Source organism: Pseudopedobacter beijingensis (genome assembly GCF_042678145.1).
GTDB classification, from domain to species: Bacteria; Bacteroidota; Bacteroidia; order Sphingobacteriales; family Sphingobacteriaceae; genus Pseudopedobacter; species Pseudopedobacter beijingensis.
The window spans coordinates 57,672-115,342 of the sequence record NZ_JBHUDG010000004.1 but is presented as its reverse complement, the minus strand read 5'-3'; the positions used below and the strand labels follow the sequence as shown (position 1 = coordinate 115,342).

Below are 57,671 nucleotides of genomic sequence, written 5' to 3'. Positions count from 1 at the left end.
GCAGACGAAGAAGCGATTTTAGTTTTTGCAGAAAATGCCAGACAGTTGCTTCTGGCTGCTCCTATGGGTCAAAAAAATGTGCTGGCTTTAGATCCCGGATTCCGAACAGGCTGCAAATTAGTTTGCCTGGATAAACAAGGAAAACTATTGGAAAACACAACCATTTACCCACATACCGGAGCCGGACAATTAAAAGAAGCTGAGCAAACGTTAAATTATCTGGTAAAAAAACATGAAATAGAGGCTATTGCAATAGGTAACGGCACCGCCAGTCGAGAAACAGAAGAATTTGTAAGAAAACAACAGTTAAACAACGTTCAGATAGTCATGGTTAACGAAAGTGGCGCCTCTATCTATTCTGCATCGGAAGTTGCCAGAGAAGAGTTTCCTGATTATGACGTAACTGTAAGAGGGGCTGTTTCCATTGGCAGAAGGTTAATGGATCCATTGGCAGAATTAGTAAAAATAGATCCAAAATCTATAGGGGTAGGACAATATCAGCATGATGTAGACCAAAACAAACTTCAAACATCATTGGACGATACCGTAATAAGTTGTGTAAATGCTGTAGGTGTAGAATTGAATACTGCCTCTAAACAGATTTTAGCTTATATATCCGGACTGGGCCCCCAACTGGCACAAAATATTGTTGAATATAGAAATACAAACGGGGCTTTCAAGAACAGGGCATCTTTAAAAAAAGTACCACGCTTAGGAGAAAAAGCATTTGAACAAGCTGCTGGTTTCTTAAGAATCAGAAATGCGGAAAATCCACTGGACACCAGTGCTGTACACCCTGAGCGCTATGCTTTGGTTGAACAAATGGCTAAAGATTTGGGTTGTAATATTGAGGACTTGATGAAAAATGAGTCTTTAAGAAAGCAAATCGATTTAAAAAAATATATTACCGATGAAGTTGGACTTCCTACTCTACAAGATATTGTTTCTGAATTAGCAAAACCAGGCAGAGATCCACGCGAACAATTCGAAGCTTTCTCTTTTGCTGATGGAGTGAATAACATCAATGATTTACGTGTTGGCATGAAACTTCCTGGTATAGTTACCAATATCACCAACTTTGGTGCTTTCGTGGATATTGGTGTTCATCAGGACGGATTAGTCCACTTAAGTCAAATGGCCGATAGATTTATTGCCAATCCTAACGAGGTAGTAAAAGTACAACAACGGGTAGAGGTTACTGTTACTGAAATAGATACGACCAGAAATAGAATTGGTTTATCTATGAAGGGCAGTAGTCCTGTTAAAAAAACAGAAAAAGTTCAGGATAAAAAAGAAGGTTACAGAAATAATAACGACAGGAACAATCGTAAAAAACAGGAACCTGAAACAGATATGCAGAGCAAATTAGCTGCATTGATGGGGAAATTCAAATAAATAATCTAAAGAGGCTGTCTCCTGTGTTTGTCTAAGAGTAAACGGAGACAGTCTCTTTATTTATATTCCTCAGAAAGATCTCTCAGCACTATTTAACACATCGTCCTTTCAGAAATGATGTTAAAAAGATAACAGACTAAAACCAGAATTTAAATAACAAAGAGACAGCCCAACTCAGGAAATCTATATCTCATCACCTTTTCTATGCGTCCTCTTCCCAGTATTACCATCAGTTAAGATAAGTTTTGCTTTTTATCTTTCAAAAAGTTAAATTAGGGTAACCAATTGAAAATAAAATGAAAAGCATCCGACACATCCTTTCCGGGAAACCTATCGACAAACTTTTTACCATTTCCAGGCATGCCACTGTTTATGAGGCCTTGACCTTAATGATGGAACAAAACGTAAGTGCAGTATTAATTACCGATGGCGCTAAATTAGAAGGGATATTTACCGAACGTGATTATGCAAGAAAAATAGCTTTAAAAGGAAAAACTTCAAAAGAAGTAATCATTAGCGAAGTTATGTCAACAGAATTGCTCACCATAACTCCGCAATTTAGCATAGAACATTGTATGCAAATAATGACAGACAAACATATAAGACATCTTCCTGTCTTAGAAAACAATCAACTCATTGGTATTATCTCCATTGGAGATTTAGTTAAGTTTGTTATAGCAGACCAAAAACATACGATTACCGAGCTGGAAAGTTATATTCACGGTTAATCCTTATTTTCAGAAAAATCCAGTTTAAGTCTTTCAACAACTTTATTATTCATAATATGTTGCTGAACTATTTCATCTACATCAGATAATTGGACTTTTCCGTAGAATACACCTTCAGGATATACAACCACACTTGGGCCCTGTTCGCAGGTTTCAAAACAACCCGCCCGTTGTGCTCTTACTGTTGCCAAAAGTCCATTGTCCTTAACCGCTTTCTTAAATGCAGCTGTTAAAGCCATTCCGTGTTGTTCTCCGCAACAAACCCTTGCCCCTTCAGGTCTTTGATTAGTACAAACAAATATATGTTTCTTGTATTTCATATTCTGATTTTAGCACAAAACTAAGATAATTCAAATGTAATAACTCATAGATTACAATATTCAGCCCCTAACCACTAAACGAATAATATATTTATACCTTTATGTTAATTAGATTTAGGCTTAAAATATTCAAACCTAATCGTTCGTTTTAAGTTTTAAAGGATATGAAAGATACAATTCTTGTGACAGGAGGAACTGGTTTCATAGGCAGTCACCTGATAAACACCCTGATTGACGAGGGTTATAAAGTACATATTATTGGGAGAACAGACAAACAGATAAAAGATACTAAACATTTCAAATGGGATATTAAACATAAAAAAATAGACCCAAAGTGTATCAAAGGTGTAAGTACGATTATACATTTAGCCGGTGCAGGTATTGCAGATAAAAGATGGACAAAAACAAGAAAGCAAGAAATTACAGCCAGCAGAACCGAACCTATAAACTTAATCTACGAATTACTAAAACAGGAAAAACATCAGGTGAAACGTGTAATAGCTGCGTCAGCAGCTGGTTATTATAGTGACAGAGGGGATGAGATTTTAGACGAATCTGCATTTCCTAATAACGATTTTTTGGGAAAATGTTGTTCATTATGGGAAAATGCCGTAGATGCCGGCAAAGCTATAGGCCTGCAAACAGTTAAATTAAGAACCGGAATTGTACTGGACAAAAACAAAGGTGCTCTTGCTAAAATGGCTGTTCCATTTAAATTTGGAATGGGTTCTGTCTTAGGAAATGGAAAACAATGGATGTCATGGATACATATTAAAGACCTGGTAAACATGTATCTTTTCTTTATAAAAAACGAATTGCTGGAAGGTGTATACAATGCTTCTGCTCCTTACCCGGTTACCAATAAATATTTTTCCAAAGTTTTAGCAAAACAATTATGTAAACCTCTTTGGCTCCCTTCAATCCCTCCTTATATACTAAAATTAGCATTAGGAGAGATGAGTATTATATTATTAAGTAGCACCAGAATGAATGCTGAAAAAATAATGGAAATTGGTTTTAATTTTGAGTTTCCTCACTTGGATACGGCCTTAAGAGACATCTACAAATAGAAAAAAAAGAGCTCTAAGAAAATAAGCTTCTTATAAATACAAAAAGCTGTATCAAAAAAAGTTATCATTTCGATGAATACAACGAAGAGAAATCTTCTTCCTGAGCACTTATGAAACAAATCCCTCAACCCCGCTCACGATGACGAAAAAGAGAGGATATTGGAATAACAAAGCTCTTTTGATACTGCCTCTATTTCTTAAAATGCTTTTACCGCTTGTTTACAATATTTCTATTTCAAATTGTATAGGTGTATTAGGAGGAATTGCCCCAGAACCATTAGTACCATAAGCTAGATATGAAGGAAATACAACTTTCATTTTACCTCCTACGTTCATTTTCTGTAAAGCTAATACCCAACCTTTTATTACATAGCCATTTGTTACTACAACATCAAACGGAGAGTCTTTGCTTGCAGAATCAAATACCTGCCCATTTAAAAAACTCCCAGTATAGGCAACTTTCACAGATGAACCATATTCCACTTTATTTCCGGTGCCCTGCTCCACTATATGGTAATAAAAACCTTCGCTATCTTTTATATACTCTTCAGACTGTTTATCAAGATGGCTTTGTAAAATAGCATCTTCCGCCTCTGTCTGGTTTTTACCTTTAATAACATCAATTGTTAAATCTAATATAGTATTTCCTGTAACGGTGGTGTTATACCCATCCTTACCAAACATTAGATAAGAAGGCATAATTACCCTTAACTTCTCTCCATACTTAGATTTCAACAGCACTTCTTTTAACCCTTTGGGTGTGATATAGTATACTTTACCAAGTTCTACCATATTTAGATTAGGCATAAATGTATTCACATCACTATTAACTAACATCCCAGAGGTTGCTTTTATACTTTCTCCGGTCAAAGTTTTCATTCCCAGAAAAAAGAAAGCCGCATCGTGTTTTTTCAAAGTATCTCCTTCACCTTCTTCCAATACCTGGTAATAATATCCTAAACTATCTTTCGTAAACTTAGAAGTCAACCCATTATTCATTAAAAAAGCCTGAATAGCTTCATCTTCTATCTGAACTAAATCTCTATCTTCTCTTTTACATGAACTAAAAGCAATCGCACAAATTGTTAACAGTACCCAAAATTTCTTTATCATCTTCTATTTTATATTGACTAATTCTATATCGTAATCTAAAATTGTATTTGAAGGAACTATCCCTCCTCCATCACTTCCGTAAGCTAATCCTGATGGAATAATTAACCTAATCTTTCCTCCTTTATTTATATATTTCAGGCCTATCTGCCAGCCTAAAATTTCTTTCCCTAACATTTCTTCTTTTTCTTTAGAGTCCGCAAACACTCTTCCATCTAAAAAACGTCCTGTATAAATAACCGTTATTTTAGGATTCTTCCACTTTTCTAAAATTTCCCCTTCTCCCTCTTGAAGTATTTGATAGTAGACCCCGGACTCTGTACGGATAGCCGGTATCTCCTGAATAGACAAAAAATTTCTGATGGTAATATCATCACTACTCAATTGGCTATTGTACTGACGAAGTGTATCATCTTCTACTTTTTTACAACTTCCAACCAATAAACTAAACAATAAAAAAAAGCAAAAAAGGTGTCCCCTCATAATTTCAATATCACAAATTTATTTATCTTTTTAGATAATTCCAGAATTTAACATTTTTTTAGAATTTCTTCTTCCAATACGGATAAATTATTGTGTTATGCTACATTCCGAAGATAATCTTTTTGTGACAAATAACTCGTATATAAACAAAGAAAGGGTGCTTTCATTTGAAAACACCCTTTCTTTTTGCAAGTGATTATTTAATAACAATATTTATTAGCTTCTATTAATTGTTTGGCCACACGCTGCCTTGCATCTTTAATATTAAAAGGGGCTGTTTTAGTAAACCTTCTCAATCCCATCAACATCATATTCAACTCATCGCCTTCTGCAAAGGAATTTAGAGCCTCTTTTCCTGCCAAATGGACTTTATCTACCGTTTCTTGCAAATAAATACGCATTATGTCTATTTGACCTGAAACTGCATTTTCTCCTTTTTGCGCTATAAGCTTCTCTACTCGTAGCAAAGTTGATTCGGCCACATACACATACCCAATAATATCGGCAATGTTCATTAATATCTCTTGCTCTTTCGCCAGAGTCATCATCAACTTTTGTACTGCTGCACCCGCAATCATTAACCCTGCTTTTTTCAGGTTTTTGATAATTTTCTTTTCCGCAGCAAAAGTTCCTTCATCTTCGGCGGCATTAAAATCGGGAATAGACATGAGTTCACTAGCAACTGCCTGCGCCGGAGTCATTAAGTCCAGCTCTCCTTTCATGCCTCTTTTCAGAAGCATATCAACAATTAAGAGCCTATTTATTTCATTTGTACCTTCAAAAATCCGGTTAATCCTGCTATCTCTATAAGCCCTATCCATTGGAGCTTCTGCTGAAAATCCCATTCCTCCATAGATCTGAACACCTTCATCTACTATATAATCCAACATTTCCGATCCCCAAACTTTAATAATGGCGCATTCTACAGCAAACTCCTCAGTTGATTTCAATTTCGCTTTTGCAGAATCCATTCCAGAGGCCACTAATCTCTCATAAGCATCGTCCACATTCTGTCCGGCCCGATAAGTTGCACTCTCTACTGCAAAGTTTCTGGTTGCCATTTCGGCCAATTTATACCTTATAGCTCCAAATTTTGAAATCTGTAGTCCAAATTGTGCTCTTTCATTCGCATAATTGATAGCCGTATTAATTACTTTCCTTGAAGAACCTATAGCTGCAGCCCCTAATTTTATACGACCTATATTTAAAATATTAACAGCTATCTTAAAGCCATTTTCTCTCTCTGAAAGCATATTTTCTACCGGTACCGGGCAATCATTGAAAAAAATCTGACGGGTGGATGATCCTTTAATACCCATTTTATGCTCTTCTGGATTCATTGTTATTCCTCCAAAATCCTTCTCAACTATAAAAGCAGTTAGGTTTTTATCATCATCTATTTTAGCAAATACAATAAACACATCTGCAAAGCCACCATTGGTAATCCACATTTTTTGTCCACTGATCAGATAATGCGTTCCTTCTGCGTTAAGCACTGCTTTTGTTTTACCACTATTGGCATCAGATCCTGAATTCGGTTCGGTTAAACAATAAGCTGCTTTCCATTCGCCAGAAGCCAATTTGGGTATATATTTATCTTTTTGCGCTGTATTACCATAATATAATATAGGCAATGTACCAATACCTGTATGCGCAGAAAGCGCTACCGCAAACGAATGACCTGCTCCAATAACATCTGTCACCAGCATAGAAGTATTAAAGTTTTTACCAAACCCACCATACTCCTCTGGAATAGAAACTGCCAGTAAACCTAATTCTCCGGCTTTATCCATCAAAGATGGCATTAACCCCTCTTCCAGTTTATCTATTCTATCCAGATTAGGAAATACTTCGGCCTCTAGAAAATCTTCACAAGTCTTTTTTATCATCAATTGCTCTTCGTCAAACTCCTCTGGAATAAAGACGTCTTTTGCTTCGGTTTCTTTGATGATAAACTCTCCACCTTTTAATGATTGTTTTTCGTTTTGCATAGTTATTTCTTTTTAGCTGATAAAAGAGAAGGAGTATACAGCACAGCTCCTCATCCCTTAATAGTTTGTTAGTGTTATTCTTTTAAAGCATTTCAAAAATACCGGCAGCTCCCTGTCCTGTTCCCACGCACATGGTAACCATTCCGTATTTTTTTTGCGTCCTTTTAAGCTCATTTAAAACCTGAACAGTTAATTTAGCGCCGGTACATCCCAAAGGATGACCCAATGCAATAGCACCTCCATTTACATTAAGCTTGCTTATATCTATATTTAAATTTCTGATAACGGCTAAAGATTGCGAAGCAAAAGCCTCATTAAGTTCAATCAGATCAATATCATCCAATTTCATATCTGCCATTTTGAGTGCTTTCGGAATAGCTTCTATAGGACCTATCCCCATAATACGTGGAGGTACACCTGCTACCCCATAACTTACCAGTCTCGCTATTGGTTCTGCATTTAATTCTTTCATCATCGTTTCGGAAACCACCAAAACAAATGCTGCTCCGTCCGAAGTTTGAGACGAGTTCCCTGCAGTTACACTACCATTTAAAGCAAATACAGGTTTCAATTTAGCCAACGCTTCCAGATTGGTATCTTTTCTGGGCCCTTCATCCGTATCTACAACATATTCCCGCGTTTTCTTCTTTTGATTTTCGTCTAAATAAGTTTCTGTTATTTTTATAGGGAGCACACCATCTTTTAGATGTCCGTTTTCTATAGCAGCCACAGCCTTTGTATGTGAATTTAGTGCAAATTCGTCCTGATCTTCTCTACTGACATTAAACTCTTTGGCTACCGCTTCTGCGGTTAATCCCATTCCCCAATACCAATCGGGGTGATTCTTAGCTATTTTAGCATTGGGGACAATTTTATTCCCTCCGAATGGCATGCCAGACATAACCTCTACCCCTCCCGCCACAATACAATGGGCCATTCCACTTTTTATTTTAGCTACTGCCGTGGCTATAGTTTCTAAACCTGACGCACAATACCTATTGACTGTAACACCAGGAACTTTATCGGTATTTAAGCCCATTAAGGATACCATACGACCTATATTTAAACCTTGCTCGGCTTCTGGCGTTGCATTACCAACGATAACATCATCTATCCTGTTCACATCCAAATTGGGTACAGACGCTATTAATCCCTGTATTACTTCTGCTGCCAAATCATCTGCCCGGGTAAAACGAAAAACACCTCTTGGGGCTTTCCCTACTGCTGTTCTATATCCTGCTATAATATATGCTTCCATGTCTGATTAAATGTTTGTGTTAAGTAGTGTATTTAAAATCAATTCCTCAACGGTTTGCCTGTTGTCAGAATACTTTGAATTCTTTCCAGAGTTTTCTTCTCTGCACATAAAGACAGGAATGCTTCTCTTTCCAAATCCAGTAAATATTGCTCTGTTACCTGCGTTGGTGCCGATAAATCTCCTCCACACATTACATAACCTAGTTTTTGTGATATTTTCTGATCATATTCGGAGATATAGTTTCCTGAACGCATACTATTGGCGCCAGCGTAAACCATTCCCAAACCACTATCTCCTAACACTTTGATATCTTTTCTTGGAGATAGCTGTACATAACCTGCATTAAACAACTCGAGTGCTTTTTGCTTAGCATCAGCAATCAACCTGCTCCTGTTCATGGTTATACTAAATTTACCTTCTTTTAGATAACCCAACTCAAAAGCTTCCTGCGCTGAGGTAGAAACCTTAGCCATTGCTATCGTAAGAAATTTATCTTTCAGAACATTCTGATCTATCTGACCTTCTTTATATTCATCGGAAGCTCTTAAAGCAAACTCTTTACTACCACCGCCTCCTGGTATTAATCCTACTCCAAATTCTACAAGTCCCATATAAGTTTCGGCGTGTAACTGTACATGATCTGCGTGTAAACAAAACTCACATCCACCTCCTAAAGTAAGATTATACGGAGCCAGGACCACCGGTATAGACGAATACCTGATTCGCATTGATGTATTCTGGAACATCTTTATAGCCATGTTTACTTCATCCCATTCTTGCTCCACCGCCATCATAAAAATCATCCCCACATTAGCTCCTGCAGAAAAATTTGCTCCGTCATTACCAATAACTAATCCTTTATAATCCTTCTCGGCTATATCTATTGCTTTGTTAATTCCCTCAAGAACTTCACCTCCAATAGTATTCATTTTAGTATGAAACTCCAGATTTAATATTCCATCTCCCAGATCGGTTAATGTTGTACCTGCATTTTTCCAAATGGTTTTACCTGGTCTTATATTGTCCAGAATAATATACTCTTCTGTTCCCGGAATATTCTTATAGTTTTTTGAAGGAATATCGTAATAGTTTTTTATTCCATTATCAACTTTATAGAAGGAAGTATTTCCAGATTCCAGCATATCTACCACCCATTGAGCTGGTTTCTTGCCTTGATCTTTCATTATTTCTATACCTTCCTTTACACCCAAAGCATCCCAAACTTCAAATGGTCCTAATTCCCATCCAAATCCGGCTCGCATGGCATCATCTATTTTGTATAGCTCATCGGATATTTCCGGGATCCTGTTAGATACATATTCAAATAATCCTGCAAAGGATACTCTAAAAAACTCTCCGGCTTTATCCTTTCCTCTTGCATAAACCCGCATTCTTTCTTGCAGATTATCTATCTTTTTAGTTGCCTCTAACGTTTCTGATTTAACTTTTTGTTGGGGTCTGTATTCCAGCGTTTTCAGATCAAGGGCTAAAATTTCTGACTTGCCGTTTTCTCCTTTTATTTTTTTGTAAAACCCTTGCTTTGTTTTATCTCCCAACCATTTATTTTCTTGCATTTTGCGCACATAATCCGGAAGTTCAAAAGCTGCTTTTGCTTCATCATCAGGAGCGTTTTGAGACAGCCCATTGGCTACATTTATCATGGTATCCAATCCTACCACATCTGATGTTCTAAAAGTTGCAGATTTGGGCCTGCCCAATGCCGGACCACTAAATTTATCTACTTCTTCCACTGTTAAATCCATTTTTTGAACCAGATGCAACAGCGACATAATAGAAAAAACGCCTACTCTGTTGGCTATAAATGCCGGAGTATCTTTACAAAGCACTGTAGTTTTCCCTAAATAAAGATCACCATAATGCATCAGAAAATCTACAATAGATTGCTCTGTATATGGAGTGGGTATAATTTCCAACAAGCGCAGGTACCTGGGCGGATTAAAAAAATGTGTTCCGCAGAAATGTTTTTTAAAATCTTCACTTCTTCCTTCAGTCATTAAATGTATAGGTATACCAGAAGTATTAGAGGTAATTAATGTTCCTGGTTTCCTAAACTGTTCTACCTGTACATAAACTTGTTTTTTTATATCCAGGTTTTCCACAACTACTTCAATCACCCAATCACAAGTAGCAATATCTTTCATGTTATCCTCAAAATTGCCCGTTGTTATCCTGGAAATTACTGACTTGGAGTAAACCGGTGATGGATTGGATTTCAGCGTGTTTTGCAATGAAGCATCCACTATTCTGTTTTTCACTTTTTTATTTTCCAGAGTAAGCCCTTTTACCTGTTCATCTGCATTCAATTCTTTGGGAGCAATATCTAAAAGCAATACTTCTACACCTATATTAGCAAAATGACAAGCAATACGTGAGCCCATTATACCCGAACCTAATACTGCTACTTTTGTGATAATCCTTTTCATAGAATAAATAGATTAGTTTGATTGATAATCTATGGTTAAATCGTTTATTTTTTTTAATAACTGAATCAGCTGTTCTCTTTCTTGCTCGCTAAAATGGTCATTTAAATAATCATTAAATTTTCTAACAACCACTCTTGCCAAATGTCTTTTTTCTTTTCCCAAATCGGTAAGAAAAACTTTCACCGATCTTTTATCCATCTGATTTCCTTGCCTGTATATTAACCCATCTCTTTCCAAATTGTTTAACATCCGGCTTAAACTTGTAGACTTTAACCCCAACAATGAAGCCACTTCTGAGACAGTAGTCCCTTCTTCTTCGTGGATATTAATTAATAAATACCCAACAGATTGGGTTATACCAAATTCCGAAGCTATATTATTATATTTATTGGCTATATTCTGCCAGACAATCTTCAGAAAATAATCAATAGTTTCTTGATGTTTCATTTAATCACATGCTACTTATTATATCAAATATAGCAAACGACACTTTATTATGCAAGCATAACAAAGACTTATTTTTGGATTACTTTTTGTCAGGATTCATTTAGTTTTTTATTTATCCGTGATAATTATTAATTTCCACATCTACAGTGAGGAAAACACTTTTTTATGATTTTAATTGTTGACGACAAGGCTGAAAATATTTATTCTTTAAAAAGGCTTCTAGAATCTAAGAACTTTGTAGTAGACACGGCAATGTCTGGAGAAGAAGCTTTAAAAAAGGTTTTAAAGACAAGTTACGCACTGATAATATTAGATGTTCAAATGCTGGGAATGGATGGTTTTGAGGTTGCTGAAACACTATCTGGATTTAGCAAATCTAAAAACATCCCTATTATTTTTTTATCAGCTGTAAACATTGATAAAAAATTCATAACCAAAGGCTATGCTTCGGGTGGAATAGATTATGTGACCAAACCTGTAGATCCGGATATACTGCTACTTAAGGTTAAAACTTTCTATCGACTTTACGAACAAACACTGATCTTAAATGAGACTCAGAAAACATTAAGATCTGAGATCGAAACCAGAAAACAGGTGCAAGAGGAGCTCAAAAAAAGAGTAGACCATTTACATTTCACTCTTGAGTCACTCCCCCAACTTGCTTTTACTGCAGATTGTAAGGGAAATATAGATTTTATCAATAAAAAATGGCTGTTCTATTCCAATGAAGCTACTTTTCCGGAGACACATCCTGAGGACGGATCTATTACTGAAGCATGGAAAAATTCCAGAATAAATGATACACCTCTCGAAATGGAGGTTCGAATAAAAAGATTAGATTCCACAAATTTTAAATTTCATCTTTTAAGAATCGTACCTATACAGGAAAATGGAAGCGTAGTAAAATGGGTGGGTACGTTCACTGACATAGATGACCAAAAGCAGATTGAAAAGAAAAAGGATGAATTTTTAAGCATCACCAGCCACGAATTAAAAACTCCTTTAACGAGTATCAAAGCATACATACAACTTATTGAGCGGAATTTAGACCATAAAACCGAAAAACCTATTCATAATTATATAGGGAGAGTACAGGCTCAGCTTTTTAAATTAAGTAATTTGATTTCGGATTTATTGGATATATCAAAAATTGAGAACGGAAAACTTAAATTAAATAAAAAACCTTTCAACATTCATAGATTAATAGATAGTGTTATCGATATTATCATCCATACACATGACAACTTAAAAATCAAAATATTAACCCGAGGTGAGGTATATGACAAAAACATTATAGCCGATGAAATCAGAATTGAACAGGTACTAATTAATTACCTTACCAATGCCATAAAATATGCACCAGACTCAGAGACAATTATTGTAAGTACTGAAATTAAAAACAACACACTACTAGTTAGCGTTACTGATTTTGGAATAGGTATCTGTGATGATGACCAAAAGAGTATTTTCGACAAATTTTACCGGGTCGAAGAATCTTCATTAAGATTCCAGGGATTGGGCATCGGACTTTATATATGTGCAGATATCATCAGACAACACGAAGGAACTATTGGGGTACATAGCAAATATGGAAAAGGTTCTACTTTTTTCTTTACGTTACCTTTATCAAACTAACTCAAATTTATGGTTAAGACATTTTTAAAAAATCTGCAACTAGGATTCGGTATATCATTACTTATTTTATTTATTAGCTCAACAGCTTCTTTTATTAGTATTAAAAAACTAGAAGAGAATAAAGACAGATTAATGAGTACCAGCAAAAGCATTAAGTTACTTGATGCTGTCCTCAAAGATCTCCAAGACGCTGAAGTTGCTCACCAAAACTATTTATTAACAGGTAACAAAGTTTTTTTAACTCCATACCACAGGGCTTTACAAGACCTGCCTAAATCTCTAAATGACCTTAATGATATTAAATATGAAAATACCAGTCATATTACAAACATCAATAAATTAAAAATCAGTACAGACGAAAGGGTTAAAGCCTTTGAAAGGTTATTAAAAATAAAAAAGGATGGGGGCACCATTACTCTTGAGCAGTTAAACGAAAGTAAGGAGCTGATGGACGATTGCAGTACTATTATCAACAAAATCGTTTCTAACGAAGAACTTGTTCTCTATAACACTTCTGTGTCTTTAGACATCTATTCAAAATACACTTTATTATTTATTATTACCGCAACACTAATTTCCTTATCCATTACTATTTTTCTTTATCGACGGGTAAAAAGAGATTATTCGAAAAGAGAAGAATTACAAGGTGCATTGCGTACCAAAGAGGCTGAAATAGGAAAACGCATACAAATCATTGAAAAAATAGCCAAAAAAATATCTAATGGCAATTACAATATTTCTATTGATAATAAAGACGAAGATGACCTTGGTTCCGTAGCAGGATCATTAAATACCATGGCTATTTCATTAAAAGAATCTTTTGAAAAGATAAACAATAAGGAATGGGTTCAATATGGATTAGCCTCTTTAAACAAAGGTTTATTGGGAGACAAAACAGCGGAAGAAATATCAGACGAAGCCCTTTCACAACTCGTCCATCATTCTGAAAGCCTAAACGGTGCTTTATATTTATTGCAAGATAGCGGAGAATTAAAGTTGCAAAGCAGCTATGGTTTAGAGAAACACATGCTTAAAAACTATGAAATTGGCGAAGGAATGATAGGCCAAACATTTATAAGCAAAAAAATAAAACATATCGACAACCTTGATTCCAATTCTTTCAATGTAAGTTTCGCTAACGGGAAACTTAAAATTTCAAACCTGATTCTTTTACCATTATTAATGAACAAACAATGTATTGGTGTTATAGAACTAGGTTTTGACGAACCAATTAATGAATACAAACTTGAATATTTAACAGAATCTTGCAGGGGAATATCTTTAGCTATTGAAGATTCCAAAAACAGATCACATATACAAAAGCTGCTGGAAGAAACACAAGCACAAACAGAAGAACTACAATCTCAACATTCTGAGTTAGAAGGCTTAAACACTGAACTTGAAGCCCAGACCCAAAAACTCCAAGCCTCTGAAGAAGAACTTAAAGTACAACAAGAAGAATTACTACAAAGCAACCAAGAACTTGAAGAACGCTCCAGATCGCTGGAAGAGAAAAACCAACTTATTGCAGAAAGAAATTTAGAAATTCAACATAAAGCAGAACAATTAGCCTTAAGTACGAAGTATAAATCCGAATTTCTGGCTAATATGTCTCATGAACTTCGTACTCCTCTCAATTCAATATTACTATTATCAAGACTACTCGCAGAAAATGAGGAAAGTAATTTAAATACCGATCAGGTAGAGTCTGCAAAAGTTATACAAAGCTCAGGAAGCAGTTTATTACATCTAATAGATGAGATTCTTGATCTATCAAAGATCGAAGCGGGAAAAATGGTTTTAGATATTCAAAAAGAAAACCTTTCGGATATTGTACAAACTATTAAATCGCTATTCAATCCTCTGGCACAAGAGAAAAAACTGGATTTATTATTTCACATAGAAGAAGGCCTAAATCCAATTATAGAAACAGACAGATTAAGACTTGAACAAATACTAAAAAATTTAATTTCGAATGCCCTTAAATTCACCTCGGAAGGAAACGTATCACTTTCTATTAAACAAACCGGTGATGAACTTATATTTATAGTCAGAGACACTGGAATAGGCATTAGTACTGAACAACAGAAAATAATTTTTGAAGCCTTTAGACAAGCCGACGGATCTACCAGGAGAAGGTTCGGCGGAACAGGTCTTGGATTATCCATTAGCAAAGAGATAGCCAAATTATTTGGAGGGCAGATTAGCCTGAAAAGCGAAACAGGTAAAGGCAGCACATTCACGTTAACTATCCCAAAAAATCATCAATATGAACCTCAACACCAAAATATTGACGAACTATTAGATGACATAGCACATGAAGTTTTAGAGTCCAATAATTTAGTAGAAACACCTAAAAATATTGAGACAATTTCTATTCCTGACGGAATTGATGATGACAGACATAATTTAAAACTAGGAGATAAAATTATTCTCATTGTTGAAGATGATATAAACTTTGCAAAAGCACTATTAAATTTCACACGTAAACAAAACTACAAGGGCATTATAGCTGTACGTGGTGATATAGCAGCCGGATTAGCAGAGAAACACCTTCCATTAGCAATTCTCCTGGACATACAATTACCTGTTAAAGACGGTTGGCAGGTTATGGATGAAATAAAAAACAATCCAATCACCAAACATATTCCGGTACACATTATGTCATCACTTCAGGTAAAAAAAGAAAGTCTGAAAAAAGGTGCCATAGATTTTATTAACAAACCAGTTGCTCTTGAACAGATTCACCAAATGTTCAAAAAAATTGAGGATGCACTAAACCGCTATCCTAAAAAAGTGCTTATTATTGAGGAAAACAGAAAACATGCAAGTGCGCTCTCTTATTTCCTAAGCAGTTTCGAAATTGCTACAGAAATTAAAAGCAATATATCTGATAGCATTCATGCTTTAATGAGGAATGAAGCTGATTGTGTAATTCTCGACATGGGATTACCAGACAGAGCAGGATATGATGCACTAGAAGCCATGAAAAAAAATCCTGGATTAGAAAATCTACCTATCATCGTATTTACAGGTAAGAATCTGTCTCAACAAGAAGAAGCTAAAATAAGACAGTATGCAGATTCCATTGTTCTTAAGACCGCACACTCTTATAAAAGAATATTGGATGAAGTTGGTCTTTTCCTTCATCTGGTAGAAGAAAACAGCACATCAACCGACAGAAAGAAAGGCAACAAACTGGGATCATTACAGGAAACGCTGAAGGATAAAAAAATCTTAATTGCCGACGATGATGTGAGAAATATCTTCTCCCTTTCCAAAGCTTTGGAAAAATACCAGGTAAGAGTTATTTCTGCTATAGACGGAAAAGATGCACTGGAACAACTGGAAAACAATCCGGACACTACTATTGTTCTCATGGACATGATGATGCCCGAAATGGATGGCTACGAAACCATTAAACGGATAAGACAGATTCCAGAGCATAAGAACCTACCTATAATTGCTGTCACAGCAAAAGCAATGGTAGGTGATAGAGAAAAGTGCATAAAAGCAGGAGCTTCTGATTATATTTCGAAACCTGTTGATACAGATCAATTACTTTCGTTATTGAGAGTTTGGCTATATGAATAAATAGAGATTGCAAAAAATGAATACAGAGAAGCTTATTTTAATTATTGACGACGATAGCCGAAACATATTTGCTTTGAGCCTGGCATTAAAAATTAAAGGTTTTAAATCCATTTCGTGCCTAAGTGCCAGTGAAGGAATTGATCTTTTACAAAAAGAGAATAATATTAGTGTTGTACTCATGGATATGATGATGCCCGAAATGGACGGTTATCAAGCAATAAAAACAATCAGGTCTTATCCACTTTTACAGAATATACCAATCATAGCTGTGACGGCACAAGCAATGCAGGGCGACAGAGAAAAATGCTTAAATGCAGGAGCACAGGATTATATTTCAAAGCCAATAGATATTGAGAAACTCATTATTGCTATAAAAAAAGTTATCTGATGTTCAAAGAACAACATATCATTAACGATCAGGACCTTGAAAAACTTCTTGAAGAAGTCTCTATTCAATATGATTATGACTTCACACAATACAGCAAGGCCTCTATCAAACGCAGGCTGAACAGGCTTTGCTATCTGGATAAGTTTTCAAGTTTTGCCGAGTTACGTTACAGAGTACTTAATGACGAGAACTACTTACAGCATTTTGTGGAAGAAATTACGGTAAACGTTACTGAAATGTTTAGAGATCCCAGCTTTTACCAATCTTTGAGAGAGGATATAATGCCACATTTGGGTACTTATCCATTTATTCGCATTTGGGTAGCCGGATGTTCTACCGGAGAAGAAGCCTACTCTCTGGCTATACTGCTTAAAGAAACAAATCTTTATGACAGATCTCTAATTTATGCAACAGATATTAATCCGGGTGTATTAGAAAAAGCCAGAAAAGGTATTTTCCCTCTCAGCCAGATGAAACAATATTCTGAGAACTACATCAACTCGGGAGGAAGAGCAGATTTTTCTCAATATTATACAGCCAATTATGAGGTAGCAAAATTTAGCACAGATTTAAGATCTAAGATGATTTTTTCTACACATAACCTTGTTTCTGATAGTTCTTTTAACGAGTTTCAACTTATCATTTGCAGAAATGTACTGATTTATTTCGAACGGGAACTCCAAAACAGAGTTTTTAATCTGTTTGATGCCAGTCTGGATCATTTAGGTTTTTTAGCTTTAGGGTCTAAAGAAACCATAAAATTTTCTTCGCTGGAACAGAGCTACAAACAAATAGGAACTGAAAGGATTTGGAGAAAAATTAAATCTGTTTAGTATGCAAAAAATCCACAGGATAGATTTGCTTTTAATTGGAGGGTCTGCCGGTAGTCTAAAAGTAATTTTAGACGTTTTACCGGAATTAAAGCCCCTTTCGTTTCCTATCATCATCATTCTTCATAGAAAACCTTTGCAACATTCTGTCCTTCAGGATTTACTTTCAGCACACACGCCTATCCCTGTTATTGAAGTCGAGGACAAAACTATGCTTGAGCCCGGAACAATATATATAGCTCCGTCCGATTACCATTTACTTATCGAAAAAAATAAAATGGTCACGTTAGATTACTCTGAAAAAATCAACCATTCCCGGCCATCAATAGATATCTGCTTTATGTCTGCTGCAGACATTTATAAAAATAAGACCTGTGCTATTTTACTTTCAGGTGCAAATTCAGATGGGGTGGACGGACTTAAGTTGATAAAGCTAAACAACGGCATTGCTATTGCACAATCTCCTGAAACGGCAGAAGTATCTTTTATGCCAAAGCAAGCTATTGAAAAGGTTGCCATTGATTATATATTAAGACCTGAAGAAATTGCAGACTTTATCAACAGCTTAAATGACTATTAAAAGATACATTTTTGAAACCTTAGTACTTTTAAACATACGTTAATTTTTACCTGAGACAATAATGAATAAGAAGACGATTTTGATATTTGATGATGACGTAAATATATTAGAGCTTTGCTCCATAGTTCTTTCTGAATCCGGATACCATGTAGAAATATCTGAGACTTCGCATGACATTATAGAAAAAGTGGCTAAAACAAGTCCTGATGTTATATTAATGGACAACTGGATTCCTGATATTGGTGGTATAAAAGCCACTCAATTATTAAAAAACGACCCACAGTTTCACCATATACCTGTCATTTATTTTTCTGCTAACAATGATATACATATTTTAGCTGAAACTGCCGGAGCAGACGCCTATTTATCCAAACCTTTTGATCTGAACGATTTAGAAAATATTGTAAGCGAAATCATACTTAAAAGTAAAGATTAGCCTAAATTATACTGTTTATTATAAAATACGAATCAAACTATACAAACAATTTTAGTTTGCAATTGCTAGTTGGTTTTTATAATAAACTACCTCTGGTTGTGTCCGTCCATCATATTTAATAATCAAATATCCCTTTTCGGGGAACACACAACCAGATTCTAACCAAAAATTCCAGTCAAAACTAATTGGCAATATGGTAAATCTATATTTCTGATGGTTTAGTTTCAGTATTTCTATCCAATTATTCCGTTCACTTTTCTCCAACTCCAAACCATATAAGTCTTTAGGTCTCTGCTTACTATACAAATAATAATCAATAGCAAAAAATTCTTTTATATACTCATTATTATCTGCATACGATTGATTAAAGTCGTATATAGCATTAAAAATATCATTTAACGAGTGGCGGTGAAAATCGTAATGCTTCTCAAAATGCCCGCCCAAAGTCATCAGATAATCAAAAATACTGAAGTTTTCTGAGATATATTTCAACAGATGAGCGCATCTCTTTTTATTCCAGTAAATCTCCAGAGCATTCTCCATCAGCGTTATCCTATGAAGATCTTCTTCACTTAAAAAATCACTTTTTATAATCTGATAGGGCGGATTAGGATCAAAAACATAACCATACTGTTCGTATTTTTGTCTTACCGGAGTTCCCTTAAGGAATTTTAAAAATCCCAGTTGCAATTCGGGCGGATAAAGTTTAAAGGTAGATTCAAAACTAAATTTCAAATCATCCATATATTCTAAAGGTAATCCCACAATCAAATCCAGATGCATTTCTATCCGTTCATCCAACTGCTTAATAATACTACTGGTTTTCTCAAAGTTTTGTTTCCTGCTTACCTCCAGATTACTTGCCTGATTAACGGTTTGTATCCCAATTTCAAAACGGAACAATCCCGGAGGTACTTTCTCGTTCACAAATTTGATAATATCAGGATGGACAATATCAGCTGTAATTTCAAACTGAAAAACATTACCTGGTCGGTGATTATCCAATATAAACTGGAAAAGCTCCAGCGTAAATTCTCTTTTGATATTGAATGTCCTATCTAAAAATTTTATGGTACGCCCATGTTCCATCAGATACAGAAGATTTTGCTTAATAGTTTCCATAGGAAGATACCGCATCCGGTTATCTAAACTGGCTAAACAAAATTCACACTTATACGGACATCCTCTACTGGTTTCTATATAACTTACTTTATGACTGAGATCGCTCGCCAGATCGTATTGATATGGGTTTCTATCAGCCAATAATTTTATATCAAATTGCTCTGTCTTTTCGCTATAACACACCTGTCCATTTTCTTTATAAACCAGGTTATGAATATTATTTACATTTGGATAATTAGTCAGAAATTTCTCAAAAGGAATCTCTCCTTCTCCTGTTATAATATAATCTATATGATCCTGATCTATAATCCCCTGCCATTCGTAACTAACCTCCGGTCCTCCCAATAAAATTTTCGTTTCCGGATTGTATTCTTTTATGATACGGGTTACTTCTAAAGTCTCCGTTATATTCCATATATAACAACTAAAACAAACTACATCAAACTCCTTGCAGTAAGCAGCTATTTCATCTGCCGGCATTTTTATAGTAAACTCTTTCCACGACAGGTTCGCTCTGTCTTTATTTAAATCAAACAGAATACGAATGGCCAAATTCATGTGAATGTATTTGGCATTTAAAGTGGTTAAAAGTATTTTAGGCAATTCCATGTACGATAAACTCAAAAGTTGCTTATTATTTATGCAAACAAATTAAAACCTGTCTATATTCTTACAGGTTTATTTCGCAAAAATAACATTTACCATCAGTAATCTAAGCCCACAAACAAAAGTCCTGCCCCTACAGGTATTTTGATGATCTTAAAGGTTTCATCTTTTTCTATCTCGGCAACAAAATCAGCAACTTCATTGGCATGTGACACCACATTATCTACTACCATTAGACATTTTCTGTTGGCAGACAGTAGGTTTTTCAGAAAAGGCCAATAACGAACATATTCTTTTCTTTCAGCATCTAACAATATAAAATCAAAATACCTTTTGTTTGTCTGTAAAAAATCAAATGCATCGGCATGTAAACATTCTACATAATCTGAAAGCTTATATTCTTCAAGATTTTTTTGTGCTTCGGCAACCCGTTCTTTTTCAATCTCAATTGTGGTTAACTGCCCACCCGTACTTCTTAATGCATCAGCAATTTTAATTGTCGAATATCCATTTGAGGTTCCTATTTCAAGAACATTTTGGGCGCATTTCGTTTTTATCAATAAAGTAATCAGCAATGCAGATTCCGGCTCTATATTTCTCCATCTTTTTAATCTATCGGTCTGTTTTGAATCATGTTCTTTTCCCTGGGCGTAAAATTGCTCTAATTGCTCTTTCAAATGTTTCTCCATCAACTAAATACTATTTTCTCGAAAATGTAATAACAAATCACACTAAATATAATGATTAGATAAATATAAAAGGCTAATAACTCAGAATATTCATTATATAATATACTACCGTTAACTCAACACCATATACAATTTTAATAAATTAACAGTCTTTTCAATATCAATTTTCCAACAAAAACTCCTTTCAACACCTGTTTTTTCACATTTTTTATTATTTTTAGGGAGACAACGATTTTATCAAATCTATTGAATGTTAATAAGTATACTATCTGGAATAATTTTATCGGTTTTTATATTCGTTTTAGGACATAAGTTAAATGCAAAATATGCTATTTTATATGCTATTGTACCTATAAGTTTATTCGTTTTTTTTGCGCAGTATATCCCACTGCTTCATTTACAAAAATCTATCCTGAGTGCTTACATCTGGATGCCCGCCATGCAAATCAATTTTGATTTTAATCTGGATGGTGTGGGCTTACTCTTTTGTTTATTAATCTCAGGGATAGGATCGCTAATATTTGTATATGCTGCAAAATATATGATTGACGATAGCGATATACATCGTTTTTACGCTTACCTCTCGCTTTTTATGTCTGCCATGCTGGGAATGGTGCTTTCTGATAATGTAATTACACTATTTCTTTTTTGGGAACTTACCAGCATCAGCTCCTTCTTTTTAATAGGGCATTACCATAAAAATGCCGAATCAAGAAAAAGTGCGCTCATTTCTTTGGGAATTACCGGTGCAGGAGGTCTTGTTTTATTTGCCGGTCTCATATGGATGGCCCAAATAGTTGGTTCATATTCTATCCAGGAAATTATTGCCCAATCTTCTTTGATTAAAAACCACGAGGCATTCTACATCATATTAACCTTATTGTTTATAGGTGCTTTTACCAAATCGGCTCAATTCCCTTTTCATTTCTGGTTACCTGGCGCCATGAAAGCCCCTACCCCCGTTTCTGCCTACCTGCATTCTGCGACCATGGTAAAGGCAGGAATTTATCTCTTATTAAGATTTTCTCCAGCTTTTAACCATACACCTTTTTGGAATATTACTTTATTAAGCATTGGGGGAATTACACTTTTATTGGGCGCCATTATCTCTATAAGTAAATATGATTTAAAAAGTATTCTGGCTTACACTACCATATCTGCATTAGGATTTATGGTATTTCTGATTGGGTTAGGCAGCGATCTGGCATTAAAAGCGCTGGGCATTTTTATTGTTGTCCATGCTCTTTACAAAGCAACGTTATTTTTAATAACAGGTATTATAGACCACACCTATCATACCCGGGAGATTAATGAATTGGCTGGTATCAGAAAACACAAACCGCTTCTTTTTGCTACAGGTATTATTGCTGCATTTTCCGCTGCTGGTATTCCTTTAACCTTTGGTTTTTTAGGAAAAGAAGCCATTTATGAGTCATTATATCAGCAACAGGAAATCTGGTCTTTTGTACTGTTGGGTTTACTGGTTCTGGCTAATATTTTTATGTTATATGCCTCTTTTGTAGCAGGAATAAGACCCTTTACAGGAAAACCAAGTCAAATAGTACAGGAAACCCCTATAAAATCCGATGGCAGTTTACTTATAGCTCCTGTTTTACTGGCAGCACTTACAATAATTTTTGGAGTAGCTCCTGTTTTATTTGAAAAAAGTATTCTAGATAATTTTCTGGCAAGTACCATCACTAATGTAGCAATCATAAACTCTCACCTCGCATTATGGCACGGTTTCAATATTGTTCTAGTACTCAGCCTGATTACTATTATTTTAGGTACAGCTATATACATTTTTGCTCCTAAAAACATAGATAAAAGAGAAACAGAAGCTCGTTATAACACAGGAAATATTTTTATAGGACTAAATATCCTACTTAAAAAATCTGCGCTTGTCATTACACATAAACTTCATAACGGTTATCTTAGAAAATACCTTTTAACCATTACTATTTTCAGTCTGGCTATTCTTGGTTATGCCATTTTCAAACATATTCAAATCCATTTAGATTTTAGCAAGTATAGCTCTTTCAAAATCTATGAAGTTGCCGTTGCTATTATGGTTATCATATCTGTAATAACAACCATTAGCACGACATCCAGATTAACAGCCATTGTTTCTATGAGCGTTGTGGGATACTGTATCTGTTTATTTTTTGTTTTTTATAGTGCTCCGGATTTGGCTATGACCCAATTTACCATAGATACTTTAACCGTTGTACTTTTCTTATTGGTATTATTCAGGTTACCTTCATTTGTAAACCTGGCCAATAGAAAAACAAAAATAAGAGATGCTGTTGTTTCTATTTTATTTGGTGTTTTCATTGGAATTATTGCTTTAGGTATTTTAAATGAACCGCATCCCAATACTATTTCCAAGTTTTATGGAAACGAGTCTTATTTAGCTGCTCATGGGAAAAATGTAGTTAACGTAATATTGGTTGATTTCAGAGGGTTTGATACCCTTTTTGAGATCGTAGTATTAAGCATTGCCGGAATTGGTGTGATCAGTTTGCTGAAACTCCAGGTGGCCGAAACTGAAAAAGAATAATACTTAATATGTATAGTAGAATATTAAAAACAGCAACGTATTATTTAATCCCGGTGCTATTACTTTTCTCCGTTTTTATCCTCTTAAGAGGGCACTACAAACCGGGAGGAGGCTTTGTAGGCGGCTTAATAGCTTCCATAGCTTTTGTAATGCATAGCTTTGCCAATAGTGTCGAAAAAACAATCAGGTTATTAAGGCACCATCCTTTTAAACTAATTCCGGTTGGACTTATTGTTTCTTTTGTTAGTGCTGTTGCGCCTTTGTTTTTAGGGCAACCCGTTATGACAGGACTCTGGTATAACGAACCTGTTCCTATAATCGGGATGATTGGTTCTGCCTTATTCTTCGACCTGGGCGTTTATATACTTGTTATTGGTGTTACTTTAACCATTTTGTTTACCATTTCACAATCAACCAAATAATGGAATTAGTAATCATCCTTTTAATCGCTCTGTTATATTCTTCCGGAGTTTATATGCTACTGCGACGTAGCATGGTAAAACTCTTGATTGGCGTTATGTTACTGGGAAATGGCACCAATCTTCTCATTTTTCTGATGGGTAGAATTACCCGTGGAAATCCTCCAGTAATCCCAGACAATCTCAGCGTACTTACAGAACCTTTTGACGACCCTATACCACAGGCTTTAATACTTACCGCTATTGTTATTAGCTTTGGATTACAGGCTTTTTCTATTGTTTTACTGAAGAGAGTTTACGTCCTGGTTAATTCCGATGACCTGGATGATTTGAATACCCCCGAAGAAATTAACGATATATGATTGAGAACATGATAGTAATGCCCTTACTGGGGCAAATGCTGATAGCTATAATTACTTTACTTTTTTGGGGAAAGAGTAAAATATTGAGATATATTAGTTTATTTGGGAGCCTGTTTGTACTTATAAATGCTATCATACTATTCACTAAAGTAGCGCAAAACGGCATTTTGGTAATGCATGCAGCCAATTGGAAACCTCCTTTCGGGATTACTTTTGTTGCAGATACATTCAGTTCACTCATGGTGTTATTGACTAGTATAGTGGGTTTTTGTATATCTATTTATTGCGTACAAGGCATAGGGACTAATAGAGTTAATTTCGGCTTTTACAGCATTTACCATTTCCTGTTAATGGGCTTAACGGGTGCATTTTTAACCGGAGACCTTTTTAACTTGTATGTTTGGTTTGAGGTCATTATTATCTCATCATTTGTATTAATGACACTTGGCGGCAGAAAAGCACAAATAGAAGGCTCTATTAAATATGTAGCTATTAATCTGTTTTCCTCCATCATTTTCCTGACAGGAATTGGTCTATTATACGGCGTTGCCGGCACCTTAAGTATTGCAGATTTAGCAGTTAAAGTTCCTCAATTACCTAATCAAGGGTTGGTTTCTATCATATCCATTTTCTTCATTATTAGCTTTGGTATAAAGTCAGCCATATTTCCCCTGTATTTTTGGTTGCCCTCTTCTTATCACACACCACCATCGGCCATTGCCGCATTATTTGGCGGACTATTAACTAAAGTGGGGATATATGCTATGATGAGGATGTTTTCACTTGTCTTTACAATGGATGGATGGATTAGTCAGGTGGTAATACTTTTATCCGTATTCACCATGTTCGTAGGAGCTCTTGGAGCCATCAACAAAATGAATCTGAGACGATTATTTTCGTACCTGATTGTATGCCACATTGGGTTTATGGTAGGCGGAATAGGCATGTTTACCCTAACGGCACTAACAGGAACCATATTTTATCTAATACACGATATCATCATAAAAACCAACTTATTTTTAATTACCGGTGTTATCAGATTAATGAACGGATCAGTAAACATGAACCACTTGGGCAATATGTACAAAGATTATCCTAAAATATCTTTTGTATTCGCTATAGTATTTTTCTCATTAGTAGGAATTCCGCCTCTATCAGGCTTTTGGCCAAAAATAAATTTACTCACAGCCGCATTTGAGCAACAACAATACATTTATGCCATAGGATTAATTTTTGCCAGCTTTATTACCTTATATGTTATTATCCGTATTTGGGCAAAAGCGTTCTGGAAAGAAAAAACATCAACACTAGACAGGCTGACCAATAATTTTGAAGGAAAAACTTTAGTAGAAAAGACCTACTTAATAGCTCCAATTGTGATATTAATGCTCATTACCTGTTATTTTGGATTCTTTGCTCAAAACATTTATGAAATCAGCAGCAAAATTGCCAATCAGATGATTGACAAAACAGACTATATAAACGCAGTTTTTGGACATATAAACTAATTTTATGACAAGACAGTTTTTAATGAATTTATTGCTCATGTTTATCTGGGTTGCCCTCACCGGAACTTTTAACTATAGCAACTTTTTCTTCGGTTTTTTACTGGGATACTTTATTTTATGGCTTTTAGTAAAAGGAGAAAGCTATGAAAATAAAAAGTACTTTAACCGGGTCCCCAAAGCAATCAGCTTTTTGCTTTATTTTATTTATGAAATGTTAAAAGCAAACCTGCATGTAGCTTACGACGTAATTACACCTAATTATTTTATGAAACCCGGCATTGTCAAATACCCTTTAGAAGTGGATAATGATTGGCAGATCAATCTTTTGTCGTCATGTATATCGCTAACACCCGGAACCTTAATTATGGATGTAAGCCATGATAAAAAAGCCCTTTACATTCATAATATGTACCTTAAAGACAAAGACGAATTTATAAAGAACATTAAACATGGTTTTGAAAGAAGAATTTTAGAATTGACGAGATGAACTTAACCCTATATTTACAATATGTGATACTACCCATCCTTGCGTTCTCATTAATCTTAACTTTTATAAGATTAATCAAAGGTCCGGATATTGTTGATCGCGTAATTGCTTTAGACCTGATCATCACTTCCGGAATAGGCGTTATTGCTATTTATTGTATAACATTTAACAGTGCCCTGTTTCTGGATGTAGGAATGATACTGGCGCTCATCGCTTTTTTGGGCACCATGGCTTTTTCATATTATATAGAAAAAAGATACAAATGACAGAGATACTAGTAATGATATTTAGTACTATCGGTAGTCTGGCTATATTAATAGCAGCTATTGGTATATTCCGTATGCCCGACTTTTACCTCAGACTATCGGTTACAGTAAAAGCCGCTACCTTAGGAACTGGTTTTATATTACTGGCTACCTGTCTGTTTTTTGGAGAAATATCTGTAAACACCAAATCCCTGGCCATTATATTATTTTTAGTACTTACAGCTCCGGTAGCCGCTCACCTTATTGCCCGTGCTGCTTATTTCTCTGGTACAAAACTATGGGACAAGACCTTAATAGATGAAATGAAAGGGATGTATGATAAAGAAACGGGCATTTTACGAAGCGGAGAAGACGACGATGAACAGGAAAAAGGCGCTTCTCCTAATCCATAATTTCACTATACAATGAATTATTTTTGTTTTAATCCTTCATTTTTATTTTTAAAGCTGAATCGTAAATTTGCACCATGATTATGAACATGGCTGAAACCCAAACGAAAGAAGAAGCTTTTACTCTTGAAGAAATTTTAAGTTCTTTAAAAACAGTCCATCGTTTAATTTTATGGAACGATGAGGTAAACACCTTCGACCATGTAATACACTGCTTAATGCATTATCTGGATTATTCTGAACCCCAAGCCGAAAAAATCGCCTGGACAGTCCATAATGATGGTAAATGCGCCGTACTAGAAGGCTCGTTTACAGAAATGGAAGTCTATAGAAAGATTTTAAAACAAGAAGGCCTAACTGTTTCTGTGGAGTAATTAGCAACAGTTAGGCTTTCTTCTAATATAGTTTTATATTATTACTACTCTACCAACTATCCGTTCTAAACGGTAAAGCCGCTATTCCGTAACTATTATATAAATTACCATATTGATAATTTTTAAATGCATATCTTACAGCAACAGGCTTTTTAACTCTATCTGAAAAAACAATAAGCTTATTATTAACCCTATTAACATTCTTCACAGTTGCAGGGTAAAAAACCTTGTCTTCTCCTGCAATCTCAAAGCCCATAAATCGTTCAGTTTTACTATGTAAGCCATAACCTATATTCTCTAATGTTATAATGGCCTTATCTCCCTCTATCGTATGGGATACATAATAAGGTGTTTCTCCATTAAGACCATTTATTTTATATGTTTTATATAATGCCAAATAGGCTAAACGCTTAGCGACAGTTCTTTTATCAGATGGATGTATTGTACTTTCTGAACCAATATCAATTGTTGATACTATTCCTGAATTAGGTATATCTGTCTTTGCTTTATATTGCGCTTCTCTCAATAAAGCAGCTTCTATTTCATTACTACCCCCATAACGAAACGGCGCTATCTGCACATAATAAAAAGGGAAATTAATTTCAAAATCTTTTCTCCAATTTTTTACCATAGCAGGTAATAACTTTTGATAACGGTCTGGATTATTAACATTAGCTTCTCCTTGATAAAATAAAGCACCGCTAATGGCATATCTGCTTATAGGCTTCAACATTGCATTATACAAAACTGTCGGTGTCATATTAGCAACCCTATGTATATTTGGATTCTTTCTATCCAAACTTTCCTTATTTATAATAACAGGGCCAAATTCTCTCAAACTCTCTTCGCTCATCCAAGCCTCTATTGTAGAACCACCCCAATAACAACCTATTACTCCAACAGGCACATTCAATATTTTATTTATAATTTTGGCGAAATTTAACCCCACTACTGATGCTGTCTCGATTACTTTTGGATTTAACAAATTCCATTTTCCTATAATATCACTTTGCACCTCAATGCTAAAGTTTTTTTGAACCAAAAAAAATCGAATAGAAGGATAATCAAAATCCATCATCTCATCTAGCGCGTTATCAATTGGTTGGTTCGTATACCCCCTAGTACTCATTTCCATATTAGACTGTCCACCACAAAGCCACACCTCTCCCAAAAGAATATTTTTAAGGTTAATTTCATTACCATCGCTAATCATCATTTCATATGCAGTCTGACTACCTCCTATAGTTTTCACCTTTATCTCCCAATTACCTACAGCATCTGAAGAAGTACTATATACATTATTATCCCAACCAACTTTTACGGTAACTTTTGAATTAGCCTTCGCTTTACCCCATATATTTATTGTTGCATTTTGTTGTAAAACCATATTATCTCCTACTAATGCAGGAAGTTTAATATCTGCCTTTACGAAAAAAGCAGATATCAATAAAAAAAATAATATCCTATATCTCATTTTATTAAAACTAGCTAAACTCTAACTCCTCTTAATACTTAAATTGTACTTATAAAATACTATCTTCACAGATGCATCTTACTGGCAGTCCCATAGCTCTTGGTATCTTCACATTGTTATGCGGCTTTCCTTCACTAATGCGCATACCAACCGCTTTTTCATTAAAAGTTGCTGCTGACCACAAATAAATATTATAACCTGTATATTGTATTCTACCATTTGTTTGTCTTCTACTTCCTGAAGCAGGATAAGTAGTTTTCTCTCCATCATACATATATACATAGCTATTTAATTTTCCTTCTGGTATAGCGGCCTCTATCTGAGACCATGCTTTAATGCTATGCCCTGGAACTTTAAAACCTACCGGACAAGGATCATAAATTGTTTTAACATTGTCTTGCTTTCTCTTATCATATCCCCATAAATCATCTTGTAACTTAAACTCAGTATTAAACCAAGTGTCTACTCCGCTTCCATCTACTTCAGAAACATAACCTATAAATATTGTTGGATTTTTAATTGAAAAATCTATCGCATTAGAATTAATCTTATCATTTCCAATAGGTTTAAACCTAGTTACTCTTCGGCCCAATTCTACAGGAGCCGTAGCCGTAGTAAAAGAAACATCCTCTCTTCTATCTCCAGATTTATCGCCTACCTCAAGAGCTCCTATAAACGGGTCTTTTCTTCCCCATTGATAATAAAGACCATAAGAATTTACATCTTCTATATTCGTTGTTGTAGCTCCTAAATTACGATCCATCATTTTAACGCTAGCCTCTCCGGCCGAATGTAATTTTTTAGCGGGGTCTTCTGTTAACCAAATATGCCAACTCCAAATAATTTCTCCTTTATTATCCATTGCAGAAATAACAGCATTTCCTTTTTGTTCTGAGGCAGAAAAACTTATATACTTTCCGTCCCAAGTTATATCACCTATTACTGCCTTAGGTGCTTGCCAAAGTCCTTGCACTTGATTAATAGTAGTGACTTTAGGGCCATTGCCTTTAGCCGGAATAAACTTATATTTTCCGCCTTTACTCACTATATAACTATTTGCTGTTCCTTTCTCGCTTAAATCTATAACTTGAGCGAAAACACTTCTAAATGATACTAGTAATAATATAATTACAACACCTAACTTACTTTTTATATTCATTTTAATTATTTTTTAATCATTATTTTGTTTCACAAGCACATCTAATCGATGCGCCATAAGCTGTACCTACTTTAATATTTGTTCTTATAGTTGCTGTACCTCCTACTGGTGTTTCCATACGCAAAGCTCTACCTTGCATAAAACTAGTGAAATACGAAAAACTTGACCAATAAGACCCCAGCATGCCTACATATGACAATTGCCCCGACTCATGCAACCTTTGCCCTGCTGCTGGATAAAATCCTTTTTGAATACCATCAATACTTGTATAAAGCCTACCTGCGGGTTGTTCAGGAATATTTGTAACAACAGGACTATTCTGTAAACTCATATTCCCCCAAACATCGCCATCGTATGAAGGCACTTTAAAACCTACCGGGCAAGGATCATAAATTGTTTTAACATTATCACCTAAAGCAGAATTATAACCCCATAGGTTTTCATAAATCTTCAATTCTTGAAGATTACTGTTGTTTGCCCATCCATCAGAAGCATTTGTATTACTAATAAAAGTTGTTGGATTGGCAATAAAATAGTTTATCTCGGAGCCATAAGTTAATGTTGTATTAGCTACAGATTTAAAATTCCGGTTATACAACGGATTTATAATAAAACTACTCGTTGCACCTGTAAAACCTGTACTTTCCTCTCTTTTACCTTTAGTCCCAAAAACTTTAGAACTCATAAAAGGATCTTTTCTACCCCACTGATAATAAAGACCATAAGCTTTTACATCATCTTGCGCCGCTGAAGTGGCTCCTAAATTACGATCCATCAACAAGTATTTATCATTATTAACATAATGAAGATTCCTCGAAGGATCATCAGTTCCCCAAATATGCCAACTCCAAACTATTTCATTAGCACTGTTAAAGCCAGCTATTAATGCATTGCCCTTAACACCGGAATATCTAAAAGTAACAACGCCACCTTCAAGCTTTACATTCGACACCATATTTTCTTCTGTTGTCCAAATCCAATCCACTTTTTGCAATCCGTTTGGTTTTTCACTAGAGTTTCCTTTTGTTGGAATAAACTTATACTTGCCTTCTTCCATAACAATATAACTATTTGCTGTTCCTTTCTCACTTAAATCCACCATAGGTTCAAAAAGTACCGCATCTCCAGATGTTAACAATTCTAATAGATTAATTTCATATGTATAAGCAGCCCCTTTTTTGTAAGCCTCATTAATGGCAAAATGAAAACTAGCAACAAAGCCCTCTTTTGTTGTTACTTCTATTTTTATGTTTTCCCCACTATAATCATCAGGCTTTATAGCAATCCAACCACTATTAACCCCGGTAATATTAGGCTTATCAACATAAGTAAGTGTTAAATTTTTTCCAATAGGCTCTTTCACAATTTTATCTTCAACCATATCATAAATCAGCCCTCCAACAAAAGCCTTTTCAGAACTAAATGTTATTTTTTCAAGATGCTTATTCATTAAGATTGTATTGGAGAAATCAATATTAAAATTCAATGCCGACAAAGCATAATCCATTTTCATTTCCACATCTTTTTCTTGGCTTTTAACTTCTGTCTTCCCTAATGCATAACCTTTTGACAATAAGTCTGGACTCTCCCCTTTTTGAACCTGATTAACAGGTATATATAATGCCATATTTCTAAGATCATTCCCCATATTTACATTATAAGGAACAACAGAAAATAACTCAAAATTATTTTCACTCGTTTGGCTTTTTAAGTTTCCTTCAAACCTAGAAACATTACCCTCTAATTGCTCTTTTAATTGAAATTTTGAGTTGAAATTTAAATTAGGATGATTAGAAGATTTGTCCCACACTCCTGCTTCATTCACATTTTCCCAGGCTATAAAATTCTCTACTTCAGAACTTCCATATACGGGCAACACCTCCATTTGTATACTAAAATTTGAATCAATTATTTCATAATTTGATTTAGTATCTTTTCGACAAGAATTTAAGGACATAAAAAGGACTGTTCCTCCTAAAAACATTAAAATTAATCTATTTTTCATATCCATGTATTTAGTTACTTTTTATAAATGTTATTTCTGCAACTTGAGTCCCTCTTCCCCCTTCATTGCATTGCCAAATGAGTTTTATTTCTCCATTTTTTATCAATTCCTTTTTAATAGGAAATCTATATACATAATCATTGGGGTTTAAAAAATCATGAATTAAGATGCCATCATTTGCCATAAGTTTAACCATTCCATTAAACTTATTCATCTCTCCTATATAAACAAGCTCTACTATATAGTCTTGATGTGGTTTAAGTTTTTTAAACTTCATCTCCAAAGGCTGATCATAATAAATCCCTATTTGTGTTAACCATTCTTTTGGCACATGGTTATTCTTATAATCTTTTGAAGAAATCACAAACCGATTCAATTTTGCCCCAAACGATCTATGAGCAGACTTTAAATAATAAGGGTCTTCCTTAAAATTAGCATAGGTGTCTATAATTTCTCTACTTTCAAAAGATCCTAAATTATAATACAACTCCCCCCGCTCTTTTCTGTTAGCTATATCTAGAATTTTAGAAATTTTCTCACTGTTTTTGGTTATTGATTCAATTTTTTTTAACTCTTGTGAAATCCAAGGCTCATTATTTAAAGCAACATCTATCTGATCAATTAGAACACATTTTTGCAATTCCATTGTCCATTTCCCTGTTTCTCCTCTATAAACCACATCGAATAATTGCCTCGACCGCTTTTTTAAATCTAAAGAAACGGGCATTAATTTACTTTTCATTAATTCTGCCTTACATGCTTGAATAGCTTGTTCTGGTCCTAATTCCTCAACCTTTCTTAAAAAACTCAATGCTTGCGTTTCTAAATTATCTTCATAGATGAGCTTTGACTTCACATAGCTATCATAATAAGCTCTTAACAAACACATGGCAAAACGTGTATTAGTAAGAAGTTTTTCATCTGCTCTTAATTCCATAGATTTCCATAACCTAAGAGATGTATCTACATTAGAATTTTCTTTTAAGGGGCCATCCAAATTCTTTTCTAAAGAAAGTACCCCTTCTGTAAATTCTTTTACATAGGCACTCCCTATAAACAACCTAGCATAATCCTGTAAAGTTTCTTCAACGGCCATGCTTGAATCCCAATCTTGAGCTACCCAAACAAACTTATTAACATCATCGTTTGTTCCTTCAGAATAACCTATACTCCCCACTACATCATCAGCATACTTATTATGTATATATTTTTGCATTACAGGAGTAGGATTAATACAAATACGCCCCAATGTTATTGCTAAAGCTACATCTAGATTTGGCACAGGATATTGACTACTATATATATGAGTAATATCTGGGAAATGCCTAATCGGTAAATGCTTACTAATTCTTTTTCGCAATTCAGGCAGGGGCGTTCTAGTCCATGGGCCAAATACAAGGCCATCAACCCAATCAACCTTATTCACCCTATCTATAAAACTATCAAAATAACTTATGGGGGCATCATTAAACCTTTGAGGAGCTAACCACACCTTTGCCTTAGGGTGAATCTTTTTAAGCAGCTCAACCTCTTTTTGTGAAAATTCGAAAAATGTTTCTAAGTCTAAATGTCCAGGATCGCCACTTTTTATTGTCCAATGATCTATTTCTGGAAACTTTCTCATCATATGCTCCCGCATCCTCAACTCCTTTGCAATTCCCTCTTCACTTTTAAAGTCCGGTCCGTTATCAAATGTCACAATAGAGATATCTAAACCATATGATTTACATATATTGGCATACTGTGGAGAGATATTTCTAAGAACCTCAATAGTATTTGCTCCAAATAGAGCTAGTTCCCGAACATATTGATCAAACTGATTAAGGGCAAAAGATTCATCCTCATTATTGAATTTTGGATTACGTTGCATTTCATGACCTCGAATCGACTTTACTGGACTACTGGAAATATTGCCATGCCAATTCAGAAACATCTTATTAGCACTAATATCAATTTTTCTTAATAAGTATCCAATCCCATAAAGAACCCCTCTGTCATTATTTCCAGCAATTATTATTTTCTTATTATCTAAAAAAATCATTTTAAACCCATCTTTTGATGTCGGTTTTAATAATCTTAATGACTCTAAATATTGTCCTTCTAATAGAAATTCTGATTCTAAACCTATTTCCAGAACAAAATCATTTTTTACCGTTTTAGTGATAGTTCTATTTGTTCTTTTATTAATTTCTTCATTAAATACCTCCGCAGCTTTATCGATAACTCTAGAGTGATGTTTAATATTTATAAAATAATCGGTTATTTCTATTTTAGAAGCATTAACACCCTGGCTTATGAATAAAAAAACTATAATTATACTTTTAAATTTCATAGTAAAACATTTATTCATTTATAAAGTTTATTCTTCTTAAATATGAATTTGACAAAGCACTAACACTATAATTATTAGTACTATTATTTAAACTTGTCTCATTAAAAACCACTTCCGTTTCATTGGTAACGACCTTATTAATCACTAATGTAAACCATGCTGAGCGTATATGATTTACTCCCGAATAATCTAGTGGTTTTATATATAGCTTCTCTACCCCCTTAATCGCTTTTGGAAATATGATGCTATAATACATTAACGAGTCATTCTTTATAGGTGTTAAAATTTCCCCCTTTTTATTTAATAAGTTAAAATCAATACCAGGTAATGCAAGGGAATCAGGGGTACTAAAATTAAACCTTGTTGCAGTAATAATTCCTTGCTGCTTTAAAAAATAGTGCGAATTCCTAAAATATAACCTTACCTCAACATCAAAATCTTTAATGTTCTCAGAAAAGAATTTAATAGGCATTTCAAGCAATTCTTCTGATTTTTTATTTACATTAATTGTTACATTAGCTAAAGAAGGCTCGCCTACATCAGAGTATCTATAATCAAATCCGACGATATACTTAGTATCATAACCTTTAGGATAATTATCATAACTATATTTTTCTTTACAGCCTAAAAAACCAATTGAGAAAGAAAATATTAGAATTTTCTGAAATATCTTATTCATGTTATTTTTTTTAGTTCCAGTTAGCATTTTGTTTTATAGTAGACCTGCTCTGTGAAATATCATTTGAAGGAATAGGGTATAAATAATCTTTATTAGGATCAAAAAACCGAGCATTAGACTCCTGAACAATTAATAGGTTTTTTGATGTTAACTTTTCTGAAATTGTACCTAAGCTAGCAGAACCCCATTCTCCGGCTATAAATTTAGCACCCAACATCTGCATTGGCAGTAAGTTCTCTGCTGTTTTCCAACGAATTAAATCATCATAGCGATGCCCTTCAACTGCCAATTCTACAGAACGCTCTCTCCGAATTTCCTCTCTCATATTCAAACCATTCTGATTTATAAATTCATTACTAAGGGCTACATTAAACCTCGCTCTAGTTCTCAATAAATTTATTGTCTTATTCAAATCATCATTAGAAATTGCTTGATTAAATTCATATTTAGCTTCTGCGTAAATAAGCAATACCTCTGCATAACGTATAAGTGGAAAATCTAAGGTGCTTGGTTGATCTCCTTTATCTACAACAACATATTTTCGAATACCAAAACCTGTTCTTGATTGCTGATAGGGTATAAATGGGCCAAAAGTATAGTTTCTCTCTAACCTCTTTAATACTGTTTGTGCTAATCTGGGATCCCTATTATTTAAATAGGAATTATACGTGTTTTCTGAATCCGGATCATCCATAAATGGCATGCCATCAGATTTGAGATAAAGATTCAAAAAATTTCTTGTCAATCCATGATTAACGCAAATCCTGTATGGGAAATTATGTGAAAACTGCTTGTTTTCTTCTGTTCCATAGAGTTTAACGAAAATATTTTCCGTATTACCCTTCCCTTCACCCTCATATTCAAATAAAGTTTTATAAGAATTTTGCCCTACATCAAATAACTTATGCTCTTTAGAATCAATTATTAATCCTGCTGTTTCATAAGCAATTCTCAAATTATCAGAAGGATTTCCCTTATTATGAAATTTAAGGTATGTCCCCTCATACAAAGCAATTCTAGCTTTCAAAGCCATAGCTGCCGATTTGCTTATTCTACCATACTCTGTTGCATCAATACTAGAATAACTAGGCAACTTACTTATAGCATAATCTAAATCACTATAAATATTCTGTATTATAGTTTCTCTTGGCAAACGAGCTTGATACAATATAGGGTCATTAATATTAACAGGTGTTTTATCAATCCAAACCATATCCCCATATTTACGAACTAACATATGATAGTTATAAGCTCTAAAAAAACGAGCCTCAGCAACATACCTATCTATATTCCCTAATGCATTTTTGGGTAAATTCTCGATTATTTTATTAGCTAAGAATATTACTTTAAAAGGATTACTCCAATCACTACTCTCTGCCGGAATCTTTCTTGTTCCAGAAGAAATATCATCAGGATAATTATTTAAAAATAAATCATCAGCTCTTGTATCTAAAAAATTTGGACTAAGTAGTGCATATAACTGATTTGCTGCATATTTAAAATCCACTTCTGTTTTCCAGTATTCCTTATCTGTTCTTGAAGTTTCTGGAAATTCATTCATGTCGCAGCTACTAACTAAGGTTATTATTGCTGAGATAAAAAAACATCTAATAATTCTAGCTTTCATTGTTTTTTATTTAAAAGTGATATTTAAACCTAGACTAAGAGTTCGATTAAATGCATACCAGGCATGACTCCCTGTAATTGCTGGTGCTTCAGGATCAAATTGTTTCCAAGACTTAGTTATTTCCCCCAAATTCTCTCCTGCAATAAATGCATTGACTTTTTTAATCCATTTAATATTAGCTGGTATATCGTAACCTAGAGTAACATTTTTAATTCTTAGATATGCTCCATTTTGTATCCATCTATCTGCAGGTTTATAGTTATAGGATCCACCTTGGTAAAATGGTCGTGGAAAAAACGCATTTAAATTACTTTCTGTCCAATAATCTCTATGAAAGTCCATTGCTTGATAAAGAGATCCTTGAGTTGGATTCAATGTCTCTGCATCCAATAAGAATTTTCTTTGACCTACTCCCTGCAAAAACACAGATAAACTAAATTTTTTCCAGCTTGCTCCTAAATTAAATCCATACGTATAACGCGGATCTGTACTCCCGAAATTAACTAAGTCTCCTGGGTTTTCTGGAGTAAAAGCTCCTCCATTAATATTTGGATCATCATCTAAATTCAAATATTTCAAATCCCCTCTGCTTGTCAACGCTCCCCCTGGTTGGTAAAGAGCTTCTTGCGGAGAGATAGTTTCATTAAATAATCCGTCGGTTCTATATCCCCATATGGTATTTAAAGGATAACCCTCTAACAGTGGAACTATTCCTTCGTTTATTACATTTACCCCATCATATCTTATTAGTTTATTTCTACTATCTGCAATATTAAAACCTAACCAATAATTTCCTTTTTTACCTATTTTATCTCTCCATTTCACCTCAAGCTCCCATCCATCAGTTTTTAACTCACCAACATTAAAATAAGGCAAATTAACACCTATTAGCGAAGGAATTCCGAGCATACTTGCTAACATATTCTTATTTTTTTTACTGTAAATATCTCCAGTAAACATCAGTCGATTATTAAATGCATTGATATCAACCCCTATATTCATAGACTCTATTATCTCCCAAGTTTTTTCCTTGGAGGCTAAAGTTTTTAAATAATGAGTTGAAGCTATTGAACCGCCTATAAGCGTCTGTCCAGATTCTAAAATATCTAAGTAATCATATACACCTAAAGATTCGGCATTACCCAGTTGGCCCCAAGACCCTCTAATTTTAAAGGTATTTATACTTCTAAAAGTATTTTCAAAAAAGCTTTCTTTACTTAGCAACCAACCTAATGAAAGAGATGGGAATGTTGCCCCCCTATTACCCGGAGCCAAACGACTACTGATATCATGCCTTAGATTTGCCTCTAAAAGATATTTTTCTTTATACGCATAATTTAGTCTTCCGAAAAACGAATTTATTAAAGACCTTTCTATCAAATCTGTGTTTTTTGCAGTTTCTGAACTTCCAAAATTAAGTGACCCCAAACCATCTGGCATATCTCCTTTACTTGCAAAAAGCCTATCTCTTGTAAATCGCTCCATTTCAGCCCCGCCCATTAATTTAAGTAAGTGATTAGTTTTAGTACTTAAATCATAATTCACTATAAAGTTTAAATTATCTCTTATCTCCTTATTTCTCTGCCTCTCAATGCTACTAGATTGGGTCTGAGAATAACGATATTCGTTTAAACCTCTACTGTACCAGGTTAATCTTTGCAAATGTTTATCAATATTTGCAAATCGATAATTCCTATATCCCGAAACATTAAAATTAAGCCCTTTAACAAAATCTTTTGCTAATAAGGAGAATTGAATAGATTGATTTTCTGTAACATTATTTAATGTCCCTGCATTCAACATCATATCAATTGGATTTGCTCCGTCTTGACCGGCATAAACATTTGGTGTAGGAATAGGATCTTCATCTACCGGAAATAAAACAGGCATTCTTGTTCTTCCGCGGTACAGCAGATTTAATATCCCTTTAGAAGAATAGGAACTTTGCTTTACTGTGGATGTATTAAAATCGCCTTTTGTAGATAGTACAAAATACTTACTTAATGTAGAATTAACATTTAACCTAAAGTTATACCTATCAAATCCATCTGGTCCATAGCGCAAGAATCCCTCATCTCCATAATATCCTAATGAAGCTCTATAATTAAGGTTTTTATCGCCTCCCCTAACAGAAACATTATGTCTATTATTATAGGTTGTTTTGTACAAACCTTCTTTAAGCCAGTTTGTGTTATCATAATAAGTTAATAGAGAAGAGCTTCTAAGAATGGTATTTAAATTAGGATTTTTAAACCATTCCATAGTCTGAAAAGTAGGAATACGATTATTAGCCCGCTCAACTATTTCATTTTCTTCCCAAGAATTAAGCCTACCAGGCATTCTCCCTTGTCTTTTAAAACCGAGAAGACTGTTATACATTACCTCTGCCTTCCCTGCTTTACCGCTTTTCATTGTAACCAATACAACCCCTCCTCCTGCTTTTGAACCATATATAGACGCAGATGCGGCATCTTTAAGTACAGAAATAGATTCTACATCATTAGGATTTAATGTTTCTAAACTACCTTCCATCCCATCTATCAAAACTAAGGGAGCCATACTATTTGCAGATGAATACCCCCTTATTTTTAAATCCAATCCTTCTTCCCCTGGTTGCCCGCTACTTTGAGTTACCACCACACTAGACAATTCTCCTTGTAAAGAAGACAAAACATTTGGCGTGTTTTTTAATACAATATCATCTCCGTTAATCTGACTAACAGCTCCTGTTAAATTTATTTTCTTTTGGGTTCCATACCCCACAACAACAACCTCGTCTAAAGCATAAAAATCTTCTAAAAGCACCACTTCAAAAGTTGTTTTCCCCAAAGTCTCCAAAGTGGTATTTCTAAATCCAATATATTTAAATTCAAGTTTCCCATTTTTATTAATATCTATAGAAAATTTTCCATCTGCTCTAGAAAAAGTACCATTCTTTGTGCCTTGCTCTAAAATTGTAACACCAGCTAATATTTCTCCTTTAGCGTCTTTTACGATACCACTAACAGGTATTTTTTGGCCAAATGCAGATGCAGATATAATTATCAAATAAGCCCATATCCAATAATATTTTGTCTTCATACGTTTATCCTATAAGGTGAGGTTTTGTTATTTTTCTAATACTTTTGGGACTCTGGTTATAATTTCAAGAAACCTATTAGCTACTGCCTTTTTTTGTTCCTCATTAACTTTTAAATAATACCTATTCCCTTTGGCCGATGGCTCATATACTGTTTTAGAATCTTCCTGAACTTCAATATTGCCAGCACTAGAGAGCGAAAAATACTTCCCATTACCATCCCCCTCAACAGCATACAACACAGATGTTAAATCCCATGTCTGCCTATCATAAGGCATTTTGGCAAATGCCTCATAACCTTTAACTAAGGGATGCTTCTTAACATAGGTGAAATCCTTTGAAATAGATGATCCTGGATATTTAATATCTAAGCCAACTTCAAAAGGGCTAGTCACAATTTTTGTGGGCCAATTTTTAAAAACGTTCTGTGCAGATTGCTTATCTAGCCTAACATTATACTCCGAATGCTTTCTTTCTGGACGAAAATCGCCCGCCATCATACATAAATACTTAACTTTTTTGGCTATTAACTCCTTCCCTGTTAAAGGTGAAATGTCATCTGGCTTAGAATCTAAAAGCCTTGATAAGTTTGAAGAAAAACCTACCGCAACAATAACTACAGAATTATTCTTATGCTTTTGTAAAGTCTTTCTCAGTAAATCTACGCTTTCAGGAATCTTATCATAATCTTTAATTGATCTCTTATAACTTTTATCTTGAGACACATTAAAAGCAAAATGGTCTCCTTTTTTACTATCTGGTCCATCAGTAATTTTCCCTATGGGTACATTCGGGAAACCATAAAAATTATTCATTATATCTAAATACTCGGTACTACCGCTTTCTTTTTTATTAGATGTTATCGCTAATAAATCTACTTTTCCATCCTCCACATATTTATACAACATATCCAAAGCAAGACCATCGTCTATATCATTCCCCATGTCGGTATCAAATATAATTTTGACAGCTTTATCTGTTTTTAATCCTTTCATTACACTACTACATCCCATGAACAGTAATGCTGTAAATATCAAAAACACTTTTTTCATAATAACCATAATTAAAATTCGTTGATCTTTATTCTTCTATCCATTTTATATTAAACCGATAATGTATTCTACTTGAAATCAAATGAATCATATTATCAGGCGTTTGTGTTACTGCAAGATATCCTTTAGGTTCTGCTTGAAAGCTACTTGTAAAAAAGTGGCCTGTCCAAGCCCCACCATCCAAATATCTTTCCTTTCCATCTGTTAGTAGTTTTTTCTTCTCCCACGTTTTTCCTTCATCGTAAGATAAAGCGGCATACATTCCATAACCATATTTTTTACCACCATTTATATTGAACTCCATTCCCCATTTTTTATCATCCCAATAATGAGAATTAGAAGTAAAAGACACCAATAACAATGGCCCTTCATTTAACCTCATTAAAACCAATCTTTGTCCTCCCCCAATAAAAGGTAAATCAGTTGCGAAATACCGCCATGTTTGCCCCCAGTCAGAGGATATAGACATGGGCATTTTTTTATCCCCATTTTTATTAGTAAAAGAGTTTGTACGTCCCAAGGCCATTAAATCTCCATTTTTTAATTGAACTACCCCGGCATGTATCCCTGCAATTGCTTTACCACTTCCTCCATCAACAAAATTTGGCTTTTCAATAGGTTTTGGATTTACCCATGTCTTCCCATTATCTCTACTTAGGTGTATTATACTCCCTCCATCCATGTCTGGAGTTGCATCAGATGGTTGAATTAAATAATTTTCCTTTGTCTTAAACATCCCGGCGATTACCTGATTCCCCAAATCATGCTCTGGAGAAACCAATCTACCTTTAGTCCAAGTCGCACCATTATCCCTACTTTCTCTTTGCACTATTGCTAAATTTCTCCACCAACCAGCAGCTTCAACCCCATTCATATGATATATAACACCAGATGCATTATCATAAAATAATGACGAACCGGTCATATTTCTATCAGGAACTTTATAAAACTCTTCTGCTTTAGTCCATTCATTTTTACCCATCGGTAGTCTAGAGGAAAGAATCGTCATTTCTCTACCAAACTCATCATCTGTGGAAAACCAAATAGCCAACAAATCACCATTAGGACACCAAGTTATTGCCGGACAATGGTTATGATTAAAGAATGGAACTTTGGAATCATGGTCGGGAGTATTGACGTAAGGGATAGGCTCTTTAAAATATGCTTTTTCAGAAGGAGTATCCCATTTAACTTTCTTTTGGCTTATGTTCTCTCTTTTACCCCTTACTCTAACCATGGGTTTTGATTTAGGATATTCTCCTTCAACCACCCTAAACCCAGTTAGATAATGTTTATCCTCTGGCAACATTGCCATACGATTACCAGATCTTAAAAACTCATCAGGGGTACTATGGCTCCCTCCTCTAGTAACTTTAAATTCCCCCTCAATATAACCCACAGGATCTATTTTCTCACTATTTGTGTACGGCCCATACCAGTCTAAACACCATTCTTCAACATTCCCATGCACATCGTATAAACCAAAAGAATTCCCTTTATCATTTTTTACCCCAAGGTTTATTGGAATAAAATTGTTATGAATCTCTCTGTTATTAAAATTACTATGAACTTCACTATTATTTTTATTCGATCCTTTAGGAAGTTTCCATCCTGAATAATAAGGAAAGCTTGTTCCTGCCCTCGCGGCATATTCCCACTCTGCTTCTGTTGGTAATCTATATGTTTTACCCTCTCTTTTTGATAGCCATTCACAAAATGCTACAGCATCATACCAAGAAACATACACTACAGCATCATTATCAAGGTGGGAGAATCCATTTTTTCCTCTTAATTGCTTATGTGAGGGATCAAATTCTTCATACATAGCATTTGTTATAACCGTAGAACTCATCTTAAAAGATTTCGTAATAGTTACTTTATGAATTGGCGCTTCGTCAAAATGTTTACGAGGTCCATTTGTACCCATATAAAAACTTCCAGCGGGTATATCTACAAACTTTATTTGAGCATTTCCTTTTAAAAATAGAAAGGACATGCTCAAAAGGACAAAAAATTTAATTATTCTCATTTACTTATTTAGTTTATAACGCTCTCATTATATCAATTACCCTTATTTAGCATTGATAAAACCTATCCAATACTTAGCGCATGCAGAGCAAAGACATTACTTCACAAATCTTGTTACAGTATCTCCTATTTTGGCGATGTAAACACCTTTTTGTAATGATACTGGCAACTCTATTATATTTTGGCCAATCTCTAAGTTTAACCATGAATTCAACAGCAAACGCCCAGAAGCATCGATTATCTGTATATTTTTTTTCCCTAACTTTTCATTTGTAAACATCACTTGCACATAATCTCCCTCTAATGGCGCATACACAGAGAATCTTTCATTTTCAGAAGAAAAGTTAATCGCAATCGGATCTGATAAGTCTGTTTTTTCATCAAAATCGACCTGTTCCAATTGATAATAATTATATCCTACATTGGGCTGCAAATCTATAAACTGATAGCTTTGTTCTTTATTCGCATTGATTCTTCCTATAGGGGTAAATTGAACTCCATCTATACTTCTAAGTACATTAAAATGTGAGTTATTAATTTCAGATAAGGTTGTCCAATTTAATTTCACCCCATTATTATCTTTACCAATCTTTAAACTACCCCATTTAATTGGCAGCGCCGGATCATCGTCTTTTATACACCTGCATGGATTACCTCGAGCCCTTCGTGTTCTTTCAGTTTGGTTTGTGTAATATTCAGCAATAGGACTAACATTCGCATTCCGATATACCCGAAAAGCCTGAGCTCCCCACTTATTATTTTCAGCCAAATCAGATCTTATCGAAGACCATATCCACATATCATTCCCCACGCTTGTTAGTTTTCCTACATCATCTCTATATCCACTAGCTGGATAGTAATAATCTTTGTTTTCATAAGGAAAAACAAAACTTCTTGTATCTTCCATATACCTAATATTAGGATTTTGACTTAGCCTAGGAGTTCCTGTACCCGGATCTGTTACCCAAAACACCTTCTTTCCTGAATGACCTACTTTAAAACCTAGAGGACATGGATCATAGATAGATTTACTTGTAGCAATATTATAATCAATCCCGGCAAAACCCCATAGGTTATCAATTTGTTCACTATTTAACCAATCTCCTAATGAGGATGAATTCACTTGCCCTACATAACTTATAAATTTGGTCGGATTAGCAATAGCATAATCAACACTTTTACCGACCGGTATTGAAACATCATTATTTGCTATAGCAGAGAAAGTTCTATCAACATATAGCGGATTAACTATATAATATTCTGTAGCAGTAGAAAATGCTGTAGTTTCATTGCCTGGTGATGCTTTAGATCCTAAATCTTTTGCTCCAAGAAAAGGATCCTTTCTTCCCCATTGATAATAAAGACCATAAGACTTTACATCTTCCTCTACATTTGCAATTGCCCCAAGATTTCTATCCATTATATAAAAGCTCTGAACCTTATGCAGATTCAATCGTGGATCATCTGTCAGCCAAATATGCCAACTCCAAACAATATTTCCCCCAGCATCAAAACCAGCTATAACTACATTCCCTCTTTCATTTGATGCATTAAATGAAACCATACCAGAATTAACATCATAACTCACATTAGAAATCAAATCAGCTTTACTCATCCATAACCAAGCAGCAGACCCCATATTTGAAAGAGTTGCAGTTGAATTGCCTTTTGTTGCTTTAAAGCTATAAAAACCCAGCTCAGTAACAATGTAACTGTTAGCCGTACCCTCTTGGCTCAAATTAACCTGTGACATCACTTTTAATGAAATCATATTCATTAAAAGAATAAAAACGTAGATTTCCCTCATTTTCTTAATTTTTATTGTAAAACCAATCCAGACTAAGAGAAAGCAATAAAAAAACAAATGGCTTTATATTCTTCTTCCTAGTATATTTATTACATTCATCACTCCCCAGCCACAATAATCAGCCATAACCCCACAACAAACAGCACAAACATGGCTGCCAGTTTACCATTTACATTTACCGGAGAATTCTTAAACTCTTTCCATATAAAAACACCCCAAAGTGCCGCTATCAATGTAGCTCCCTGTCCTAAACCATAGGATATTGCCGGACCTGCTTTACCTGCAGCAATTAGATTTAGCGAATTCCCCAGTCCCCATATCATTCCTCCCAAAATACCTGTTAGGTGAGTAGAAAACTTTCCTGAGAAATAGGTCGAATAACTTGTAGGTTCACCTTCAATTGGCTTTTTAATAAGGATAGTATTGAATAGCAAATTGCTTAAGAAAATACCTACTGAGAATATAAATACAGCAGTATAAGGGGTCATTTTACCCACCTCAGGAGAAACAAAATTCTCCATATCCATGGAAGCTGCAATAAACCGATAGAAAAAAGCCATTAAAATACCGGCTATTACCGAAATAGCAACTCCCTTACCAGAAGCCTTCCCTTTTTCTCCACCACTTTTCAGTTTATAGGCCCAGGCGTTAATAATTATAGCGATAACAATTAGCCCAACTCCGGCAAAAAGTAAAGTAGAATTACCTACCGGGGTATTGATATAATTGATAATAACGCCAAGAACCAGTGCAATACCAACACCTACAGGAAAAGCCACTGACATACCCGCAATAGCAATAGCCGCAGAAAGCAGGATATTCGCTGCATTAAAAACCACACCGCCTATTAATGCACTCCAAATATTTGAGGCGTCTGCCTGTGCCAGATCCTGTGTAAAACTCCGTCCCTCTGTCCCTATACTCCCTAAAGTAAAAGCCGAGATCACAGAAAACAAAAGAATTCCTATCACATAATCCCAGTAAAAAAGCTCAAAGCGCCAGGTCTTATTGGCCAGTTTTTGTGTATTGGCCCATGAGCCCCAACACAGCATGGTAATAACGCAGAACAGTACTGCAACATAATAATCGTGTACAATAAACATAATTATAATTGGTTTTTAGTTTTTAACCTTTTCGTTTAATTAAAATCTTATTTAGAAACCTCTTCCATTATTTCCCCTCTATATGGTGCAGAAGCCTGTGCGCCCAACCTGGTTACGGCTATTGCTGACGCCTTATTGGCAAACTCTGCAGCTTCAATAATGCTCTTCCCTTCATTTAATGCCACAACCAGAGCTCCGTTAAACACATCACCCGCTGCGGTTGTATCTACAGCCACTACTTTTTGCGCCTCAATAAAAACATATTCCAGACCATCAAAAACCAGTGCTCCTTTAGCTCCCATAGTAACAATAACATGTTCTACACCCTTTTTATAAATAATTTCTGCAGCCTTTTTTGCCGAGTCCAGATCCTGAACATTCACTCCTGAAATCATGGATGCCTCTTTTTCATTAGGAGTAAGCATATACAGCCCACTAAATACCTCATCAGGCAATTCACAGGCAGGTGCCGGATTCAGTATTACTTTTCCACCTTTAGATTTCGCCGCTGCTGCAATATACCTAACAGTCTCTACCGGAATTTCCAACTGTAACAACACAAAACCTTCTGGAGAAAAAATAGACTCTACACTACTTATATCTTTTGGAAAAAGATGCGCATTCGCCCCTGAAGCTACCACAATAGTATTTTCGGCATTGGCATCAACTGTAATTAAAGCTACCCCTGAATGATTTTCTTCATCAACCAATACATAAGAAACATCAATACCCTCTTTTTCAAACAATTCGGCAGACTGACTCCCAAAAACATCTTTCCCTATCTTACATACAAAAACAACTTCACCTCCCATTCTTGCTGCTGCTACTGCCTGATTTGCACCTTTCCCTCCTGGATTCATCATAAATTCGCCCCCCAAAACGGTCTCTCCCTTTTCCGGAAAATGACTGGTGCGAACAACCATATCCGTATTTGAACTTCCTATTACTACAATCTTAGACCTCGACATATTTCTCATAAATAACTTGAATTACTACTCTAAAGCGATAACGTTTGTGCAAAAATTATTAAGTTTATAATATCACAAATATATAGGGTCACATTTCAAATGTAATGACTTATATTAGCATCATTATCCTAAAAATTGTCATAAATCAATTTATAGAATAAGGCAAATCAGATTAAACAGCACTATACAATCATTAAATATTATTATCGATTGTGCAAATTAACTTATCTAAATTCAATATAAACTCACGGCCAGAATACCGAAATTAACCTATCCCCAGGCTTTTGTTCTACTCAACTTTCCGAAACAAGTTTGGAACAAACTGTTTTTTGTACTCATTTATATTTTACAACTTTAGAGCCTATTTAAATTGCATTAAATAATTATTATAATGGTTGAGATTGCTTTGTTCCTCGCAAAAACAGGAGCGTCACTGCGAGGAACGAAGCAGTCTCTTTTACCACTGTATTTTATTTATTTCATTTTTAAACAGGCTTTTAATATTGAACTGGTTTATATGTTGAAAGCTATCGAAACAAACCCGGAGAGGCTATGAACCTAAAAATCATCTGATATACTCCTACCCACACCAACATTGATTTACTATTATAAAAACCTTTCACATTAAACTGTTATATAGATTTATAACATCCTAAAAACGAATAACAATTAACGAAAGACAACAAACGAACAATAACTTATCAGACTGAGCCATCTAAAAAGCTCAACAAATATTTAAAAAACGCATTATTACCAGAAAGCATGACAACGTAATCCCTATCTTGACATCACCAGATTGCTTCTATTTCTCGTAAAGAGAATAACATCTGACTTGTTAGAGACCCTCTTAGGGTTTGGCTATAAGCACATAAAGGTGTTCTTTACACTTTATTAACCTTTTCATCTGGCACTAACCAAATCCAGAACCTATAAAAAGTATACAAAAGGTATAGTAATAGTATGGTAAGAGTATAGCAAGGGTATAGTAAGTATATTGTAAGTATATAGTAAATAGGGACTAGAGTGGGACTTATATGGGACTTGAGTGGGACTTATAAATTGGAAAATGCGATACTTTAACCTTTTATATGGTTATTTTAGAGTATACCTAATATAAACAAAATATGGTGGCATAACAAGAGCTTTCTTTGCCTTATTTGGAGAAAAGGGTAATAGAGCAGGCATAGACTTGAAGTAATATTTTGATATTAATATCCTATTTCCCCCTTCTAAACTCTTAGCAGGATATTAAGAGCCTGTTTAAATTTCATTTCAATTATTATTTCTGTGATTACATCATCGTAGCTTTTTCGATAAATCGAAACAGGATTCGCTATGAGATTGAACACAACGCCATCGCAAGTTACAGCGAATCAATCTCTTATAAACAAAGTGAGATTGCCATGTCGTTCCTTTCCGATAAATCGGAACAGGCTCTCGCGATGACAAAAATAGGAGCGTCACTGCGAGGAACGAAGCAGTCTCTTTTGTATATTTTTTGTTTATTCCATTTTTAAACAGGATATTAATAAGTCTTGTTTTCCCTTCATTTACATAGGTATGATGAACAGGCTCCAAAAGAAACATAAAAATCATCGGTTAAACTCTAAACAGAGTATAATCTTCTATAAAATATCTTTCACGGATTTTCTGTGAATAATTGAGGGACTGATGAGAATTTCCTGTTTATCTGATAAGCTCCCGTCTTTGCCCTGATAATCTACTTTATCTAATAAAAGTCTGATGGCTATTTGCGAAATCTCGGATATAGGTTGTGAGATACTGGTTACCGGACAGGCCAGATAATCCAGATAAATAGAGTTATCAAAAGAGGCTACGGAAATATCATCAGGCACCTGGTAACCGTCTTCTTTCAAAGCTTTTAGCACTCCCAGCAAAATAGTATCACTTAATGCAAATATTGCTGTGGGTTTTTCACGTTGCTGTAACAAAAGCTTGGTTTCCAGATACCCATCTTCCATGGTAAAGCTATTTCCACCTACATACTCATATCCAAAGCCGTTTTTAGAAATAGCGGCTTTATAGCCATTAACACGCTCCTGATTAGACATCACATGTCGCCCTCCCTGTATACAGGCTATATGTTTGTGTCCACGGGAAATCAGGTATTCTACCATTTTAAAGGCTCCGTCAAAATGGTCTGTAGACACATAAGAAACAGGGAGTTCTTTAAAATACCTATCCACAAAAACAACAGGTAAATTTCTTTTAATCAACTGGTTAATATGATCTGTTTTTCTACCAGAGGGTATAATAATAATGCCTTCTATATTTCTGGACACCAAATGCTTTACGGCGTCTATTTCGGTTTGCTCGTTCTCGTTACTATCTGCTACTAATAAAGAATATCCTTTTTCGTGTAAAGTTTTGTTCACAATACTTACCACCGTGGAAAAGAAAGGGTTGGCTAAACTGGGCACTATCAATCCAATAGAAAAACTCTTTTTTAATCTTAAATTTATGGCAGATTGATTGGGGATATAACCCAGCTTTTCGGCTTCCTTTAATACTCTCTCGGCAGTTTTCGCACTTATCCTATACTTTTCTGCAACCCCATTCATAACACGAGAAACCGTGGTTAACGAAACCTGCGTATTCTCTGAAATAGTTTTTATGGTGATGTTTTTCATATCATATTATAGGCTACAGGATAAATTACTTTTACCCGATATTTTATTCCGTTTTAAAAGCTGGGCAAATTAACAAAATTACTTGATTGAAAATGACATCTTAAATCAGTTTCTATCAAAACCTTAAGATTTAACCATGAAGACAACCGGGTTTTCTTTGTTTTCCGTTACGCTATTGTCTGTACCTACTAAATTTACAACTGTTCAACACAATTATTCAATAAAGTATGTGTATTTTTGCTGCATGATAGAACTACCCGTAATTCCGGCAAATCAAACGAACAGGAAACCAGATTGGTTGAGAGTGAAGCTTCCTGTTGGAAAAGAATATGCTCATGTAAGAGGTCTGGTAGACGAGCATAAGTTGCACACCATCTGCGAAAGCGGAAACTGCCCTAATATGGGTGAGTGTTGGGGTGCTGGTACTGCTACTTTCATGATTCTGGGAAATATATGTACACGTTCCTGCTCTTTTTGTGCTGTTGCTACCGGCCGACCATTGGCAGTAGACACAGACGAGCCTAACAGGGTTGCCAATTCTATCAAATTAATGAATGTGAAACATGCGGTGATTACCTCTGTAGATCGTGATGACTTGAAAGATGGAGGGTCTATCATTTGGGCAGAAACTATTCAAGCTATCAGAAGAGAAAGTCCCGGAACGACTATGGAAACTTTGATTCCTGATTTTAAAGGTATTTGGGATAATTTATACCGTGTATGCGAAGAAAGACCTGAAGTTGTTTCGCATAATATAGAAACTGTTAAAAGACTAACCCGTGAGGTTCGTATACAGGCTAAATACGACAGAAGTTTGGAATGTCTTAAACGTATCTCGGATTTTGGGTTGAGAACTAAATCTGGAATTATGCTTGGTTTAGGGGAAACGGAAGCTGATGTTTACGAAACTATGATTGATTTACGTGATGCTGGTGTACATGTGTTAACGTTAGGACAGTATTTGCAACCGACCAAAAACCATCATCCGGTAATTGACTGGATTCATCCGGATCAATTTGCTAAATATAAAGAGTACGGAAGTAAGTTGGGCTTTAAATATGTAGAAAGCGGTCCTTTGGTTCGTTCTTCTTATCATGCAGAAAAGCATTTGTTTGATCAAGTAGCTGGTTAATTATCAGTCTTTAGTAGTTATATTCAGCTAAATATAATTATCACCAATACTGAATTTCAGCAGAGTGGATGTTTCTATTTTGGCTTGATATACTATTCAGCTGAACTCGACTATTATTCGTCATGTTTTCCTGCTATCTGGGTTATCACGATGGAGCCTGTCCCGATACTTGGGAATTTTATACAAGGTTTAAGAACCCATACAATGAGATAAGACTGTCTCAAATTAGTGTTTTTTTGGCTGATCCCTTCGTCGGGCTCAGGACAAACTCAGTCAAAACCTGTCTAGTACCATTTAAAGCATATTTCGTCTCCGCTACCATTGACGTTATTTACAAAAACTCACAATCAAGCATTTTCGCTCTTACCTCTCCGGCCTCTGGACCGGCCAGGTCAAGCTCCTTTTATTCATGGTTTTTATTTGTTTTTTTTAAAATGTATTCATGAATGCTTCGCATGTTCCCTCAAAAAGGAACCAAAAACTCTCCGCTACGCACAATTCTTTGAAAGATTATACTTAGGCTTAACCTATGCCAACCGAATTGTGCTGATACGGAATTTAAGCAGAACGGTTGACCCTGCTTTAGCTTGATTACAGAAATACAATTCAAAAGTCATTTTATATTGATTTATATTACAATATATTCTGCCTCAATATGACACTCCTATTTATGAGACATCCCCAACACAACGCTTGTGTTTTACACCTAACCTAGTATTATTAATAGAATTCAGATTAGTAATCTATAAACCATAGACTTTTAGCTTTAAGAACCTATTTAAAAATGAGATAAATAAAATACAGTGGTAAAAGAGACTACTTCGTTCCTCGCAGTGATGCTCCTATTTTTGTCATTGCTAGGAACGAAGCAATCTCAACAACTATAATAATTATTGAATGAAATTTAAACAAGCTTTAAGCCTTTTCAGTAGATTTCACGATGAGCTATAAACCTTTATCTATCAGCAACCAGACTTCGGTCTCTCCACTTCCGACTTTTTCACTATCTTTATCACTATGAAATACGAAAGAACTCAAATTGGATGGTATCTTATTGTTATCCTCTTGCTAAGCTTGATAGGTATTTCTTTAGGTTATATATATCAGTGGGGCGATAATCCATTATCTAAAAATATTTATCAGCTACTTTTTTTCATCCTGATATTAATTACCATTAATTTTTACAAACTTAAAATCAGAGTAGACGAGAGTGGCATCAATATCAGCTACGGTATTGGTCTTATTAGCTGCAACATTAATCCCGATAAAATAGAAGAAATAAAGGTTATAAAAACACCTTTACTCGCCGGATTTGGCATAAGATTACTACCAAAAGGTACTTTATATAATATTCAGGGGCGCAGTGCTGTTAAAGTGATGTACTCTAAAGACAATGTTCAAAAACAGGTTTCCATTGGGAGCGATAATCCTTTCGAACTCAAAGCTTTTCTTGAACAAAGATTTAACGTACGTTCTCATCAAAAATAATATACTAAGCCTAATTTTCCACCTAACCAGGATTTGCTATTACGGTTAATAGTACTTGCCCAGGATGGAACTGGCAATTCTTTTGTGGCTAAAAGATCTCGTTCATATAACTGGTAGGTAGCCCCAACTACCAATCCCAATTTATTATTTAGCTTTTGTTCTAAAGCTGCTATAAATTTTGTAGAATTTCCCAAGGCATACATGGCACCATCAGCATACATTACATGAACAAATTCTGCCGATAGTAATGTTTTTTTACCTAATAGGAAGTCATGCCCCAATCCAACATTAAGCATATAAAACCGCTCCTTATCTTTCCAGTTTGCTCCTACTTCCCAAATGGTATAAAGGTTAGCATTTCCACTTCTAAAACTCGCATATGAGTTTAAAAGTTCGTCTGTATAAATACTTAACTTTTTATAACCATTTTTATAGATATTGAATAAGCCCAACCCCACCCCATCAAGTGTATCCGCCAGATTGATTAATCCAAACTGAAAGCCTTTAAAGTTTTTACTTTTATTCAGCACACCTGAAATTTGTATTCCCTCCGCGGATTCTCCTTTTACATGATTGAATATGCCAGAGAACTGAAAACCTCTAAAATTCTTACTTGTGTAATTATAAATACCGGACAGTTGCGATCCGTCTACATTTTCGTTAACCTGATTAACTATCCCTGCGAGTTGAGTGCCCTGCAGTTTTCCACCTATCTTATTAAAAATACCCGAAACCTGAAAGCCTTTAAAATCTTTCTTTACCTGATTGGTTATACCTGCTAACTGTAACCCCTGGAATCCATCATAAACTGTATTCAATATCCCGGCAGTTTGCATTCCACTTACGTGTCCCCCCACTTGATTGAACAGACCGGCAAGTTGAAAGCTTTTATCAATATCATTTTTGGTTAGATTAAACAATCCGGCACTTTCAAAACCGGTTACACCTGCCGAATAACCTCCTAACACATTAAATGAAAATGTATTGACTACCTGCGAGCTCATTAAACCTTGCGACCCTAAACCCGGAACTAACGAAGCTTGTACTCGGTTATTTACAAAAAAGTCCGGAATATTTAAACTTTGTATCCGTCGTTTAGATGATACAAAAAAACGCCCCATCCCCGACTGCTCTATCATATTATTAAAGCCGGACTTATAAAAATTAGATTGGCGGGAGTCTTCTGCTATAACTCCTTCTGGCAGTACCTTTATATCTGCCAGAAAAAACATCGTTGTATCTTTATAAAGTGTTTTACTGGCCGTTAATACTACAGATTTATGGTTTCCTGTAAATCGTAATCTAAATGCCCCATTTTTATCTGTTAAGGCAGATTTTAGTAATTGCTTCTCGTATACACTGGCATTTTTAACGCCCAGTCCTGTTTTTACATCCAGTACTTTCCCTTTGATAATATAACGCTTGTCTTCGGCTCTAATTTCGTCTGCATCAATATAAAAGCGATTAACCGCAGATCTCAGAATAATATAACCGTCCAGTTCATAATATTCTACATTACCTTTAAACAGTTGATCCAGAATATCCCAAACCGGAAGGTTAATATAATTGACGGTTACCAAGCTATCTGTATTCAACAAAGCACCGCTATACGAAAAGCTAAAATTGCCTTTCTCTGCCATTTTGTTCAATACTTTATCTAACCTTTCATTCTTTACATCGAGGGTCATTTTCTGTTGCAACATGCGATTTTGCCCATACAACAGATTGGCTGTAAATAGGATTGGAAGGAAAGACCATGCTAAAGCTCGTATAAAACTCATCTATTTCTTCTTCAATATATATCCTTCTTTGTCCTTAATAATTTTCAGGTTGAATGTTTGGGCTATTATCTCCAAAATCTTTTCTAAAGGTTCTTCTTTAAAAGTAACATTCAGGTTTAATGTTTTTAAGTCTTCTGTTGCCAATGTCACTTTTGTTGAATAGGCTTCTGACAATACCTCTACAACTTTCTGTAATGCCACACCATTAATCACAAATTCTTTATTTCTGTAATACTTGTATAAAGAATCGCTGGTTTTACTTACAGCCAGATTTTGTTGATCTGCTCCGAGCTCTATTTTATCTCCCGGATGCAGTTGAAGTTCCTGATTGGCTTTGAAGACCTTTACCAAACCTGATTCTACAATGACTTCTGTGTAACCTTCTCTATATTTAACATTAAAAGAAGTTCCTACAACCAGAATTTGAACGCCATTATCCAAATCTACTATAAAGGGTTTATCTTTATTTGGGCTAACATCGAAAAAAACTTCTCCTTCTTGTAATTCTACCAATCTTTTTTTGGAAGAGGGTTTAAATTTCAACTGGGTGTGTTTATTTACAGTTAGCACTGAACCGTCTGATAATGTTTGGGACAAGACATTGTCTTGTGCCGTAATTTCAACAGTAGTATTTAATTTGGAGAGGTAGAACCACACAGCTATTCCTACAACAAAAAATAGGGAGGCTACTTTAAGAAATGCCGGATTTAAACGCCTGCTACTTTTTTCAGTTACGCTGTTACGACGTTGTACAAAACGCTCCCATGCTTCGTTCTCATCGGGCTGTGTTTCTTTTTTGAGTAATTCACCGCTTTTTTCCCATAAAAACTTCACATGATTAAACTGTTGCTGGTTTTCATCACTTTGACGCATCCAATCTTCAACAATTGTACGTTCCTTTTCTTCTGTTTCTCCTAGCAGGTATTTGATCAACAATTCATCCGTCATAACGCTACAATTAATATTTTAATACAGGTTGCCAAACAAAGCAGGATCGGAAGATAATCTACCAACTTAAATCTCAGGCTTTTTAATGCTTTCCCCATGTGTACTTCTACTGTTTTTACAGATATATTTAGCGCCTCGGCAATTTCCTTATATTTCAAATTCTGAAAACGACTCATCTGAAATACAGTCCGGCATTGCTGAGGCAATTCATTCAATGCCTGCCTAAAGTTATGTTCTAACTCTTTGGCTTGCGTACGTTCTGCCGCATCTCCTTCCATCGCATTCTGATGTTTCACATATTCTGCAAATTTATTTCTCACTTTCGTATGTCTGATGTAGTTTAAACTATCATGATAAACACACTTATATAAATAGGGTCTTAAAGATTCTTCTGTTTGCAAAAGTTCTTTACGTTCCCATAATTTCAAAAAAACGTTCTGCACAATTTCTTCAGCTCCCACATCATCGTTCAAAATCCCAAAAGCATAAGCATGCAAAGCCTTAAAGTAGTTTTTAAACAACGCTTCAAACTCTTTTTCTATGTTCTTATCTATAGCCTTCTGATTGCTCAATCTCTGAATATTTGGGTTCAAAGATAATTGTTTATCAGGTTGTTCTGCATGCATTTGATATAAAAAAGAAGTTATCACCTTAAAGTATTAATTTCAGACCGGCAGAATAGCCTAAGAATAAACCTTGAAAATTCCCGCTATTTTTCCCATTCCAGGAGTGTAAAAAGTTTTTGGTTAAACCCTTACCTTCTTCAGTTCCGGTACTCATATAATTAACAGATCCTCCTAAAAACACATCTATTTTATTCCCTATGCGATAAGTAGGCATTACAGCAAGTGAGTTTCTGTAAAAATCACCTTTTTTAAAGCTGGTTAGTGTAAGATGGGTGAGTTCTGTATTTAACTGGAATTGTTGCATTCTCCATAAATGGGCTCCAAAACCTGCTTGTAAAGCATATACTTCATCTTTATTTTTAAGGTTATATCCTAAACCTAAAATACCATAGAGCACTTTTCCTCCTGAACGGAAGGCTGCAATAGCGTTTGATTGATCATCTATACTTAAACCGATGCTCTTTTCGCCATTCTTAATAACATTAATGATTGCAATAGGATAATCGCTGCTATCTGCTATATTTAAAATACCTGCAAACTGTATTCCCGATACTTTTTTTGCTTTGTTGAATATACCTGAGAACTGAGATCCTTTGACATTTTGGGCTATGTTACCTATGCCTGCAAATTGTACCCCGCTAACAGAGTCTTTTACCTGATTTGCAATACCCGAAATCTGCACTCCTCTGACTGAATTTGCACTGTTAAAAATACCGGAAAACTGACCTCCTTTTAGTGTAGCACTGTCAGTCATATTCATTATTCCTGCAAACTGAAAACCATCTGCTCTTTTTGCTTTATTGAATATCCCGCCAAACTGAAACCCTTTAACGTCTTCCTTTGCAAGGTTAGCTATACCTGCCAACTGTACGCCTTTACCTGACTTATAATTATTAAGGACGCCTGAGAATAAAACACCGTCTGCCTTTTGACCAACATGATAGCCTATACCCGCAATGTGTACACCTTTTACATTATGATTAACTTTGTTAAAAATACCGGCAAAGGAAACTGCCTCTTCTTCATTGGATAAACCGCCCAGTAAGTGCAAAGAAACTTCATTGCTATAAGCCGGAGCTTCTTTACCATTGCTACTTACAGGATACATAACACCCACATGTAAATTGGATTTTTTTTCCTGCGCAAATAAACCTGAGAATAAACTAACTGTAGTAAACAGTACACTTAAAAATAATTTTCTATACATGATATTTCTATTGTTCTTTAGATTAGAACACCTGTATAAAGAAATACCCCTACCCTGAATTTATTTTTTATGATTTTAGTTCTTTAAGCGCATAAGGAATTTGCTTAACCAGCTTTGTTGGTGGCACTACATACATTTTTTGCCCTAAATGTTCGCCTACATAACCGTGTATATAAACTCCCATTAGCACTGCCTTATCTATAGGATATCCCTGAGTTATAAAACTACTGATCATCCCGGTTAATACATCGCCCATACCTCCACTGGCCATGGCTGGCGAACCTGAAGAATTAAAACAACAAAGTCCTTCGGGACTAAACACCATGGTGTACCTGTTTTTTAAAACAATAAATACTCTTAAGCGCTGTGCTTCTTTAAAAGCTGTTTCTATCCTATCCCAACAATTATGGTGCTCTCCAAACAATCGATCGAATTCTTTAATATGCGGTGTCAATACTGAATGCGATGGTAAATTCTGCAATAGCTCCATATTGTTTGCCAGCAGGTTTAGAGCATCTGCATCAAAAACAATTGGTCTTTTATAATGGTTAACAAGTACGGTCAATAGCTCTTCTGCTTCTTTGCTTTTACCCAAACCCGGTCCAATGGCTATAGCCTTATATTTTTCCAGATCGGTATATTTAAGGTTTTCCTGATCCATAAACATAACTTCGGGCAAACGGGAATTAAGGGCAATCAAACCAGATTCCGGAATGCATAAGGTTGTTAAGCCTGATCCTGTTTTTAAACTCGCCTCCGCAGCTAGCAAAGCCGCTCCCATTGTTTCTTTTGCTCCGCTTATAATCAGATTATGACCATAAGTACCTTTATGCTCAAATGCCTGTCGCACCCGGATATTATTCTGGATGTCTTTTTTCCAGAACCAATAGTATGGCGAACTTATAGACTCTATAAACTCTTCGTTAAGGCCTATGTTTACCACTTTCCATTCTTTTATATATGGTGCAGATAACGGGAGTAAAAAATTGAGCTTAGGCCGTTGGAAAGTAATTACCCAATCAGCTTTGAATATA

General features: G+C 35.1%; 46 protein-coding genes (2 of these 46 cut by a window edge). 19 read left to right on the top strand and 27 right to left on the bottom strand.

Translation table 11 applies throughout. From position 1 onward, the window contains the following. Nucleotides 1–1,395: the 3' portion of a Tex family protein gene (locus ACFSAH_RS05440; RefSeq protein ID WP_379661693.1), read on the top strand. Its footprint begins 873 nt before the window's first position; 1,395 of the gene's 2,268 nt are visible here — the last part of the coding sequence; its start codon lies off the left edge, out of view; its stop codon occupies nucleotides 1,393–1,395. 296 nt (nucleotides 1,396–1,691) lie between these two features. Then, nucleotides 1,692–2,123, top strand: a complete 432-nt coding sequence (locus ACFSAH_RS05435) for a CBS domain-containing protein (RefSeq protein ID WP_379661692.1) — start codon at nucleotides 1,692–1,694, stop codon at nucleotides 2,121–2,123. Here the strand turns inward: ACFSAH_RS05435 and ACFSAH_RS05430 are convergent. Then, complete coding sequence (locus ACFSAH_RS05430; RefSeq protein WP_379661691.1) at nucleotides 2,120–2,443, bottom strand: (2Fe-2S) ferredoxin domain-containing protein; 324 nt, start codon at nucleotides 2,441–2,443, stop codon at nucleotides 2,120–2,122. The genes ACFSAH_RS05435 and ACFSAH_RS05430 overlap by 4 nt on opposite strands. A 164-nt stretch (nucleotides 2,444–2,607) precedes the next feature. Between ACFSAH_RS05430 and ACFSAH_RS05425 the strand changes: the two genes are divergently transcribed. Next, entirely contained in the window at nucleotides 2,608–3,513 is a 906-nt protein-coding gene (locus ACFSAH_RS05425) for a TIGR01777 family oxidoreductase (protein WP_379661690.1), read from the top strand. A 219-nt stretch (nucleotides 3,514–3,732) separates the two neighbouring features. Here ACFSAH_RS05425 and ACFSAH_RS05420 read toward each other — a convergent pair whose 3' ends face one another. The 6 genes from ACFSAH_RS05420 to ACFSAH_RS05395 form a co-directional block, all read right to left on the bottom strand. Continuing rightward, nucleotides 3,733–4,626, bottom strand: a complete 894-nt coding sequence (locus ACFSAH_RS05420) for an FKBP-type peptidyl-prolyl cis-trans isomerase (RefSeq protein WP_379661689.1) — start codon at nucleotides 4,624–4,626, stop codon at nucleotides 3,733–3,735. A gap of 3 nt (nucleotides 4,627–4,629) precedes the next feature. Next, a complete protein-coding gene (locus ACFSAH_RS05415) occupies nucleotides 4,630–5,064 on the bottom strand; it encodes an FKBP-type peptidyl-prolyl cis-trans isomerase (protein WP_379661688.1) in 435 nt (144 codons plus the stop codon). Nucleotides 5,065–5,306: 242 nt separating this feature from the next. Continuing rightward, nucleotides 5,307–7,097: an acyl-CoA dehydrogenase family protein gene (locus tag ACFSAH_RS05410; RefSeq protein WP_379661687.1), complete on the bottom strand. Its 1,791-nt coding sequence runs from the start codon at nucleotides 7,095–7,097 to the stop codon at nucleotides 5,307–5,309. Between the two features lie 82 nt (nucleotides 7,098–7,179). Continuing rightward, nucleotides 7,180–8,355 (bottom strand): acetyl-CoA C-acyltransferase, encoded by a 1,176-nt coding sequence (locus ACFSAH_RS05405; protein ID WP_379661686.1) that lies wholly within the window; start codon nucleotides 8,353–8,355, stop codon nucleotides 7,180–7,182. A gap of 38 nt (nucleotides 8,356–8,393) precedes the next feature. Then, complete coding sequence (locus ACFSAH_RS05400) at nucleotides 8,394–10,799, bottom strand: 3-hydroxyacyl-CoA dehydrogenase/enoyl-CoA hydratase family protein (RefSeq protein WP_379661685.1); 2,406 nt, start codon at nucleotides 10,797–10,799, stop codon at nucleotides 8,394–8,396. A gap of 12 nt (nucleotides 10,800–10,811) precedes the next feature. Further along, complete coding sequence (locus ACFSAH_RS05395; RefSeq protein ID WP_379661684.1) at nucleotides 10,812–11,246, bottom strand: MarR family winged helix-turn-helix transcriptional regulator; 435 nt, start codon at nucleotides 11,244–11,246, stop codon at nucleotides 10,812–10,814. Between the two features lie 165 nt (nucleotides 11,247–11,411). On the opposite strand from ACFSAH_RS05395, the gene ACFSAH_RS05390 reads away from it, so the two are divergent. The 6 genes from ACFSAH_RS05390 to ACFSAH_RS05365 all read left to right on the top strand — a co-directional run bounded on the left by ACFSAH_RS05390 (nucleotide 11,412) and on the right by ACFSAH_RS05365 (nucleotide 18,709). Then, a complete protein-coding gene (locus ACFSAH_RS05390) occupies nucleotides 11,412–12,881 on the top strand; it encodes an ATP-binding response regulator (protein WP_379661683.1) in 1,470 nt (489 codons plus the stop codon). Between the two features lie 9 nt (nucleotides 12,882–12,890). Beyond that, nucleotides 12,891–16,475, top strand: a complete 3,585-nt coding sequence (locus tag ACFSAH_RS05385) for a response regulator (RefSeq protein ID WP_379661682.1) — start codon at nucleotides 12,891–12,893, stop codon at nucleotides 16,473–16,475. A 16-nt stretch (nucleotides 16,476–16,491) separates the two neighbouring features. Continuing rightward, the gene (locus tag ACFSAH_RS05380) at nucleotides 16,492–16,863 is read left to right on the top strand and encodes a response regulator (protein ID WP_379661681.1); all 372 of its coding nucleotides are present in this window, start codon (nucleotides 16,492–16,494) and stop codon (nucleotides 16,861–16,863) included. Then, on the top strand, nucleotides 16,863–17,696 hold the full coding sequence (locus ACFSAH_RS05375; RefSeq protein WP_379661680.1) for a CheR family methyltransferase: 834 nt from the start codon (nucleotides 16,863–16,865) through the stop codon (nucleotides 17,694–17,696). The genes ACFSAH_RS05380 and ACFSAH_RS05375 overlap by 1 nt, the downstream gene beginning before the upstream one ends. A gap of 1 nt (nucleotide 17,697) precedes the next feature. Further along, a complete protein-coding gene (locus ACFSAH_RS05370; protein ID WP_379661679.1) occupies nucleotides 17,698–18,273 on the top strand; it encodes a chemotaxis protein CheB in 576 nt (191 codons plus the stop codon). A gap of 61 nt (nucleotides 18,274–18,334) precedes the next feature. Next, nucleotides 18,335–18,709, top strand: coding sequence for a response regulator (locus ACFSAH_RS05365; RefSeq protein WP_379661678.1), 375 nt, complete (start codon nucleotides 18,335–18,337; stop codon nucleotides 18,707–18,709). Nucleotides 18,710–18,760: 51 nt separating this feature from the next. Here ACFSAH_RS05365 and ACFSAH_RS05360 read toward each other — a convergent pair whose 3' ends face one another. After that, entirely contained in the window at nucleotides 18,761–20,440 is a 1,680-nt protein-coding gene (locus ACFSAH_RS05360) for a B12-binding domain-containing radical SAM protein (RefSeq protein ID WP_379661677.1), read from the bottom strand. A gap of 95 nt (nucleotides 20,441–20,535) precedes the next feature. Then, nucleotides 20,536–21,126, bottom strand: a complete 591-nt coding sequence (locus tag ACFSAH_RS05355) for an O-methyltransferase (RefSeq protein WP_379661676.1) — start codon at nucleotides 21,124–21,126, stop codon at nucleotides 20,536–20,538. Between the two features lie 250 nt (nucleotides 21,127–21,376). Between ACFSAH_RS05355 and mbhE the strand changes: the two genes are divergently transcribed. The 8 genes from mbhE to ACFSAH_RS05315 all read left to right on the top strand — a co-directional run bounded on the left by mbhE (nucleotide 21,377) and on the right by ACFSAH_RS05315 (nucleotide 27,491). Continuing rightward, on the top strand, nucleotides 21,377–23,686 hold the full coding sequence (gene mbhE / locus ACFSAH_RS05350; protein ID WP_379661675.1) for a hydrogen gas-evolving membrane-bound hydrogenase subunit E: 2,310 nt from the start codon (nucleotides 21,377–21,379) through the stop codon (nucleotides 23,684–23,686). 8 nt (nucleotides 23,687–23,694) lie between these two features. Beyond that, on the top strand, nucleotides 23,695–24,108 hold the full coding sequence (locus ACFSAH_RS05345; RefSeq protein ID WP_379661674.1) for a Na+/H+ antiporter subunit B: 414 nt from the start codon (nucleotides 23,695–23,697) through the stop codon (nucleotides 24,106–24,108). Continuing rightward, the gene (locus tag ACFSAH_RS05340) at nucleotides 24,108–24,467 is read left to right on the top strand and encodes a Na+/H+ antiporter subunit C (protein WP_379661673.1); all 360 of its coding nucleotides are present in this window, start codon (nucleotides 24,108–24,110) and stop codon (nucleotides 24,465–24,467) included. The genes ACFSAH_RS05345 and ACFSAH_RS05340 overlap by 1 nt, the downstream gene beginning before the upstream one ends. Further along, on the top strand, nucleotides 24,464–25,975 hold the full coding sequence (locus ACFSAH_RS05335; RefSeq protein ID WP_379661672.1) for a proton-conducting transporter transmembrane domain-containing protein: 1,512 nt from the start codon (nucleotides 24,464–24,466) through the stop codon (nucleotides 25,973–25,975). The genes ACFSAH_RS05340 and ACFSAH_RS05335 overlap by 4 nt, the downstream gene beginning before the upstream one ends. A gap of 4 nt (nucleotides 25,976–25,979) precedes the next feature. Beyond that, entirely contained in the window at nucleotides 25,980–26,462 is a 483-nt protein-coding gene (locus ACFSAH_RS05330; RefSeq protein WP_379661671.1) for a Na+/H+ antiporter subunit E, read from the top strand. After that, the gene (locus tag ACFSAH_RS05325; protein WP_379661670.1) at nucleotides 26,459–26,728 is read left to right on the top strand and encodes a monovalent cation/H+ antiporter complex subunit F; all 270 of its coding nucleotides are present in this window, start codon (nucleotides 26,459–26,461) and stop codon (nucleotides 26,726–26,728) included. The genes ACFSAH_RS05330 and ACFSAH_RS05325 overlap by 4 nt, the downstream gene beginning before the upstream one ends. Continuing rightward, entirely contained in the window at nucleotides 26,725–27,120 is a 396-nt protein-coding gene (mnhG, locus tag ACFSAH_RS05320) for a monovalent cation/H(+) antiporter subunit G (RefSeq protein WP_379661669.1), read from the top strand. Before ACFSAH_RS05325 ends, mnhG begins: the two co-directional genes overlap by 4 nt. Nucleotides 27,121–27,194: 74 nt before the next feature. Next, nucleotides 27,195–27,491, top strand: coding sequence for an ATP-dependent Clp protease adaptor ClpS (locus ACFSAH_RS05315; protein WP_379661668.1), 297 nt, complete (start codon nucleotides 27,195–27,197; stop codon nucleotides 27,489–27,491). A gap of 49 nt (nucleotides 27,492–27,540) precedes the next feature. Here the strand turns inward: ACFSAH_RS05315 and ACFSAH_RS05310 are convergent, their stop codons facing one another. The 13 genes from ACFSAH_RS05310 to ACFSAH_RS05250 all read right to left on the bottom strand — a co-directional run bounded on the left by ACFSAH_RS05310 (nucleotide 27,541) and on the right by ACFSAH_RS05250 (nucleotide 49,455). Next, nucleotides 27,541–28,965, bottom strand: a complete 1,425-nt coding sequence (locus ACFSAH_RS05310) for a sialate O-acetylesterase (protein WP_379661667.1) — start codon at nucleotides 28,963–28,965, stop codon at nucleotides 27,541–27,543. A 49-nt stretch (nucleotides 28,966–29,014) separates the two neighbouring features. Further along, entirely contained in the window at nucleotides 29,015–30,124 is a 1,110-nt protein-coding gene (locus ACFSAH_RS05305) for a hypothetical protein (RefSeq protein ID WP_379661666.1), read from the bottom strand. A 19-nt stretch (nucleotides 30,125–30,143) separates the two neighbouring features. Continuing rightward, on the bottom strand, nucleotides 30,144–32,129 hold the full coding sequence (locus tag ACFSAH_RS05300; RefSeq protein WP_379661665.1) for a hypothetical protein: 1,986 nt from the start codon (nucleotides 32,127–32,129) through the stop codon (nucleotides 30,144–30,146). 10 nt (nucleotides 32,130–32,139) lie between these two features. Next, the gene (locus tag ACFSAH_RS05295; protein ID WP_379661664.1) at nucleotides 32,140–34,461 is read right to left on the bottom strand and encodes a hypothetical protein; all 2,322 of its coding nucleotides are present in this window, start codon (nucleotides 34,459–34,461) and stop codon (nucleotides 32,140–32,142) included. A 10-nt stretch (nucleotides 34,462–34,471) separates the two neighbouring features. Next, the gene (locus ACFSAH_RS05290) at nucleotides 34,472–35,140 is read right to left on the bottom strand and encodes a hypothetical protein (RefSeq protein WP_379661663.1); all 669 of its coding nucleotides are present in this window, start codon (nucleotides 35,138–35,140) and stop codon (nucleotides 34,472–34,474) included. Nucleotides 35,141–35,150: 10 nt separating this feature from the next. Next, nucleotides 35,151–36,767, bottom strand: coding sequence for a RagB/SusD family nutrient uptake outer membrane protein (locus ACFSAH_RS05285; RefSeq protein ID WP_379661662.1), 1,617 nt, complete (start codon nucleotides 36,765–36,767; stop codon nucleotides 35,151–35,153). Between the two features lie 6 nt (nucleotides 36,768–36,773). After that, nucleotides 36,774–39,848 carry a SusC/RagA family TonB-linked outer membrane protein gene (locus tag ACFSAH_RS05280; protein ID WP_379661661.1) on the bottom strand — a complete coding sequence of 1,025 codons (3,075 nt, stop codon included), beginning with the start codon at nucleotides 39,846–39,848 and terminating at the stop codon, nucleotides 36,774–36,776. A gap of 27 nt (nucleotides 39,849–39,875) precedes the next feature. After that, a complete protein-coding gene (locus ACFSAH_RS05275) occupies nucleotides 39,876–40,898 on the bottom strand; it encodes a nucleoside hydrolase (protein ID WP_379661660.1) in 1,023 nt (340 codons plus the stop codon). A 28-nt stretch (nucleotides 40,899–40,926) separates the two neighbouring features. Beyond that, complete coding sequence (locus ACFSAH_RS05270; RefSeq protein ID WP_379661659.1) at nucleotides 40,927–42,927, bottom strand: SUMF1/EgtB/PvdO family nonheme iron enzyme; 2,001 nt, start codon at nucleotides 42,925–42,927, stop codon at nucleotides 40,927–40,929. A gap of 96 nt (nucleotides 42,928–43,023) precedes the next feature. Then, nucleotides 43,024–44,733, bottom strand: coding sequence for a T9SS type A sorting domain-containing protein (locus ACFSAH_RS05265; protein WP_379661658.1), 1,710 nt, complete (start codon nucleotides 44,731–44,733; stop codon nucleotides 43,024–43,026). A gap of 98 nt (nucleotides 44,734–44,831) precedes the next feature. Next, a complete protein-coding gene (locus ACFSAH_RS05260) occupies nucleotides 44,832–45,836 on the bottom strand; it encodes a GRP family sugar transporter (protein ID WP_379661657.1) in 1,005 nt (334 codons plus the stop codon). 47 nt (nucleotides 45,837–45,883) lie between these two features. Beyond that, nucleotides 45,884–46,804 carry a ribokinase gene (gene rbsK / locus ACFSAH_RS05255; protein WP_379661656.1) on the bottom strand — a complete coding sequence of 307 codons (921 nt, stop codon included), beginning with the start codon at nucleotides 46,802–46,804 and terminating at the stop codon, nucleotides 45,884–45,886. A 1,625-nt stretch (nucleotides 46,805–48,429) separates the two neighbouring features. Beyond that, nucleotides 48,430–49,455, bottom strand: a complete 1,026-nt coding sequence (locus ACFSAH_RS05250; RefSeq protein WP_379661655.1) for a LacI family DNA-binding transcriptional regulator — start codon at nucleotides 49,453–49,455, stop codon at nucleotides 48,430–48,432. Nucleotides 49,456–49,699: 244 nt separating this feature from the next. Here ACFSAH_RS05250 and lipA point away from each other — a divergent pair, with 244 nt between their 5' ends. Beyond that, nucleotides 49,700–50,587, top strand: a complete 888-nt coding sequence (lipA, locus tag ACFSAH_RS05245; protein ID WP_379661869.1) for a lipoyl synthase — start codon at nucleotides 49,700–49,702, stop codon at nucleotides 50,585–50,587. 1,017 nt (nucleotides 50,588–51,604) lie between these two features. Further along, nucleotides 51,605–52,075 (top strand): hypothetical protein, encoded by a 471-nt coding sequence (locus ACFSAH_RS05240; RefSeq protein WP_379661654.1) that lies wholly within the window; start codon nucleotides 51,605–51,607, stop codon nucleotides 52,073–52,075. Here the strand turns inward: ACFSAH_RS05240 and ACFSAH_RS05235 are convergent. The 5 genes from ACFSAH_RS05235 to ACFSAH_RS05215 form a co-directional block, all read right to left on the bottom strand. After that, nucleotides 52,066–53,856, bottom strand: a complete 1,791-nt coding sequence (locus tag ACFSAH_RS05235) for a peptidase associated/transthyretin-like domain-containing protein (RefSeq protein ID WP_379661653.1) — start codon at nucleotides 53,854–53,856, stop codon at nucleotides 52,066–52,068. The genes ACFSAH_RS05240 and ACFSAH_RS05235 overlap by 10 nt on opposite strands. Continuing rightward, nucleotides 53,857–54,804 (bottom strand): FecR family protein, encoded by a 948-nt coding sequence (locus ACFSAH_RS05230; protein WP_379661652.1) that lies wholly within the window; start codon nucleotides 54,802–54,804, stop codon nucleotides 53,857–53,859. Continuing rightward, complete coding sequence (locus ACFSAH_RS05225; RefSeq protein ID WP_379661651.1) at nucleotides 54,801–55,430, bottom strand: RNA polymerase sigma-70 factor; 630 nt, start codon at nucleotides 55,428–55,430, stop codon at nucleotides 54,801–54,803. Before ACFSAH_RS05225 ends, ACFSAH_RS05230 begins: the two co-directional genes overlap by 4 nt. Nucleotides 55,431–55,455: 25 nt before the next feature. Then, nucleotides 55,456–56,637: a hypothetical protein gene (locus ACFSAH_RS05220; RefSeq protein WP_379661650.1), complete on the bottom strand. Its 1,182-nt coding sequence runs from the start codon at nucleotides 56,635–56,637 to the stop codon at nucleotides 55,456–55,458. Between the two features lie 67 nt (nucleotides 56,638–56,704). Then, nucleotides 56,705–57,671: the 3' portion of an NAD(P)H-hydrate dehydratase gene (locus ACFSAH_RS05215; RefSeq protein WP_379661649.1), read on the bottom strand. The gene runs 524 nt beyond the window's last position; the window shows 967 of its 1,491 coding nt (coding positions 525–1,491); its start codon lies beyond the right edge, outside the window; it ends in the stop codon at nucleotides 56,705–56,707.

Excerpts from the sequence above, each read along its gene's own strand:
- ACFSAH_RS05325 (WP_379661670.1), top strand. The coding sequence starts at position 26,459 with ATGAACTTAACCCTATATTTACAATATGTGATACTACCCATCCTTGCG.
- ACFSAH_RS05230 (WP_379661652.1), bottom strand. The coding sequence starts at position 54,804 with ATGACGGATGAATTGTTGATCAAATACCTGCTAGGAGAAACAGAAGAA.
- ACFSAH_RS05395 (WP_379661684.1), bottom strand. The coding sequence starts at position 11,246 with ATGAAACATCAAGAAACTATTGATTATTTTCTGAAGATTGTCTGGCAG.
- ACFSAH_RS05435 (WP_379661692.1), top strand. The coding sequence starts at position 1,692 with ATGAAAAGCATCCGACACATCCTTTCCGGGAAACCTATCGACAAACTT.
- ACFSAH_RS05420 (WP_379661689.1), bottom strand. The coding sequence starts at position 4,626 with ATGATAAAGAAATTTTGGGTACTGTTAACAATTTGTGCGATTGCTTTT.
- mbhE (WP_379661675.1), top strand. The coding sequence starts at position 21,377 with ATGTTAATAAGTATACTATCTGGAATAATTTTATCGGTTTTTATATTC.
- ACFSAH_RS05335 (WP_379661672.1), top strand. The coding sequence starts at position 24,464 with ATGATTGAGAACATGATAGTAATGCCCTTACTGGGGCAAATGCTGATA.
- ACFSAH_RS05370 (WP_379661679.1), top strand. The coding sequence starts at position 17,698 with ATGCAAAAAATCCACAGGATAGATTTGCTTTTAATTGGAGGGTCTGCC.
- ACFSAH_RS05225 (WP_379661651.1), bottom strand. The coding sequence starts at position 55,430 with ATGCATGCAGAACAACCTGATAAACAATTATCTTTGAACCCAAATATT.
- ACFSAH_RS05270 (WP_379661659.1), bottom strand. The coding sequence starts at position 42,927 with ATGAGAATAATTAAATTTTTTGTCCTTTTGAGCATGTCCTTTCTATTT.
- ACFSAH_RS05310 (WP_379661667.1), bottom strand. The coding sequence starts at position 28,965 with ATGAGATATAGGATATTATTTTTTTTATTGATATCTGCTTTTTTCGTA.
- ACFSAH_RS05285 (WP_379661662.1), bottom strand. The coding sequence starts at position 36,767 with ATGAAAGCTAGAATTATTAGATGTTTTTTTATCTCAGCAATAATAACC.
- ACFSAH_RS05275 (WP_379661660.1), bottom strand. The coding sequence starts at position 40,898 with ATGAAAAAAGTGTTTTTGATATTTACAGCATTACTGTTCATGGGATGT.
- ACFSAH_RS05280 (WP_379661661.1), bottom strand. The coding sequence starts at position 39,848 with ATGAAGACAAAATATTATTGGATATGGGCTTATTTGATAATTATATCT.
- ACFSAH_RS05295 (WP_379661664.1), bottom strand. The coding sequence starts at position 34,461 with ATGAAATTTAAAAGTATAATTATAGTTTTTTTATTCATAAGCCAGGGT.
- ACFSAH_RS05315 (WP_379661668.1), top strand. The coding sequence starts at position 27,195 with ATGATTATGAACATGGCTGAAACCCAAACGAAAGAAGAAGCTTTTACT.
- ACFSAH_RS05425 (WP_379661690.1), top strand. The coding sequence starts at position 2,608 with ATGAAAGATACAATTCTTGTGACAGGAGGAACTGGTTTCATAGGCAGT.
- ACFSAH_RS05375 (WP_379661680.1), top strand. The coding sequence starts at position 16,863 with ATGTTCAAAGAACAACATATCATTAACGATCAGGACCTTGAAAAACTT.
- ACFSAH_RS05250 (WP_379661655.1), bottom strand. The coding sequence starts at position 49,455 with ATGAAAAACATCACCATAAAAACTATTTCAGAGAATACGCAGGTTTCG.
- ACFSAH_RS05430 (WP_379661691.1), bottom strand. The coding sequence starts at position 2,443 with ATGAAATACAAGAAACATATATTTGTTTGTACTAATCAAAGACCTGAA.
- lipA (WP_379661869.1), top strand. The coding sequence starts at position 49,700 with ATGATAGAACTACCCGTAATTCCGGCAAATCAAACGAACAGGAAACCA.
- ACFSAH_RS05300 (WP_379661665.1), bottom strand. The coding sequence starts at position 32,129 with ATGAAAAATAGATTAATTTTAATGTTTTTAGGAGGAACAGTCCTTTTT.
- ACFSAH_RS05260 (WP_379661657.1), bottom strand. The coding sequence starts at position 45,836 with ATGTTTATTGTACACGATTATTATGTTGCAGTACTGTTCTGCGTTATT.
- rbsK (WP_379661656.1), bottom strand. The coding sequence starts at position 46,804 with ATGTCGAGGTCTAAGATTGTAGTAATAGGAAGTTCAAATACGGATATG.
- ACFSAH_RS05380 (WP_379661681.1), top strand. The coding sequence starts at position 16,492 with ATGAATACAGAGAAGCTTATTTTAATTATTGACGACGATAGCCGAAAC.
- ACFSAH_RS05305 (WP_379661666.1), bottom strand. The coding sequence starts at position 30,124 with ATGAATATAAAAAGTAAGTTAGGTGTTGTAATTATATTATTACTAGTA.
- ACFSAH_RS05355 (WP_379661676.1), bottom strand. The coding sequence starts at position 21,126 with ATGGAGAAACATTTGAAAGAGCAATTAGAGCAATTTTACGCCCAGGGA.
- ACFSAH_RS05390 (WP_379661683.1), top strand. The coding sequence starts at position 11,412 with ATGATTTTAATTGTTGACGACAAGGCTGAAAATATTTATTCTTTAAAA.
- ACFSAH_RS05405 (WP_379661686.1), bottom strand. The coding sequence starts at position 8,355 with ATGGAAGCATATATTATAGCAGGATATAGAACAGCAGTAGGGAAAGCC.
- ACFSAH_RS05410 (WP_379661687.1), bottom strand. The coding sequence starts at position 7,097 with ATGCAAAACGAAAAACAATCATTAAAAGGTGGAGAGTTTATCATCAAA.
- ACFSAH_RS05360 (WP_379661677.1), bottom strand. The coding sequence starts at position 20,440 with ATGGAATTGCCTAAAATACTTTTAACCACTTTAAATGCCAAATACATT.
- ACFSAH_RS05240 (WP_379661654.1), top strand. The coding sequence starts at position 51,605 with ATGAAATACGAAAGAACTCAAATTGGATGGTATCTTATTGTTATCCTC.
- mnhG (WP_379661669.1), top strand. The coding sequence starts at position 26,725 with ATGACAGAGATACTAGTAATGATATTTAGTACTATCGGTAGTCTGGCT.
- ACFSAH_RS05340 (WP_379661673.1), top strand. The coding sequence starts at position 24,108 with ATGGAATTAGTAATCATCCTTTTAATCGCTCTGTTATATTCTTCCGGA.
- ACFSAH_RS05345 (WP_379661674.1), top strand. The coding sequence starts at position 23,695 with ATGTATAGTAGAATATTAAAAACAGCAACGTATTATTTAATCCCGGTG.
- ACFSAH_RS05265 (WP_379661658.1), bottom strand. The coding sequence starts at position 44,733 with ATGAGGGAAATCTACGTTTTTATTCTTTTAATGAATATGATTTCATTA.
- ACFSAH_RS05330 (WP_379661671.1), top strand. The coding sequence starts at position 25,980 with ATGACAAGACAGTTTTTAATGAATTTATTGCTCATGTTTATCTGGGTT.
- ACFSAH_RS05365 (WP_379661678.1), top strand. The coding sequence starts at position 18,335 with ATGAATAAGAAGACGATTTTGATATTTGATGATGACGTAAATATATTA.
- ACFSAH_RS05385 (WP_379661682.1), top strand. The coding sequence starts at position 12,891 with ATGGTTAAGACATTTTTAAAAAATCTGCAACTAGGATTCGGTATATCA.
- ACFSAH_RS05400 (WP_379661685.1), bottom strand. The coding sequence starts at position 10,799 with ATGAAAAGGATTATCACAAAAGTAGCAGTATTAGGTTCGGGTATAATG.
- ACFSAH_RS05235 (WP_379661653.1), bottom strand. The coding sequence starts at position 53,856 with ATGAGTTTTATACGAGCTTTAGCATGGTCTTTCCTTCCAATCCTATTT.
- ACFSAH_RS05290 (WP_379661663.1), bottom strand. The coding sequence starts at position 35,140 with ATGAATAAGATATTTCAGAAAATTCTAATATTTTCTTTCTCAATTGGT.
- ACFSAH_RS05220 (WP_379661650.1), bottom strand. The coding sequence starts at position 56,637 with ATGTATAGAAAATTATTTTTAAGTGTACTGTTTACTACAGTTAGTTTA.